Annotated in this window: 57 protein-coding genes and 1 pseudogene (2 of these 58 running past the window's edge); 24 read left to right on the forward strand and 34 right to left on the reverse strand. The window is 65.2% G+C overall.

The genetic code is table 11. From position 1 onward, the window contains the following. The 3 genes from ACVWYQ_RS29415 to ACVWYQ_RS29425 form a co-directional block, all read right to left on the reverse strand. A protein-coding gene (locus ACVWYQ_RS29415; protein WP_456726619.1) for an SUMF1/EgtB/PvdO family nonheme iron enzyme crosses the window boundary here: on the reverse strand, positions 1-171 show its 5' portion. 714 nt of this gene lie to the left of the window's left edge; 171 of the gene's 885 nt are visible here — the first part of the coding sequence; the start codon lies at positions 169-171; the stop codon falls past the left edge of the window. 52 nt (positions 172-223) lie between these two features. Then, positions 224-1,321 carry a copper-containing nitrite reductase gene (gene nirK / locus ACVWYQ_RS29420; RefSeq protein WP_456726620.1) on the reverse strand — a complete coding sequence of 366 codons (1,098 nt, stop codon included), beginning with the start codon at positions 1,319-1,321 and terminating at the stop codon, positions 224-226. A gap of 302 nt (positions 1,322-1,623) precedes the next feature. Next, positions 1,624-1,824 (reverse strand): hypothetical protein, encoded by a 201-nt coding sequence (locus ACVWYQ_RS29425; RefSeq protein WP_404546076.1) that lies wholly within the window; start codon positions 1,822-1,824, stop codon positions 1,624-1,626. Positions 1,825-1,988: 164 nt separating this feature from the next. Between ACVWYQ_RS29425 and hemN the strand changes: the two genes are divergently transcribed. Beyond that, positions 1,989-3,341: an oxygen-independent coproporphyrinogen III oxidase gene (hemN, locus tag ACVWYQ_RS29430; RefSeq protein ID WP_404546078.1), complete on the forward strand. Its 1,353-nt coding sequence runs from the start codon at positions 1,989-1,991 to the stop codon at positions 3,339-3,341. Positions 3,342-3,520: 179 nt separating this feature from the next. Next, entirely contained in the window at positions 3,521-3,718 is a 198-nt protein-coding gene (locus ACVWYQ_RS29435) for a DUF1858 domain-containing protein (RefSeq protein ID WP_157286877.1), read from the forward strand. A 109-nt stretch (positions 3,719-3,827) separates the two neighbouring features. On the opposite strand, the gene ACVWYQ_RS29440 is transcribed toward ACVWYQ_RS29435, so the two are convergent. Beyond that, complete coding sequence (locus tag ACVWYQ_RS29440) at positions 3,828-4,538, reverse strand: Crp/Fnr family transcriptional regulator (RefSeq protein WP_271543041.1); 711 nt, start codon at positions 4,536-4,538, stop codon at positions 3,828-3,830. 140 nt (positions 4,539-4,678) lie between these two features. Here ACVWYQ_RS29440 and ACVWYQ_RS29445 point away from each other — a divergent pair, with 140 nt between their 5' ends. Further along, entirely contained in the window at positions 4,679-5,890 is a 1,212-nt protein-coding gene (locus ACVWYQ_RS29445) for an NnrS family protein (protein WP_271543043.1), read from the forward strand. Between the two features lie 2 nt (positions 5,891-5,892). Here the strand turns inward: ACVWYQ_RS29445 and ACVWYQ_RS29450 are convergent, their stop codons facing one another. Then, positions 5,893-6,921, reverse strand: a complete 1,029-nt coding sequence (locus ACVWYQ_RS29450) for an AraC family transcriptional regulator (RefSeq protein ID WP_271543045.1) — start codon at positions 6,919-6,921, stop codon at positions 5,893-5,895. Positions 6,922-7,122: 201 nt separating this feature from the next. Between ACVWYQ_RS29450 and ACVWYQ_RS29455 the strand changes: the two genes are divergently transcribed. Next, positions 7,123-7,731, forward strand: a complete 609-nt coding sequence (locus ACVWYQ_RS29455; protein ID WP_157286873.1) for a response regulator transcription factor — start codon at positions 7,123-7,125, stop codon at positions 7,729-7,731. A 179-nt stretch (positions 7,732-7,910) separates the two neighbouring features. Beyond that, positions 7,911-9,587, forward strand: coding sequence for a mucoidy inhibitor MuiA family protein (locus ACVWYQ_RS29460; RefSeq protein WP_271543048.1), 1,677 nt, complete (start codon positions 7,911-7,913; stop codon positions 9,585-9,587). Between the two features lie 172 nt (positions 9,588-9,759). Here ACVWYQ_RS29460 and ACVWYQ_RS29465 read toward each other — a convergent pair whose 3' ends face one another. From ACVWYQ_RS29465 to ACVWYQ_RS29480, 4 genes are read right to left on the reverse strand one after another with little or no spacing between them, the layout of a single operon-like run. Next, positions 9,760-10,572: a heme ABC transporter ATP-binding protein gene (locus ACVWYQ_RS29465; RefSeq protein WP_157286871.1), complete on the reverse strand. Its 813-nt coding sequence runs from the start codon at positions 10,570-10,572 to the stop codon at positions 9,760-9,762. Beyond that, a complete protein-coding gene (locus tag ACVWYQ_RS29470) occupies positions 10,569-11,654 on the reverse strand; it encodes a FecCD family ABC transporter permease (protein WP_456726621.1) in 1,086 nt (361 codons plus the stop codon). The genes ACVWYQ_RS29465 and ACVWYQ_RS29470 overlap by 4 nt, the downstream gene beginning before the upstream one ends. Continuing rightward, entirely contained in the window at positions 11,651-12,601 is a 951-nt protein-coding gene (locus ACVWYQ_RS29475; RefSeq protein ID WP_271543052.1) for a heme/hemin ABC transporter substrate-binding protein, read from the reverse strand. Before ACVWYQ_RS29475 ends, ACVWYQ_RS29470 begins: the two co-directional genes overlap by 4 nt. 5 nt (positions 12,602-12,606) lie before the next feature. Next, entirely contained in the window at positions 12,607-12,813 is a 207-nt protein-coding gene (locus ACVWYQ_RS29480; protein WP_271543054.1) for a hemin uptake protein HemP, read from the reverse strand. A 262-nt stretch (positions 12,814-13,075) separates the two neighbouring features. On the opposite strand from ACVWYQ_RS29480, the gene ACVWYQ_RS29485 reads away from it, so the two are divergent. The 6 genes from ACVWYQ_RS29485 (at position 13,076) to ACVWYQ_RS29510 (ending at position 18,550) form a co-directional block, all read left to right on the forward strand. Further along, complete coding sequence (locus tag ACVWYQ_RS29485) at positions 13,076-15,469, forward strand: TonB-dependent hemoglobin/transferrin/lactoferrin family receptor (protein WP_456726622.1); 2,394 nt, start codon at positions 13,076-13,078, stop codon at positions 15,467-15,469. Positions 15,470-15,595: 126 nt separating this feature from the next. Next, complete coding sequence (locus ACVWYQ_RS29490; RefSeq protein ID WP_456726623.1) at positions 15,596-15,931, forward strand: antibiotic biosynthesis monooxygenase family protein; 336 nt, start codon at positions 15,596-15,598, stop codon at positions 15,929-15,931. A 29-nt stretch (positions 15,932-15,960) separates the two neighbouring features. Next, positions 15,961-16,476, forward strand: coding sequence for a heme utilization cystosolic carrier protein HutX (gene hutX, locus ACVWYQ_RS29495; protein WP_271543058.1), 516 nt, complete (start codon positions 15,961-15,963; stop codon positions 16,474-16,476). Between the two features lie 23 nt (positions 16,477-16,499). Beyond that, on the forward strand, positions 16,500-17,276 hold the full coding sequence (gene exbB, locus ACVWYQ_RS29500; RefSeq protein WP_271543060.1) for a tonB-system energizer ExbB: 777 nt from the start codon (positions 16,500-16,502) through the stop codon (positions 17,274-17,276). Between the two features lie 3 nt (positions 17,277-17,279). Further along, entirely contained in the window at positions 17,280-17,720 is a 441-nt protein-coding gene (gene exbD, locus ACVWYQ_RS29505; RefSeq protein ID WP_271543062.1) for a TonB system transport protein ExbD, read from the forward strand. Beyond that, on the forward strand, positions 17,720-18,550 hold the full coding sequence (locus ACVWYQ_RS29510) for a TonB family protein (RefSeq protein WP_404546101.1): 831 nt from the start codon (positions 17,720-17,722) through the stop codon (positions 18,548-18,550). The genes exbD and ACVWYQ_RS29510 overlap by 1 nt, the downstream gene beginning before the upstream one ends. A gap of 53 nt (positions 18,551-18,603) precedes the next feature. Here ACVWYQ_RS29510 and ACVWYQ_RS29515 read toward each other — a convergent pair whose 3' ends face one another. From ACVWYQ_RS29515 to ACVWYQ_RS29535, 5 genes are all read right to left on the reverse strand, one after another. Continuing rightward, positions 18,604-19,959 (reverse strand): esterase-like activity of phytase family protein, encoded by a 1,356-nt coding sequence (locus tag ACVWYQ_RS29515; protein ID WP_271543066.1) that lies wholly within the window; start codon positions 19,957-19,959, stop codon positions 18,604-18,606. 141 nt (positions 19,960-20,100) lie between these two features. Then, positions 20,101-21,000, reverse strand: a complete 900-nt coding sequence (locus ACVWYQ_RS29520; protein ID WP_370100639.1) for a carbohydrate ABC transporter permease — start codon at positions 20,998-21,000, stop codon at positions 20,101-20,103. Beyond that, positions 20,993-21,949 (reverse strand): carbohydrate ABC transporter permease, encoded by a 957-nt coding sequence (locus ACVWYQ_RS29525; RefSeq protein WP_035998865.1) that lies wholly within the window; start codon positions 21,947-21,949, stop codon positions 20,993-20,995. Before ACVWYQ_RS29525 ends, ACVWYQ_RS29520 begins: the two co-directional genes overlap by 8 nt. 122 nt (positions 21,950-22,071) lie before the next feature. After that, positions 22,072-23,412, reverse strand: coding sequence for an ABC transporter substrate-binding protein (locus ACVWYQ_RS29530; protein WP_057028022.1), 1,341 nt, complete (start codon positions 23,410-23,412; stop codon positions 22,072-22,074). An 86-nt stretch (positions 23,413-23,498) separates the two neighbouring features. After that, positions 23,499-24,542, reverse strand: coding sequence for a C-terminal binding protein (locus ACVWYQ_RS29535; RefSeq protein WP_271543068.1), 1,044 nt, complete (start codon positions 24,540-24,542; stop codon positions 23,499-23,501). Between the two features lie 254 nt (positions 24,543-24,796). Between ACVWYQ_RS29535 and ACVWYQ_RS29540 the strand changes: the two genes are divergently transcribed. Continuing rightward, positions 24,797-26,482 (forward strand): methyl-accepting chemotaxis protein, encoded by a 1,686-nt coding sequence (locus tag ACVWYQ_RS29540; RefSeq protein WP_404546104.1) that lies wholly within the window; start codon positions 24,797-24,799, stop codon positions 26,480-26,482. A 295-nt stretch (positions 26,483-26,777) separates the two neighbouring features. On the opposite strand, the gene ACVWYQ_RS29545 is transcribed toward ACVWYQ_RS29540, so the two are convergent. Continuing rightward, positions 26,778-27,755: a Bug family tripartite tricarboxylate transporter substrate binding protein gene (locus tag ACVWYQ_RS29545; protein ID WP_404546106.1), complete on the reverse strand. Its 978-nt coding sequence runs from the start codon at positions 27,753-27,755 to the stop codon at positions 26,778-26,780. Between the two features lie 98 nt (positions 27,756-27,853). Then, a complete protein-coding gene (locus tag ACVWYQ_RS29550; protein WP_404546108.1) occupies positions 27,854-28,789 on the reverse strand; it encodes a DMT family transporter in 936 nt (311 codons plus the stop codon). Between the two features lie 104 nt (positions 28,790-28,893). Here ACVWYQ_RS29550 and ACVWYQ_RS29555 point away from each other — a divergent pair, with 104 nt between their 5' ends. Next, positions 28,894-29,283, forward strand: a complete 390-nt coding sequence (locus ACVWYQ_RS29555; protein ID WP_404546455.1) for a DUF1330 domain-containing protein — start codon at positions 28,894-28,896, stop codon at positions 29,281-29,283. 209 nt (positions 29,284-29,492) lie between these two features. Here the strand turns inward: ACVWYQ_RS29555 and ACVWYQ_RS29560 are convergent, their stop codons facing one another. Next, a complete protein-coding gene (locus ACVWYQ_RS29560; RefSeq protein WP_035998893.1) occupies positions 29,493-30,425 on the reverse strand; it encodes a DMT family transporter in 933 nt (310 codons plus the stop codon). Between the two features lie 422 nt (positions 30,426-30,847). On the opposite strand from ACVWYQ_RS29560, the gene ACVWYQ_RS29565 reads away from it, so the two are divergent. Both ACVWYQ_RS29565 and ACVWYQ_RS29570 read left to right on the forward strand, forming a co-directional pair. Then, a complete protein-coding gene (locus ACVWYQ_RS29565) occupies positions 30,848-32,140 on the forward strand; it encodes an adenylosuccinate synthase (RefSeq protein ID WP_057028019.1) in 1,293 nt (430 codons plus the stop codon). Between the two features lie 37 nt (positions 32,141-32,177). Then, positions 32,178-33,770, forward strand: a complete 1,593-nt coding sequence (locus ACVWYQ_RS29570; protein ID WP_404538032.1) for a hypothetical protein — start codon at positions 32,178-32,180, stop codon at positions 33,768-33,770. Between the two features lie 120 nt (positions 33,771-33,890). On the opposite strand, the gene ACVWYQ_RS29575 is transcribed toward ACVWYQ_RS29570, so the two are convergent. The 3 genes from ACVWYQ_RS29575 to ACVWYQ_RS29585 form a co-directional block, all read right to left on the reverse strand. Continuing rightward, a complete protein-coding gene (locus ACVWYQ_RS29575; RefSeq protein ID WP_035998968.1) occupies positions 33,891-34,163 on the reverse strand; it encodes a hypothetical protein in 273 nt (90 codons plus the stop codon). Positions 34,164-34,415: 252 nt separating this feature from the next. Next, positions 34,416-34,634, reverse strand: coding sequence for a PIN domain-containing protein (locus ACVWYQ_RS29580; protein WP_197963910.1), 219 nt, complete (start codon positions 34,632-34,634; stop codon positions 34,416-34,418). 36 nt (positions 34,635-34,670) lie between these two features. After that, positions 34,671-34,913 carry a cysteine rich repeat-containing protein gene (locus tag ACVWYQ_RS29585; RefSeq protein WP_157288099.1) on the reverse strand — a complete coding sequence of 81 codons (243 nt, stop codon included), beginning with the start codon at positions 34,911-34,913 and terminating at the stop codon, positions 34,671-34,673. Between the two features lie 156 nt (positions 34,914-35,069). Between ACVWYQ_RS29585 and ACVWYQ_RS29590 the strand changes: the two genes are divergently transcribed. Further along, positions 35,070-35,495, forward strand: coding sequence for a DUF5413 family protein (locus ACVWYQ_RS29590; RefSeq protein WP_271541259.1), 426 nt, complete (start codon positions 35,070-35,072; stop codon positions 35,493-35,495). 58 nt (positions 35,496-35,553) lie between these two features. Continuing rightward, on the forward strand, positions 35,554-36,096 hold the full coding sequence (locus ACVWYQ_RS29595; protein WP_271541261.1) for a DUF4112 domain-containing protein: 543 nt from the start codon (positions 35,554-35,556) through the stop codon (positions 36,094-36,096). Positions 36,097-36,335: 239 nt separating this feature from the next. Here ACVWYQ_RS29595 and ACVWYQ_RS29600 read toward each other — a convergent pair whose 3' ends face one another. The 4 genes from ACVWYQ_RS29600 to msrA form a co-directional block, all read right to left on the reverse strand. After that, positions 36,336-36,629, reverse strand: a complete 294-nt coding sequence (locus tag ACVWYQ_RS29600) for a hypothetical protein (RefSeq protein ID WP_024337713.1) — start codon at positions 36,627-36,629, stop codon at positions 36,336-36,338. A gap of 212 nt (positions 36,630-36,841) precedes the next feature. Further along, entirely contained in the window at positions 36,842-37,006 is a 165-nt protein-coding gene (locus ACVWYQ_RS29605; RefSeq protein ID WP_271541263.1) for a DUF3309 family protein, read from the reverse strand. 107 nt (positions 37,007-37,113) lie between these two features. Continuing rightward, the gene (msrB, locus tag ACVWYQ_RS29610; protein WP_271541266.1) at positions 37,114-37,533 is read right to left on the reverse strand and encodes a peptide-methionine (R)-S-oxide reductase MsrB; all 420 of its coding nucleotides are present in this window, start codon (positions 37,531-37,533) and stop codon (positions 37,114-37,116) included. A 30-nt stretch (positions 37,534-37,563) separates the two neighbouring features. Continuing rightward, entirely contained in the window at positions 37,564-38,268 is a 705-nt protein-coding gene (gene msrA / locus ACVWYQ_RS29615; RefSeq protein WP_157287406.1) for a peptide-methionine (S)-S-oxide reductase MsrA, read from the reverse strand. Positions 38,269-38,446: 178 nt separating this feature from the next. On the opposite strand from msrA, the pseudogene ACVWYQ_RS29620 reads away from it, so the two are divergent. Beyond that, positions 38,447-39,894, forward strand: a pseudogene (locus tag ACVWYQ_RS29620) (caspase family protein); the annotation flags it as partial. Between the two features lie 139 nt (positions 39,895-40,033). Here ACVWYQ_RS29620 and ACVWYQ_RS29625 read toward each other — a convergent pair. From ACVWYQ_RS29625 to napE, 6 genes are all read right to left on the reverse strand, one after another. After that, positions 40,034-41,149, reverse strand: a complete 1,116-nt coding sequence (locus ACVWYQ_RS29625; protein WP_157287405.1) for an ATP-dependent DNA helicase — start codon at positions 41,147-41,149, stop codon at positions 40,034-40,036. A gap of 264 nt (positions 41,150-41,413) precedes the next feature. Beyond that, on the reverse strand, positions 41,414-42,067 hold the full coding sequence (locus ACVWYQ_RS29630) for a NapC/NirT family cytochrome c (protein WP_404538043.1): 654 nt from the start codon (positions 42,065-42,067) through the stop codon (positions 41,414-41,416). After that, complete coding sequence (locus ACVWYQ_RS29635; RefSeq protein ID WP_036022095.1) at positions 42,064-42,534, reverse strand: nitrate reductase cytochrome c-type subunit; 471 nt, start codon at positions 42,532-42,534, stop codon at positions 42,064-42,066. The genes ACVWYQ_RS29630 and ACVWYQ_RS29635 overlap by 4 nt, the downstream gene beginning before the upstream one ends. Next, positions 42,531-45,044, reverse strand: coding sequence for a nitrate reductase catalytic subunit NapA (napA, locus tag ACVWYQ_RS29640; RefSeq protein WP_404538044.1), 2,514 nt, complete (start codon positions 45,042-45,044; stop codon positions 42,531-42,533). Before napA ends, ACVWYQ_RS29635 begins: the two co-directional genes overlap by 4 nt. A gap of 16 nt (positions 45,045-45,060) precedes the next feature. After that, entirely contained in the window at positions 45,061-45,375 is a 315-nt protein-coding gene (locus tag ACVWYQ_RS29645) for a chaperone NapD (protein WP_157287402.1), read from the reverse strand. 26 nt (positions 45,376-45,401) lie between these two features. Beyond that, positions 45,402-45,587, reverse strand: coding sequence for a periplasmic nitrate reductase, NapE protein (napE, locus tag ACVWYQ_RS29650; RefSeq protein WP_404538048.1), 186 nt, complete (start codon positions 45,585-45,587; stop codon positions 45,402-45,404). A gap of 232 nt (positions 45,588-45,819) precedes the next feature. Between napE and ACVWYQ_RS29655 the strand changes: the two genes are divergently transcribed. From ACVWYQ_RS29655 to ACVWYQ_RS29675, 5 genes are all read left to right on the forward strand, one after another. Next, positions 45,820-47,025, forward strand: coding sequence for an LLM class flavin-dependent oxidoreductase (locus ACVWYQ_RS29655; RefSeq protein ID WP_456726624.1), 1,206 nt, complete (start codon positions 45,820-45,822; stop codon positions 47,023-47,025). A gap of 255 nt (positions 47,026-47,280) precedes the next feature. Continuing rightward, positions 47,281-48,240, forward strand: coding sequence for a DUF3618 domain-containing protein (locus tag ACVWYQ_RS29660; RefSeq protein WP_404538051.1), 960 nt, complete (start codon positions 47,281-47,283; stop codon positions 48,238-48,240). An 11-nt stretch (positions 48,241-48,251) separates the two neighbouring features. Continuing rightward, positions 48,252-48,929, forward strand: coding sequence for a hypothetical protein (locus ACVWYQ_RS29665; protein WP_271541287.1), 678 nt, complete (start codon positions 48,252-48,254; stop codon positions 48,927-48,929). Then, positions 48,926-49,342 carry a phage holin family protein gene (locus tag ACVWYQ_RS29670; protein WP_157287398.1) on the forward strand — a complete coding sequence of 139 codons (417 nt, stop codon included), beginning with the start codon at positions 48,926-48,928 and terminating at the stop codon, positions 49,340-49,342. The genes ACVWYQ_RS29665 and ACVWYQ_RS29670 overlap by 4 nt, the downstream gene beginning before the upstream one ends. Further along, positions 49,339-50,073 (forward strand): hypothetical protein, encoded by a 735-nt coding sequence (locus ACVWYQ_RS29675; RefSeq protein WP_157287397.1) that lies wholly within the window; start codon positions 49,339-49,341, stop codon positions 50,071-50,073. Before ACVWYQ_RS29670 ends, ACVWYQ_RS29675 begins: the two co-directional genes overlap by 4 nt. An 82-nt stretch (positions 50,074-50,155) precedes the next feature. Here the strand turns inward: ACVWYQ_RS29675 and ACVWYQ_RS29680 are convergent, their stop codons facing one another. The 3 genes from ACVWYQ_RS29680 to ACVWYQ_RS29690 form a co-directional block, all read right to left on the reverse strand. After that, on the reverse strand, positions 50,156-50,635 hold the full coding sequence (locus ACVWYQ_RS29680; protein ID WP_404538054.1) for a DUF2269 family protein: 480 nt from the start codon (positions 50,633-50,635) through the stop codon (positions 50,156-50,158). Next, positions 50,635-51,906, reverse strand: coding sequence for an SDR family oxidoreductase (locus ACVWYQ_RS29685; RefSeq protein ID WP_404538057.1), 1,272 nt, complete (start codon positions 51,904-51,906; stop codon positions 50,635-50,637). Before ACVWYQ_RS29685 ends, ACVWYQ_RS29680 begins: the two co-directional genes overlap by 1 nt. 157 nt (positions 51,907-52,063) lie before the next feature. Beyond that, positions 52,064-52,969: a LysR family transcriptional regulator gene (locus tag ACVWYQ_RS29690; protein WP_404538060.1), complete on the reverse strand. Its 906-nt coding sequence runs from the start codon at positions 52,967-52,969 to the stop codon at positions 52,064-52,066. Positions 52,970-53,532: 563 nt separating this feature from the next. Between ACVWYQ_RS29690 and ACVWYQ_RS29695 the strand changes: the two genes are divergently transcribed. After that, complete coding sequence (locus ACVWYQ_RS29695; protein WP_404538062.1) at positions 53,533-54,303, forward strand: helix-turn-helix transcriptional regulator; 771 nt, start codon at positions 53,533-53,535, stop codon at positions 54,301-54,303. A gap of 37 nt (positions 54,304-54,340) precedes the next feature. Here ACVWYQ_RS29695 and ACVWYQ_RS29700 read toward each other — a convergent pair whose 3' ends face one another. After that, positions 54,341-54,392 carry the 3' portion of a hypothetical protein gene (locus tag ACVWYQ_RS29700; protein ID WP_404538065.1) on the reverse strand. 152 nt of this gene lie beyond the right edge of the window, so the window shows 52 of its 204 coding nt (coding positions 153-204); the start codon falls outside the window, past its right edge; its stop codon occupies positions 54,341-54,343.

The raw sequence follows: 54,392 nt of genomic DNA on the forward strand, positions 1-54,392 counted from the left end.
GCCGGCCTCGCGATAGGCGAAGCTGCCCGGGGCGACCTCGACCAAGGCCGGCTCGCCGACGGCATGGCGCATCGTCAGCTCCGAGACCAGAGGCGCAACGCCCAGCGGCCCCGCAAGCCCGGCCGCGCAGGCAAGTGCCAGCTTGAGCTTGAATGCGATCAGGACAATCATTCCTCCGCAGAAGGAAAAAAGGGGCCGGCGATGACCGGCCCCTTCATCGCGTCTAGTTGGTGCTGGCAGGAGGTATTTCGGCAGGCGCCTTCACTTGCATCATCAGATCGTCGTTCCACTTGCCTTCGACCTTGAAGTGCGCGGTGGCGCCGAGACTGGCCGTCTCGATCAGATTATGCGTGACATAGGCGTAGATGCCGGGCTGCTGGAACTTGTATAGCGCAGCTCCCGCCGAGCCGCCGCGGATGAACCAGGTCTCGAGCCCGACCTCGGGCGCGTTGCCGAACTTGCCGGTCTCCCAGACATAGTCGCCGTGGCCACCGATCAGATGCGGACGGCTGTCGCGATTGGCCTGCGAGTGCACGATCAGCACGTTCTCGCCGACCTTCGCGGTGAGCGCGTTCTTGCCGGTGAGCGCGCCAACCTTGCCGTTGAACACGACATGGGTCGGGGTCAGCTTCTTCATCACCTCTTCGGTCTCGGTGAAGGCTTCGCCCGGCGATTCGTAGGACTTGAAATTGCCCTTCTCGTCGCGCGGCACGTACATGTCCTGCTCGCCGATATAGTAGACCTTGTCGTATTTCAGCGCGCGGCCCTTGCCGTCGTTCAGCCCCTCGCGCGGCAGCACCAACACGGCACCGTTCATGCCCGAGACGACGTGCCAGGGGGTCATCGGGCCGCCCGGTGCGCAGTGATACACGAACACGCCGGTCTTGGTCGCCTTCCAGCGCAGCACGACCTGCTCCCCGGGATTGATGAGCGTGAGCTCGCCGCCGCCGAGCGCGCCGGTCGCGGAATGGAAGTCGATGTTGTGCGGCATGGTGTTGGTCGCGGGATTGACCAGCGTCAGCTCGACATAGTCACCCTCGTGCACGACCATGAGCGGGCCCGGCATCGAGCCGTTGAACGTCATCGCCTGGAAGGTGGTACCCTTGTCGTCGACGACGACTTTCTTCTCCTCGACCGTCATCCTGAACTCGACGATCTTGGGGCCTTGTGTCGTGGCCTGCTCGTGCGCGTGCACGAAGGGCGGAGCGACCAGCTCCACCTTCTGACGCGGCAGCTTGAGATCGCCGGCGGCGCAAGCCGGGGTCGCCAACATCAGGGCGGTCGCGGCGGCGCTGATCAATGCGGCTCTGCGGGTGAACATCGGAAGCATCCTTCATCTGAAATGGTTTTGATGACGGAGTGCAGTGTGCGCCTGTTACGGAAAGCGTGTTTGTGCTGCGACAAGCTTCCGCCGGATTCACCTCCGCAACAGGACTTGGGTTCTCGAAAGAGAGGGATCGGGCGAGGCCGACTCACCGCGTCCGCAGGCGCGATGCCGATCGGGGCCGCGCGTCAATTCAGCAGCAACTCGTTTGCATGTTCAGACTGCATTGCGATCTCGATCGCCACGGCTCATGCGCGGGGATGAGATCGCAATGCAAGCCTTGACGAAGGTGCGGCCGGTCAGAGCAGGTTCACGGTAAGCCAGACCAATCCCCAGACCGCCAGCGACAGCGCGGTGAAGACGGCGATCGCGGCGGCCAGGGCGCGCACCACGCCGACGGGGGCCGGCGCGGCCGGGACCGGCCGGAAGTCGTCGAAACGCGGGATATGGCCGCGGACGTCGAGCAGGGAGAGAATGAGTTCGAGTGCGAAAAGCCTCATGGCAAACGCTCCGGATGGCCGCGATTTTTCTCACAATGGCCGGGAACCGGCGCCTCCGCTTTGCGCGAGCGCAAAGTCGGGTCCGCCGATCCTGGTTATTTGAGTTCATTCCGTGATTTGCCGCGATGTCTCGCGCGCGGCGGGGATTTACGAATGGGTAACTTATGAGAGCTGATCTTGCGGCGATCTACGGCGAGGAGCGCCTGCCTCGCTACACCAGCTATCCGACCGCACCGCATTTCACACCCGCGATCGGTCCGGACGCCTATGCCCGCTGGCTGGCGGAGCTGCCGGTGGCCGCCAGCGCATCGCTCTATCTGCACGTGCCGTTCTGCCGCGAGATGTGCTGGTACTGCGGCTGCCATACCCAGATCGTCCGCCGCGACGATCTCGTCGCCGGCTACCAGCGGACGCTGCGCGGCGAAATCGCGCTGACCGCCGAAGCCATCGGCCACCGCATCAAGGTCGAGCACATCCATTTCGGCGGCGGTACGCCGACGATCATGGCGCCGGACGCCTTTGCCGAATTGATGGCGACGATGCGCCAGGAATTCTTTGTGCTGCCTTCGGCCGAAATCGCGGTCGAGATCGATCCCCGCACGTTGACCGCGGACATGGTCGAGGCGATGCGGCTCTCCGGCGTCAACCGCGCGAGCCTCGGCGTGCAGAGCTTCGATCCCGTGGTGCAGCGGGCGATCAACCGCGTGCAAAGCTTCGCGCAGACGGCGTCCGTGGTCGAGATGCTCCGCGGCGCCGGAATCGAGGGCATCAATTTCGATTTGATCTACGGGCTGCCGCACCAGACCGTGGCCTCGTGCCTGGAGACGGTGCGGCGCAGCCTCGCGCTCGCGCCCAGCCGCTTCTCGGTGTTCGGCTATGCTCACGTGCCGGACTTCAAGAAGCACCAGCGCATGATCAACGAAGGCGTGTTGCCCGACGGCCTTGCGCGCCACGACCAAGCCTGCGCCATCGCCAATGCCTTGAAAGAGGCCGGCTACGTGCAGATCGGGCTCGATCATTTCGCGCGGCCCGACGATGCCATGGCCGTGGCGTTCGAGCAGGGCACGCTGCGGCGCAACTTCCAGGGTTACACCACCGACCGGAGCGAAGTCCTGCTCGGCTTCGGCGCCAGCGCGATCGGACATCTGCCGCAGGGCTATGTCCAGAACGAGGTACAGATCGGCGCCTATGCGCAGAGCATCGCTGCCGGCCGCCTCGCCACCGCGAAGGGCTATGGCCTCACCGATGACGACCGGCTGCGTGCCGACATCATCGAACGCATCATGTGCGAGTTCGGTGCCGATCTCGGCGACATCTGCGCGCGCCACGGGGCGGAGGCCGACGTCATGCTGAAATCGGCATCGCGTCTGAAGCCGCTGATCTCCGACGGCGTCGTGAGATTGGACGGCGAGCGGCTCGCCGTCGCCGGAGATTCGCGCTTCCTGGTCCGCAGCGTCGCCGCCGCGTTCGATGCGCATCTGGATCCAGGCAAGCGGTTGCACAGTCGGGCGGTGTAGCTCCCTGTCATTCCGGGGCGCGCGAAGCGCGAGCCCGGAATCCATCCTTCCACGCAATCCGTTGCACAATGGATTCCGGGCTCGCGCCAAGCGGCGCGCCCCGGAATGACAAGGCAGCTTGCGCTCCAGCAAAGAAACTCGGTCCCGCGCCGCTATCGTCGATCGGAATGGAGTTGTCCATGCCCTTCCGATCCGACGATCTGGTCGATGACATCATGCATTCGGCGCCGCATACGATCCGCGTGTTTCTCGCCTTCAGGATGGCTTGCGTCGGCTGTCCGATCGCAACCTTCCACACGGTCGATGACGCCTGCCGCGAGCATGGCATCGACCGCGAGAAGTTCCTCGCCGCATTGAGCGAGTGCGTGCCGGCGTGAAACGGTCAGGAAGCGCGCAGGTGTGCGCGGATTCCCGGATGAGGGCGCGCTTGCGTCGTAAGCGCAAGCGCCCCTCACCCTACTATCTTGAGGAGGGATGCTTCGGCTTTCATGCCGCGCCGCTGTCGGCGCTCCGCTCCGCCAGAACCACGATCTTGTGCGGCTCGCGCAGAACGATGCGCTGGCGGCCACTCTCGACGAGGCCCTGGCTCTCCCAGCCACTCAGGATGCGGCTGACGGTGTGCAGCGTGGTGCCCGTCATCTGCGCGATGTCCTGGCGGCTGATCGGGAAGTCGATTTCGATGCCGTGGTCGCGCTTCCTGCCGGACTGCTTGGCGAGGCGCAGCAGCGCGTGCGCGATGCGTTGCTCGACCTGCTGGGTCGACATTTCCAGGATGCGGGTGTGACTTTCCTGCAGCCGCGTGCCGACGGTCTGGAGCGTGTTGGCGGCGAGCGCCGGAAACCGCTCGACCAGCCGCGGCCAGGCCGAGGTTGGCCAGATCAGCACGACGCTGTCGTCGACGGCCATGGCCGTCGCCGGATACCGCGCGGCTCCGATCGCCATCGCGAGACCGAACGTCTCGCCGGGCGCGACATAGCGCACCACGATCTGCTCGCCGGCCGGCGTGGTCTTGGCCGCGCGGACATGGCCGTGCAGCAGCAGGAAGAAGGACTGCGCGTCCGCGCCCTGCTCGAAGATTGCACTGTTCTTGGGATAGCGCGCCGAGCGGGCCTCACGCAGGATCTCGTCGAGAGCTTCCGGCGTCATCCCCGCAAACAGCGGCAGATGCGCAACCAGCGATGTGTCGACCTTGGCCATTCTGCCTCCCTGGCATCGGGGAGTGTGATGGCACCTGCAATCGCCAGGTAGTTTGCGTTAGCGCAAAACGAGGCGGCCCGGCGGCAGTATTTTTCCAAATAACGATCTGAGTAACGGTCTGAATTGATTGGAGTTGACCCATGGCTGGCGCCCGATCCCGCAACTTTGCGGGCTGGCCGCTGTTTGCGAACAGCTTTCGCCCCTTTTTCCTGCTCGCCGCAATCCAGGCGGCGCTGTCGATCCTGGTCTGGCTGCCGATGTTCTACGGCGAATTGTCGGTGAGCTCCGCGTTCGCGCCGCGCGACTGGCACATCCATGAGATGCTCTATGGCTTCCTGCCGGCGGTCATCACCGGCTTCCTCTTCACCGCCATCCCGAACTGGACGGGGCGCCTGCCGATCCAGAGCGCGCCGCTCGCGGGCCTGGTGACGGTCTGGCTTGCCGGACGCGTCGCGGTGACGCTGTCGGCGAATACCGGTTGGGCGTTTGCACTGGTCGTCGATGCCGCATTCCTGGCATTGGTCGTTGCCGCCGCGACGCGCGAGATCATCGCAGGCGGCAATTGGCGCAACCTGCCCGTGGTGGGGCTGGTGCTGGTTCTGCTCGCCGGCAACATCGCCTTCCATGTCGAGACGTATTACGCAGGCGCGGCCGACGTCAGCATCCGCATCGGCATCGGCGTGGTCATTCTGCTGATCAGCTTGATCGGCGGCCGCATCATTCCGAGCTTCACCCGCAACTGGCTGGTCAAGTTCAATCCCGGCCGTCTTCCGGTGCCGTTCGGACGATTTGACGGCGCGGTGATCGGCTTGAGCGCGCTGGCGCTGATCGCATGGATCACGGCACCGCTGAACATGATCACCGGCGTCGCGATGGCAGCAGTGGGCGTGCTGCATCTGGTTCGGCTTGCACGCTGGGCCGGCGACCGCACCACGCGGGAGCGGCTGCTGCTGATCCTTCATGTCGGTTATGTCTTCGTGCCGCTCGGCTTCATCCTGAATGCCGTCGCCGCCTTCGGCGAGCTGCCGCTGAGCGCCGGCATCCATGCCTGGATGGCAGGTGCGGCGGGAACGATGACGCTCGCGGTGATGACCCGCGCCAGCCTCGGCCATACCGGACAGGCGCTGACGGCTTCGCCGGCGATCCAGGGAATCTATGCTGCAATCATCATTGCGGCTCTGGCCCGGGTCGGTGCCGTCGTGTTGCCCGCGTATGGCGACGTGCTGCTGCACATCGCCGCCTGCGGCTGGATTCTCGCCTTCCTGGGATTTGCCCTCGCGTTTGGTCCGCTGCTCGCCGGCAGCGGGCGGCGGGCGCTCGCCACGATGGGCGTGCCCGCTCCGGCACGCTGAGGTCAGGCGGCACTCGCCGAGGGTGGCGCCGAGGAAGGCCGCACGCCCTTGCGCCACTCGGTGATGGTGCAGCCGAAGCGGCCGCGAAACCAGCGCGCCATTGCGCTCTGTGCGGAGAAGCCGAGCTGCACCGCGATGTCGGCCAGCGGCCGGGCGGGATCCTCGATCAGCTGGATCACGAGATCGGCGCGTTGCGCGTCCAGGATGGCCGAGAAGCTGGTGCCCGATGCGGCGAGGCGGCGGTGGATGGTGCGGCGGGTACAGGCCAGATGCTCGGCGACGCGCTCGACCGTGCAATCGCCGCTGGCGAGAAGGCTGCGCACCACCTCGTCGACCTTCGCCTCCCAGCTTGCCGGCCTGCTCTCGATCGCCTCGATCCGCTTGCGCAGGTAGTTCGCGATCAAGGGATGCGCGCTCGGGATCCGGCGCTCCATGTCGTGCGCCGACAGCAGGATCGCATCGTCATCAGCATTGAAAGTCACCCGGCAGCCGAAGAAGTCGCGGTAGCGCTTGCGGTCGAGCGGCGGCGGGTAGTGCAGATGCACCTCGAGCGGCCGCCAATCGCCGCCGAACAGCGACTGGATGATGCGGTGGACGCTGCCGAGGGCCATGTCGATCGACTGCCGCGGCGCGCGCGGCCGCCGGCCGCGCAAATGCAGCGTGATGGTCACGGTCCGCTCGTCACGCCTGACCTCGAGCCGCATGCCGTCGTGATGGATATGGATGAAGCGCGAAAACGCCTCGATCGCTTCGCCGACGGTCGCCTGTTCGCGCACGATCAGGCCGACCGCGCCGAAATTGGTGAGGCCGCCGCGCTCGGCGAGACGCAGGCCGAAATCCTCTGCACCGGAGGCCTTTGCCGATAGTTCGAGCAGGCGGCGCATGCCGGTGACGGCGATAGGGATGTTCGGCTGGTCGAGGCAGGCCAGCGGCAGCCTGACCTTGCGCATCATCTGGCTGGGGTCGAGCCCGGCCGACCGGGCGACCTCGGGGTAACAGCTCAAGCCTGCGCTGCGAATGAGGTCGGTCATGCAAACCGTTCCTGTCAGCCATTCCCGCAGATGTCCCGAAATGTAAAGTTTCTGTCCCGATCCGTCAAATCCAGGAACCGGATGGAACATACATAAGGGGGAAACCGAAGCACTGGCGTGAATGCCGTGCGCATGACGGCGGGCGCGACGGGGCCCCGGCCGTCTCGGGCCATTTGACCAAGACATTGCTGGATCGGGACTATGCCGGGGAACATGCTTTCCAAGGGCGAGGTATTCGTCATCGACACCGACGCCGCCTCCCGCGAACAACTTTCCGCCGCGCTCGAACAGAGCGCCTATGACGTGATCTGCTTTGCCGATGGTGCCTCTCTGCTCTCGGAAGCCAAGGCGCGGATGCCAGCCTGTGTGCTGCTGGAGATGCCGCCGGATCGCTCCGCTCTCGAGGTGCTCAGGCAGCTGCGCGAGGAGAATTGCATGGCGCCGGTGCTCGTGACGTCGGCGAATGGCAGCATCGCCATGGCGGTCGACGCCATCAAGAGCGGCGCGACCGACTTCATCGAAAAGCCGTTCCGCACCCACGACATCGTCAACCGGATCGATGCCGCCATCGATCAATTCGCGCAACCCGGGGCGATCCGGCAACGCTGGCTGCCGGGCTGTGAGCCTCTGACCGCGCGCGAAGCCGACGTGCTCGAGCATCTTGCCGCCGGCCTTACCAACAAGGAGATCGCCCGGCGGATGCATCTGAGCGCGCGGACCGTCGAAGGTTACCGCGCCGGCGTTCTGAAGAAGGCCGGCGCCAAGAACGTGACCGATCTGCTCCGGCGCATTTTCGGCCAGGGCTCTTAGGCCCAGGCCTGAAGCCGCCCGGACCACCGAGCGTTCCACAGACATGGTGCCGCCGCGGCGGCGCCCCACGGAAGTCTCAATCGAACCGGTTCCTTCCCTGCCGCGTCCAACCACAATGGCGAGGCATCTCATCGCGCGCGTCCGGCTGGCGGCGCGGCGATACCGGCAGGAGGGACTTCATGCGCATCACCGCAAGATATTTGGCAACCACGGGGCTGGTCTTGGTGACCACGGCGCTCGCATCGCCGTCATGGGCGGCCAACGTGGACGCCAATTCGACGATCGACACGGTCACCGTCTATCCCGATGGCGCCACCGTCACCCGCGTCATTTCGCTGGATCTCGCCTCCGGCGACTCGACGCTGGTGGCCAAGGATTTTCCGCTCTCGCTCGACCCGTCTTCCCTCCGCGTCGAAGGGGAGGCGGGCGCCAAGCTCACCATCGGCACGATCGATGCACGCCCGCCGAAGGCCGCGCCGCCGGTCAACCTGCCCGACCTCGACAAGCGCATCGAAGCGCTGAGGGATCAACGGGCCGATCTGCAGGGCGCGATCGATTCCGCCAATGCCCGGCGCAAGTTTGCGCAGCGTTTTGCTGAAGCTTCGCCGGCCGGCCTCGGCGAGAAGGGCGAGGCACGTCCGATCGCCGAATGGCGCACGGCCTTTGCGGCTGTCGCCGAGGAGGTCGCGACTGCGGACACCGCCATTCGTGAAGCCACCCGAAAACAGCGCGAGCTTGACCGCCAGATCGCGGAATTGGAAGCCGAGCGCTCGGCCAAGCCGCCGAGCAAGCTGGAAGTGCGGATCGACGTCGCCTCGGCCGCCGCGACCAAGGCGACGCTGCGCGTGACCTATACCGTGCGCAACGCGCGCTGGGTGCCGCTCTACGACGCCCGGCTCGACACCGGCGCCAAGGACCGCAAGCCGCAGCTCGAGCTGGTTCGTCGCGCCGAGGTCACGCAGTCGACCGGCGAGGACTGGTCGAACGTGACGCTCGGCGTCTCCACGGTCCGCATCAGCCGCGGCGGCAGTGCCCCTGAGTTGAACTCGCTGGTAGCGCAGTATCCGCAAGTGCCGAAGCCGCCGGCGCTCGGCACGACTTCGGATCTGGCCCGCCCCGCGCCAACCGTCCGCCAGCGTTCGGCGCAGTACGAGCCCATGTCCAAGGTCGCAGAAACGACCGAGCGGACCGACGAGCAACAGGCCGTCGCCGAGATGGGCGACTTCCAGGCCACCTTCAAAATTCCGGGCCGTGTCAGCCTCGGCGCGGCCGAAGGCGCCAAGAGTCTCCGCATCGCTTCCGTCAATGTTCCCGCCGACCTCGCGGTGCGCGCCGCGCCGGTGCTGGATCCGACCGCGTTTCTCGAAGCCAGCTTCAAGCAGGCGGACGACGCCATTCTGCTGCCCGGCAAGGTCGCGATCTACCGCGGCGGCGTCTACGTCGGCCGCGGCAACATCACCGCGTCCGCCAAGGACGACATCGTGCGGCTCGGCTTCGGCGCCGACGACAAGGTGAAAATCGAGCGCGCCGTGCTCAAGCGCAACGAAGGTTCGGCCGGCTTGCTCCTGACGACGTCGAAGACCGACGAGCGCGCGTTCAAGACCACGATCCGCAACGGCCACGACTTCCCGATCAAGGTCTCCATCGAAGACCAGCTGCCGGTCAGCGAGAACGAGGACATCGTCGTCGAGATGCTGCCCTCGAGCACCCAGCCCACCGCAAGCAACATCCGCGACAAGCGCGGGGTGCTGCAATGGTCGTTCGACGCCAAGCCCGGCGAGGTCCGCGACATCAACTTCGCCTGGCGCGTCCGCTGGCCGAAGGACAGGAACATGGTGATCGTGCCGGCGGGCTGATTTCCTGCACAGGTGGCGCAGCTTCACCTCGCCCCGCTTGCGGGGAGAGGTCGGATTGCATCGAAGATGCAATCCGGGTGAGGGGGTACAGGTCTCTCGACCATCTCGCGTGTGGAGAGAGGCCCCTCACCCCAACCCTCTCCCCGTAAGAACGGGGCGAGGGAGCGCACCTTCACCGTGGCGGCAGTTCAGCTTGCCCCGCAGCCCGCATCGACTGCGGCAGCACATAAGGCACGCCGTCAACCTGATGCACGTCCGCGTCGATCTCGAAAATATCCCGGATCCTCTCCCGCGTGACGACATCGGCACGCGGACCGTCCGCGGCGAGCCTGCCGCCGGCCAGCACGACGAGCCGGTCGGCAAAGCGGATCGCGAGGTTGAGATCGTGCAGGATCGCGATCACGGCGGTGCCGGCTGCCGCGCGGCGGCGCGCCGCTTCGACGAGGTCGATCTGGTGGCGCAGATCGAGGCTCGATGTCGGCTCGTCCAGTAGCAAGAGCCCGGGGCCGTGCTTGGCCTCGCCGCAGGCGAGCTGCACCAGCACGCGGGCGAAATGGGCGCGCTGCTGCTCGCCGCCTGACAGCGTCGGCAATTGCCGTTCGCGGAAATGAGAAAGCCCGACCTCGTCCAGCGCGGCGTCGACGAGCGGGCCGGCCTCGCGCAAGCTGCGCTCGCCCGCGCCCATCAGCACGATCTCCTCGACGGTGAAGGGGAAGGTGACGTTGATGTGCTGAGACAGCATCGCGCGGCGCGCGGCGAGCTCGCGCGGCGCGAAGCTGCCGATGTCGCGCTGCTTGAGCCGTACCTCTCCGGCGCTCGGGCGGAGATCGCCGGAGAGCAGCCGCAGCAGCGTCGACTTGCCGGCGCCGTTCGGGCCGATGATGGCGATCATCTCGCCGGCCGCAACCGTTAGGCTGACGCCGTCAAGCAATGTCGCGCGGCCGGCGCGCTTGCCTAAGTGTCGTGCTTCGAGCACTGCGGTCATAGCGCGGCGAGCCCGCGCTGCCGCAGCAACATGAAGAGAAAGACGGGTGCGCCGACGGCCGCCGTCAGGATGCCGATCGGCATCTCCGCGGGCGCCACGATGGTGCGCGCCAGCGTGTCGGCCCCGACCATCAGGATCGCGCCTGACAGCACCGAGGCCGGCAGCAGCAGGCGATGCGCCGGGCCGATCACGAGACGGAGCAGATGCGGCACGACGATGCCGACGAAGCCGATCACGCCGCTGATCGACACAGCGACGCCGGTCATGGCCGAGACCATCACGATCGAGATCCGCTTCAGGCGCTCGACGTCGACGCCGCCGTGAAAGGCGTCGGCCTCGCCGAGCACCAGCAGGTCGAGGCCGCGCGCGATGAAGACGCAGCCTGCGAGTCCGGCAATGAGCACCGGCGCGAGCACGGCGGCCTTGGTCCAGGTCGCGCCGCTCATCGAGCCCAGCATCCAGAACGTGATGTCGCGCAGCTGACGGTCGTCGGCGATGAATACCAGGAGGCCGATGCCCGCATTGGCGATCGCGGTGATGGCGACGCCGGCGAGCAGGAAGATCGCGATCGAGGTGCGCCCCGAGCGGCTGGAGATGCCGTAGAGGATTGCGGTGGTCGCCAGCGACCCCGCGAAGGCCGCCAGCGGCAACAGCTCGGTCTGGAGAAAGCGCAGCGCCTCGCCGAAGCGGGAATCGGTGAAGACGATCGCGCTCGCGGCTGCGAGCGCGCCGCCGCTGGAGACGCCGACCAGGGCGGGATCGGCGAGCGGGTTGCGAAACAGCCCCTGCATGATCGCGCCGGCCGCGGCAAGCAGGCCGCCGATCATCGCCGCCGCCGCGATCCGGGGAATGCGGATCGACCACAGCACGAGCTGGTCGCGGGCCGTCATGGCCGTGCTTTCGCCGGCCAAGCCCAGCGCGGATGGCAGCCGGGAGAGTGGGATGCCGGCGGCGCCGACCGTCAGAGCGGCGATCGCGGTGACCAGGAGCACCGCGAGCAGAAGGGGAATCGCGAACGATGCGGCCCGCCGTCCCGCGCTGTGTCGCGGGCTCCGTGCTTTGATCCCGACCGCTACGCTCATTGCCGGCAATTCGCCGTCGACAGCGCCGACGCGAACGCGCCGCCCTCGGCCAAGGCCGGGTAGAGCTTGACCGAGAGATCGCGCGCCGCCGCCGCGGTGCGCGGCCCGAAACCGAGCAGATAAAGCCCGTCCATGGCAATGAAACTTTTGTTGGCCGCGACCGGCGTCAGCGCAAAGCCGGGATGCGTGTAGACTGCATCGGCCTGCAGCGAATCCTTGCCGCGCTCGATCGACAGCACGACATCGGGCTTTGCGGCCACGATCGCCTCGTCGCTGATGACCTTGTAGCCGTCGTAATCCTCGACCGCGTTGGCAGCGCCCGCGAGCTGGATGATTTCATCCGCCGCGGTCTTGTGGCCCGCCACCATCGCCCGCCCGTTCTGGAGCGACATCACGAACATCACCCGCACCGGCTTCGTTACCTTGGCGCGCAGGGCACGGAGCTGTGCAAGATCGGCGCCGACCGCGGCGCTGAGACATTCGGCACGCGCATCAACGCCCATGGCATGGCCGACCAGCTTGATCTTCTCGATCAGGCCTTCCTCGGAAAAGGTCTCGGGCACCAGCACCAGCGGCACCTTCGCCGTCTCCAGGATGTCCATGGTCTCGCGCGGGCCCGAGCCCTGGATCGCCAGGATCAGCGTCGGGTTGAGACCGAGCACGCCTTCGGCCGAGATCTGGCGCACATAGCCGACATTCGGCTTGTCTTGCAGTGCCGCCGCCGGATAGAGGCTCGTTGTGTCGACGCCGACCAGCCGGCTTTCCAATCCCAGCGCATAGAGGATCTCGGTGATGGCGCCGCCGATCGACACCGTGCGGGCAAAATCGGTAACAGTGACGTCGCGATTGCGCGCGTCATGCACGGTGATGCCCGCGGCGTGCGCAGCAGACGCGAACGCGAGTCCGCCGGAGAGCAGGAGACGGGCGAGGGTGCGGCAACATGTCATTGCAGTTACTTCGTCAGGATCAGCTTGTTCTGCGAGGTCAGGCGGAGACGATAGCTGTCCTCGCCATGCGCAATGATGATCTCGCGCTCGGCGGCAAACAGCTCGCGGCTGTCGATGCGGCTGCCGCGCATGGTGAGAGTTCGCGTTGCTGCAGAAGGCCTTTGTGCCGGTCCTGCCGCGCTGCCGCTGCTGTCTCCTGATGTTGCTGACATTGTCGGTGTGATGCGCTTTCGAAAGCTGGGGTACCGCCCGTTTGTACAGGTGGCGCCAAGCGCATTCCAACCGTCGCAGTTTACAATCGATATAAACTGTAACCCGATGTCATTGACCGTCAGAGTGTTGCCACGTAACCATTTCCGACAGCGGGGAACTCGCCCGCCTCTTGAGACAATCAGCCAGCCAGTCGCTCGCGTTGCGAGCGCGCGCCAGCCAGACGACATCAAAAACTAAAGTGAAGTGCAGGCTGGGGCTGGTATGGCTGACGGGGCTAGGTATTCGCGCGCCCTGATTTTGGGCGCGTCGGTGGTTTCAATTGCGGCAATGACGGCGGAGGGCAGTCTCGCGCAGACCGCATCGCCGCAGAGTGAAAACGCGTCGTCGGAAAAGCCAAAGCAGACCAAGCGCAAGCAGGCGCCCCAAGTTGCGCAGCAGGCCGCGCCCGAGGTGATGAACGCCCGCGCGCAGGCGGGCGGCGCCTCGCCGGTTCAAGTGCTCGACACCATCACGGTTGCGGCGACCAAGACAGAAGAGCGAGCCGTCGACGCACTTGCGCCGGTCAGTGTCGTGACGTCCGAGCAGATCGAAGCCCGTCAGGCCAGCACCGTCGGCGATCTTATCTACAACGTTCCCGGCGTATGGGTTCAGCACCGCGGCGACGAGCCGTCGACCTCGATCAACATCCGCGGCCTTCAGGATTTCGGCCGTGTTGCCGTCGTGGTCGACGGCGCGCGGCAGAACTACCAGCGCACCGGTCATTTCGCCAATGGTTCGTTCTTCCTCAATCCGGAACTGATCAGCGGCATCGACATCGTGCGCGGCCCGACCGCGAACATCTACGGCTCCGGGGCGATCGGCGGCGTGGCCTCGTTCCGCACCAAGGACATCGAGGACGTTGTCCGCGTGGGAGAGCGCTGGGGCGTCGACGTGAAAACCATCCTCGGCAGCAATTATGGACGTGCGCTCGGCTCGGCCTTCGGCGGCGTGCACGTCAATCCGAATGTCGACGTGTTCGCAGGCGGCACCTATTCGACGCAGGAGAGCTACAAGGACGGTACCGGCTACGAAGTCGCAAACACCGGCAACCGTCTGAGCAGCGGCATCGCCAAGCTGACGGTGCGGCCGGCGGACGGTCACGAGGTCAAGCTCGGCGCCATCTTCCAGGAAGACATCTACAGCCTTGGCCAGCCGCCGCGACGCGCGGGCGATCCCAATTCGACCAATGCGAACGGTACGAACAATCTCAACGGCACGTCGATCTACGCCTCCAACGTGAAGAATTACACCACGACGCTCGGCTGGAAATACTCGCAGCCGGATGATCAATGGTTCGACTGGGATGCGAAGATCTACTGGAATCGCACCGAGAACGATCAGGTCAAGACGAGACATACCAGCACGACCCCGTCCGTTTATTGCGGCGGCGTGCCGGGCAATGCCGTTTCGGGGTGCATCGGGAGCAACCGCGGCTATCTGCTCGATACAATCGGTGTCGACGTGCACAATACGACGCGGTTCGACACTGGAAGCTGGCGTCACGCGGTGACATACGGCCTGGACGCCTTTCAGGACAAAGTATCTACGCAGGATAGGACGGGTACCGCCGAAGTGACGACGCCCGGCGGCCAGCGCACGGTGTCTGGCGGCTTCGTGCAGTGGCGGGCGAACTACACTTCGATGCTCGAGGTGATCGGTGCGCTCCGTTACGACAATTATCAGCTTTCCTCGGCGTCCTCGTCGTCGGGCGGCGATCGCCTCTCGCCGAAGATCACGGTTGCTCTCGTTCCGACCGCGGTCGTGACCCCCTATGCCAGCTACGCAGAAGGCTACCGGGCGCCCTCGATCACGGAGACGCTGGTGAGCGGGCCGCATGCCGGCGCGACGGTCAACGACTCGTTCTTCCGCTGTCCGTCGGGCACGCCGGGACCGGGCGCGGATTCGACCTTCTGCTTCGTGCCCAATCCAAACCTGCGCCCCGAGGTCGGCAAGAACAAGGAGATCGGCTTCAACATCAAGAAGAACGATCTGTTCACGGCAGGCGACACGCTGCGCGGCAAGATCAACGTGTTCCGCAACGACATCAGCGACTTCATCGACCAGGTCGCGTACGGAAACCCGCTCGTGGTCCCGACCGGGCCGCCACCGGCACCATCGATCACGGTGCTCCCGTTCCTACAGTATCAGAACGTGGCGTCCGCGCTCATTCAAGGCGTCGAGGCCGAGGCGATGTATGACGCGAACCTGTGGTTCTTCGGCCTCTCCGGGACCTATCAGACTGGAAAAAATCTCCAGACCGGATTCGGTCTCTACAGCATTCCGCCGCAGAAGATCACGACGACGGCCGGCGTGCGTCTGCTCGACCGTACCCTCATCCTTTCGATGATGTGGACGCCGGCACTCGCCAATTACGACATCCCCCGGACCTACACGCCGGCAACGTCGTACGACCTCGTCAATCTCTACGCGCAGTATCATCCGACGCCGGATCTCACGCTCAACTTCTCCGTCGAGAACCTCTTCAACCGCTACTATCGCCCGTACGCCATTCCGGTCGGCAGCACGGGCGACACGCAAAACGACGTGAAGTGGGCGAGCGCCGGTGCTGGGCTCGTGATCAAGGGTGGTCTCAAGTTCCACTTTGGCGGCACCTGAGGGAGACACCGGAGGTTATGCCTTGCCGATCTCGAAAGCCACGCTGATGCGTCAGCGTGGCTTTCGACCCGTTCTGAAATATCCGATCGGCAACTGCCGATTTACAAGTCACAGGAGAAAAGTCGAATGTTCATCGCCATGAATCGCTTCCAGGTGAAGCCCGGCTCGGAAGCCGCGTTCGAAACCGTCTGGCGGACCCGCGAGTCTTATCTCGGCAGCATGGCGGGGTTCGTCGAATTCCATCTGCTCAAGGGGCCGGTCGCCGAGGACCACACGCTGTACTCCTCGCATACGGTGTGGGTCGACAAGGCGGCTTTCGAGGCCTGGACACGATCGAAGGAATTCCGCCGCGCTCATGCGCGCGCCGACAACAAGACCGGCGAGAGCCTCTATCTTGGTCACCCCAAGTTCGAAGGCTTCGAGGTCATCATGACCGAGCGCAAGGCGAGCGCGGCGGCCTGATCGCGGCCGATGACGAAAGGAAGCCGGACATGCTGAGCACCGATCTCGCCGATCTCAAGGCGCATATGGCGGACAATCCGGGTGCCGTGATCGAGGACGTCGCGCGCGAGCGCAGCGTCACGCCGCGCGCGGTGATCGAGGCGTTGCCGCCGTCAATGGTGCGCATCGGGAGCGGCGAACATTTTGCCGCCGCCATGCAGGACATCGCGGAATGGGGCGAGGTCACGCTGATCGTCCACACCGATGATGCGATCTTCGAGTTCACCGGGACCGTTCCCGCGGGCGAGATCGGCCGCGGCTATTTCAACCTGATGCAGCCAAAGGGCCTGCACGGCCATCTCCGTCACGAGCGCTGCGCGGGAATTGCCTTCGTCGAGCGGCCCTTCATGGGCAAGTCCTCGGCCTTCGTCGCCTTCGTGAACGCCGACGGCGGCATCATGTTCAAGGTCTTCGTCGGCCGCGACGAGACGAGGGCGCTGCGGGCGGATCAGCTGACGCGATTCCGGCAGCTTGCGGACCGGATAGCGGCGAAGCCTCCGGCGTAACTTCCATTTGTCGGGAGATCAGGATGCAGAGCAATTCCACGCTTCGCCATGTGATCCTTGCAAGCGCACTGGCGCTCGTGCCGGCACCGGCGCTTGCGATCGACGCTGCGCTGTTGCCGCGCAATCTGTCGCCCTGGGGCATGTTCCTGGGTGCCGACATCGTCGTGAAGATCGTGATGGTCGGCCTCGCCATCGCCTCGCTGGTCACCTGGACCGTGTGGCTCGCCAAGACCATCGAGCTGCGTCGCAAGGCATCGCTTGCTCTCGAGCGGACGCGTGCGCTCGAGGGCAACATGACTCTGGCCGAGGCATCCGCGCGGGCCGGCGACGCGCGCGACGCGGTCGCGCAGCTGATCCAGTCCTGCGCCAGGGAGGCCGAGCTCTCCGGCGGCATTCTCGACGACCGCCTGCAGGAACGCGTCGCGTTACGGCTGGAGCGGGTCGAAGCGGCGATGTCCAGGCAGATCGCGCGCGGCACCGGCGTGCTCGCGACCATCGGCGCCATCGCGCCGTTCGTCGGTCTGTTCGGTACCGTCTGGGGCATCATGAATTCGTTCATCGGCATCTCCGAGAGCCATACCACCAGCCTTGCGGTGGTCGCGCCCGGCATTGCAGAGGCACTGCTAGCGACGGCGCTCGGTCTCGTCGCCGCGATCCCGGCGGTCGTGATCTACAATCATCTCGTCCGTGGCATCGCCAATTACCGCGCTTTGCTCGGCGACGCCTCGGCGCAGCTGATGCTGCTGGTGAGCCGCCAGCGCGACCACGGCCATTTCCGTCTGGCCCGGGCGGCGGAGTAGGCCATGGCCGCCAGGCTCGGGACATCGAAGCTCGGCTCGCGCGGCGAGGCGAGCGAACTCGAGGTCACCCACGAGATCAACGTCACCCCGTTCATCGACGTCATGCTGGTGCTGCTGATCATCTTCATGGTGGCGGCGCCGCTTGCCACGGTCGACATCGGCGTCGATCTGCCGGCAACGGCGGCCGAGCCGGCACCGCGGCCCGACAAGCCGGTCTTCGTCACCGTCAAGCCGGACCTTTCGATCGCTGTGGGCGAGGATATCGTCGCTCGCGACGCGCTTAGCACCTCGCTCGTCGCCGCCACCAAGGGCCGCAAGGACGAGCGCATCTATCTGCGCGCCGACAAGGCCGTGTCCTATGGCGACCTGATGGAGGTGATGAACACCTTGCGCAACGCCGGCTATCTCAAGGTCGCCCTCGTCGGGCTCGACGGACGCAGCTGATGGCCGCGAACGCCTTTGCCTTGCATCAGCCGCTTGACGAGCGGGAGGGCGCGCCCTGGGGCGCCTCGGCGACGATGATCGTGGCGTTGCATCTCGGCGCCGCGCTGCTTGCGATGAACTTGCTGAAGCAGGTGCCGGACGAGGGCGTCAACCTGCCGGCCATCCTGATCGACATGACGCCGGAGACGTCGGCACCGCGGTCGATGCCGCTGGACATCGCGCCGGGACCGACGATGCAGCAGGCGGATGCGTCACCGCCCGAGCCGGTGCAGCAGCAGGCTGTCGAGGAAATGATCCCGCCGACACCGCCGCAGGAGCAGCCGGATGTGGTGGCTCCACCGGAACAGAAGCTCGAGCCGAGCCCGCCGAAGCCCGAGCCTGCGAAAGTGACTCCCGTGGAGAAGTCCGCCCCGGCGAAGCCCAAGGCGGTGCGCCCCGACGCCCGGAAGCCGTCGGATGCGCTTCCGGCACCGCGCACCAGCGCACCGCCGCGCGCGGAGCGTGAAGCCCCGCTGGCGTCCGCAGTGAATGCAGGTTCAGTAGCATCGATGATGGCGACTTATAACCAGCGGGTCCGCGCGCATCTCATGCGGTTCCACCAATACCCGAAGAGCGCAAACGGACAAAATGGGATCGTGACGCTGAACCTTGCCCTCGGTCGCGGTGGGCAAGTGTTGTCAAGTCGCGTGGGCGGCTCATCGGGAGTCGCAGTGCTCGATGCTCAGGCCATGGCCATGGTGCGTCAGGCCCAGCCATTTCCGCCGGTGCCGCCCGAGATCACCTATGCGACCATGCACATTAAGATCGGCGTGAAGTTCGATGGCCGATGATGGCACGACTTCCTCTCCCGCGAAATGCGGGAGAGGAAGGAATGGCGGAGTGCTCACTTCGCCTTCAGGAAATCCGCAACCTCGAGCAGCACGAATTCGTTGTCGTCGGCCTTGTTGGGATCGCGGCTGGAGGAGAACGGCAGGTTGTTGTCGTTGCCGACGATGATGTGGGTGTCGTCGACGCGATCGACGTTCTCGATGGTGAAGAACGGGAAAGTGTAGACGCCGTCGTTGAGCGGCTTCTTCGCCTTCTTGTCGGGATCCCTGATCTTCATCAGGTCGATATAGCCGATCTTGCGCACGGGCTTGCCGACATTGGCGTCGGTCAGCTCGATCTTGTAGACGCGCTTGAACTTGGCGAGGTCGGGGAAGCAGTTCTCGCCGCGCTGGCCCTGCGGGCAGGCCTTGTCGGCGGTGCCTTCGCCATTGTCGCGCTCGATGACGAGGCCGGAGGCCTGGTCGATCATGTTGAAGTCGCCGATGGCGTTGCCGTTCTGCTCGAACACATAGTGCCAGTAGCGGCCGGTGAATTTCTCCGCAGCGACGTCGAATTCGAGGATGCGCGAGGCCTCCTTGCCGTCGACCTTCTCCCAGTCCTTCTTGTCGGCATCCCACAGCGGTCCCTCGAGCAGGCCGTAGAGGAACTTGCCGTCCTTCGACGCGGCGAAGCCCTCATAGCCCCGGGAGCGGCGGAGATTGACATTGGTGTAGGTCGCGCCCGGCGCGGCCGGCGTCCCCACCGCCCAATTGTCGGGCGAGCGCACCGGCTTGCCGTCGGCGACCGTATCGAACACGCCGAGGATTTTGCCTGACTTGTCCGCCTTCAGGACGTAGGGGCCGAACTCGTCGCCGATCCAGAAGGTGTCGCCGACGATCTGGAAACCTTCGGTGTCGAAATCGGAGCCGGTGAGATAGCGCTTCTGGGTGTCCTCATGCACGATGCGGAAGGGGACGCGTCTGTCGGGGTCGTGCAGGAAGATGGTCTCCAGCCGCTCCATCTTGCCGCTGGCCCAGTCCATCTTGTAGCGGTTGAGGTACAGCATCGAATCCGGCGAGTTGGCGCGCGCGCCCATGCCGTTGTCGGTGAGGACCCAGAACGTGCCGTCGGGCAGGGTCTTGATGCCGGAATGGCCCTGCAGCGGCTGGCCCTTGAACGGCAGCGACACGCCGGTCGGACGCTCGAAGGACTTACCCATCACGGTGCCGAGCGCGTCGACCCGCTTGCCGGTGGTATATTTGCCCGCCGCCTTGAGATCGGCGGGGGCATCAGCCGGCGCCTCGATGAAGGTTTCGGCCGGCATCACCGCGTGGCCGGCGAGCTTGGCGGGAAATTCGCCCTCGCTCTGCGCGAGCGCTGTGCTCGCGGTGAGGATGATCGTGGCGACGGTGCAAAGAAAGGTCGCGCGCATGTGCGTCTCCTGTTGGCGGACGCAACGCTTATGCGGATCGCATGTTGCAGTATTGTGAAGCCGGGCCAAAGGCCGCAGCGCTCTTCGCCTCTCCCCGCCTGCAGACCGTGAGAACGGGGAGAGGGGGACGAGAGAGCGGGGCTACTCCTTCACCGCACCCGTCAGCGAGGACACGTAGTAATCCACGAACAGCGAGTAGAAGATCGCGACCGGGAGCGAGCCAAGCAGCGATCCCGCCATCAGCGCACCCCATTGATAGACGTCGCCGGTGACGAGCTCGGTCAGGATCGCGACCGGCACGGTCTTGTTGGCGCCGCTCTGGATGAAGGCGAGGGCGTAGATGAACTCGTTCCAGGACAGCGTGAAGGAGAAGATGCCGGCCGAGATCAGCCCGGGCACGGCGAGCGGCAGCGTGATCCGGCGCAGGATCTGCAGGCGCGTGGCGCCGTCGACCAGCGCGCATTCCTCGAGCTCGTAGGGAATCGACTTGAAATAGCCGATCAGGAGCCAGGTGCAGAACGGCACCAGGAAGGTCGGATAGACCAGGATCAGGGCCAGCGGCGAGTCGAACAGGCCGAACTGCACCACCACGGTGGCGAGCGGAATGAACAGGATCGACGGCGGCACCAGATAGGCGAGATAGATGCCGAGGCCGACATAGGGGCTGCCGCGGAAGCGCAGGCGCTCGATCGCGTAGGCCGCCAGCGTGCTCGCGATCAGCGACAGCGTGGTCGAGCCGATCGCGACCAGCATCGTCGTCTTCAGCCATTGCGGATAGGCGGTGTTGAACAACAGATGCTTGATGTGCGCCAGGGTCGGCGAGGAGATCCAGAACGGGTTGTTGTCCCGGTAGTTCATCAGCTCCGCGTTCGGCTTGAACGAGGTGATCGCCATCCAATAGAACGGAAACAGCAGGATCAGAACGAAGCAGCCGAGCGGCAGATAGATCATCATCAGCCGCCGCAGCCCGGAATCCCAGGCCATGGTGTCGGGCGGCGCTTTTGCGTCCGCGACGGTCGATTGCGCGGCGGTTTCAGTCATTGGCCTCTCCCTGCTGCCATTTGCGGCGCGCCAGGCCGAAATAGGAGAACAGTGTCGCGAACACCAGGAACGGGATCATCGACACCGCGATCGCCGCGCCTTCGCCGAGCTCGCCGCCGGCGATGCCGCGCTGGAACGCCAGCGTCGCCAAGAGGTGGGTCGAGTTCACCGGACCGCCGCGGGTAATGGCGTAGACCAGCTGGAAGTCGGTGAAGGTGAAGATGATCGAGAATGTCATGACGATGGCGAGGATCGGCAGCATCATCGGGAAGGTGATGTAGCGGAAGCGCTGCCAGGCGCTGGCGCCGTCCAGCATCGCGGCCTCGTAGAGCGAGGGCGAGATGGTCTGCAAGCCGGCCAGCAGCGAGATCGCGACGAAGGGAATGCCGCGCCAGATGTTGGCGGCGATCAGCGAGAACCGCGCCGGCCAGGGCGAGCCGAGGAAGTCGATATTGCTGTCCCGCCAATGCAGCACGTCGACCAGGAGGTAGGAGATGATCGAGAACTGCGGATCGTAGATCCACCAGAATGCCAGCGCCGACAGCACGGTCGGCACGATCCAGGGCAGCAGCACGATGGCGCGCAGCAGGCTCTTGAACGGGAAATGGTTGTTGAGCAGCAGGGCGAGCCAGAAGCCGAGCGCGAATTTTCCGAAGGTCGCCACGGCCGTGTAGAACACGCTGTAGAACACCGCGTTCCACCACAAGGGGTCCGTGAGCAGGTACTGGAAATTCTCGATCCCGACATAGATGCCGCGGCGGCCGATCGTGGTGTCGGTGAAGGCGAGCCAGACGCCGAGGCCGAGCGGATAGGTCAGGAATACCGTGAGCAGCCCGAGCGCGGGCGCGAGGCACATCACGATCAGGAACGGCTTGTAGTCGAACAGGCGCACGATCCAGTTCGGCTGCCGTTGCGCCAGTGCGTGGGAGGAAAGGGTGGTCACGGACATTAGTGTGTTGTCCTGTTCTAGGCTTTCACGTCGTCATTGCGAGGGAGCGAAGCGACGAAGCAATCCAGACTGTATCTGCGGAGAGTCTCTGGATTGCTTCGCTTCGCTCGCAATGACGGTCTCTACCGCTGTCGCCGGAAGTAGCGTTTGCAGCGTTGCTCGGCTTCCGCAGCTGCGGCTTCCGGCGTGGCGGCGCCGGTGGCGACGGACGCGCACATCTGAATCAGCACGTAATCGGCGCTGACCGCGCCGGTCGCCGTCGAGATCGGCCCCTTGTAGCCGTCATAGTAAGTGCTGTTCATCGTGTTCTTGAACAGGCTCACCTTCGGATCCTGCGACCACACGGCGGCCTCGGCATAGGCGGCCAGCGGCTGCGACCAATAGCCGGAATTGGCGTTGAGCCACGGCTCGTATTGGTCCTTCTCCAGCATGTATTGCAGGAAGGCCTTGGCGGCATTGGGGTACGGGCTGTGCTTGAACACCATGGCGTTCAGCGTCAGGCCCGCCATCGGCGAGACCTTGGCCAGGCCCTTGGGCAGCAGCTGATGCTCGCTGTCCTCGGCGATGGCCTTGGTGGCCGGGTCGTTCTTCAGCGAGAAGTACAGTGAGACGCCGTTGGCGGTCAGCGCGATCTCCTGCGAGGAATAGGCCCGGTTGTTGCTGACGTCATTCCAGGACGGCGTGCCGGCGATGAAGGTCGGATACAGCTCCTTGACCCAGTTGAGCGCGGCGATCGTCTCCTTGCTGTTGATGGTGACGTTGCCCTCCTCGTCGAGCAGCGAGGCGTTGTGCGACCACAGCGCCCAGTTGGCGAAGCCGTTGCCGTCGCCCTTGGCGTTGCCGAGCGCGAAGCCGGCCGGCTTGCCGGCCTTTTGCAGCTTGCGGCAGAGGTCGAGCACGCCGGCATGATCTTCCGGAACCTTGTCGAAGCCGACCGATTGCAGGACCGACTTGCGGTAGATCAGGGGACCTGCGGTGGCGCCGAACGGCAGTCCGATCCAGGACTCGCTCTTGTTCTTCTTGCCGTAGCGTTGCGCCAGCGGCAGCCAGCCGCCGTACTTCTTGCCGAGATAGTCGGCGACGTCGGTGAGCTCGATCAGCTTGTCGATGTAGATGTGAGGCGCGTCGGAGAAGCCGATGATGATGTCGGGGCCGGCGCCGGAATTCGAGGTCACCGCGGTCTGCTGGTTGATGTCCTCCCAGCCGACGAAGTCGACCTTGACCTCGACCCCGGTGTCCTTGGTGAACTTTGCCGCATTGGCGCGGAACACGTCCTCGTCCGCCTGGACAAAGCGCACCGGGCGCAGCATGCGCAAGGACGCGCCCTTTTCGATCTCGCGCTTGGGTGCCGGGACGTCGGCAGCCTTGATAGCGGATGTTTGCGCTGCAGCACCGGTGGCCGCGAGCGTTGCAGCGGACAGGCCCAGCGCCAAGGCATCACGACGTGTGATGTCGTTCCTCATCAGTACCTCCCTATGATGTCTCCCTTCCCGGCGTTGATCGCCGGTGAAGGGCCGTTTCGGTCGTGGGCGCTTGCTGCGCCGCCCGCCTAGCTGTTCGGCCCGCGGTCCATGCTGACGGGCTGCCAGCGGCGGAGCGCGGTGTTCTGCAGCACCGACGGATTGACGCAGCTTACCGGCCACATGCCCTGGAGCACCAGTGACAATTCGTAGCCCACCCGGCGCTTGCGCGCCTCGTCGAACCGTGCCGAGGCCGAGGCGACATGGGCGGTCAGGGTCACGTTCTCCATGCCGAGCAGGGGATTGTTGTGCGAGGGCGGCTCCTTTTCCAGCACGTCGAGGGCGGCGTGCGCGATCCAGCCCTCCTGCAGCGCCTTGATCAGGCTCTCCTCGTCCACGGTGGCACCGCGGCCGGTGTTGATGAAGATCGAGCCCTTCTTCATCTGCCGGAAGTGCTTCTCGGTCAGCATGTGGTGCACCTCGGGCCGCGCAGGGGCATGCATCGAGACGAAGTCGGATTGCGACAGCACCTCGTTCAGTGTCGCCGGGATCACGCCGTGCTCGTACATCAGCGTTTCCTGGATGAAGGGGTCGTAGGCCATCATGCGCAGGCCGAAGGGCGCGGCGCGTTTGGCGACCGCACGCGCAACCCGGCCGAACGAGATGAAGCCGAGCGTCTGGCCCATCAGTCTCGGGATCTTCAAAAGGGCCGGCCGGCCCTCGGCCCAGCGGCCATCGCGCACCATGCGGTCCTGCTCGACCAAGCGGCGGAAGCCCGCGAGCAGCAGCATCATGGCGTGGTCGGCGACCTCCTCGATGAAAGTGTCGGGGATGTTGGTGACGGGAATGCCGCGGGCCGTGGCGGCCTTGACGTCGACGCTGTCGACGCCGACCGAGCCGAGCGTGATGACCTTGCAGCTCTCGAGCGCGTCGATGATCGACTTGGTGATCGGGATGCCCTTGGCGTAGATCGCGTCGGCGTTCTTCGCGGCGGCGATGAACCCGGCCTCGTCGGCGGGCGCCTCGATGATCTCGGCATCGATCGGATCGAGCGCCTCGCGCTCATAGGAATAATCGCTGCCGGCGACCGTGAAGCTCGCACCCTTCGGCGTCACCACCCTGTATTTCGGCATTCTCCGCTCCCGATTTGGTTTCTTGTCGTGGTCCGCCTCGACGAGCGGGCCTTTGCGTCTTTTACGCGAAATTCGGGCAAGTGCGTACAATTCACGGTTGTTGCGGGCGACGTATATTTCCGTTTTTCCGTGCAAGCCCCGGGCTTCTACGGAGGTGCGTAAGTAACTTGCTAAGGGCTCCGCCACTAAGACTTGATTCGAATTTGATCGATCTCGTCGTGCGCCCGTACCCCAATATTGCCGGAGCTAACCCCGTGAAGTTGAGCAATCTGAAGATCGCCTCGAAGCTTGGCATTCTCGTTGGAGTCACGCTGTTCGGCCTCTGCATCTCCGGAGTTCTCGCCGGCTATCTGATGAAGCGCGAGATGGTGAATGCGCGCATCGACCAGGCCAAGGCGATCGTCGAGCTGGCGCGCAACTATGCCGCCGCGTTGAAGAAGCGCGTCGATGCCGGCGAGATGACGAAGGACGCCGCGATGGCCGAGCTTCGCCGCTACGGCAACGCGATGACCTATGACAAGGGTGCCGGCTACCTGTTCGGCACGTCCTATGACGGTCTCACCCAGCTTGCGCCCGATCCGAAGGTGATCGGCACCAACCGAATGGACGTCGTGACCAACGGCCGCAAGCTGTCGCTGGAATTGATGAACGGCGTCAAAGCCAACGGCGAGATCCTGCTTCACTATGAATATATGAAGCCCGGCCAGGAAACGCCGATCCGCAAGGTCGGTTACGCCGTCGCGATCCCCGGCTTCGATATGTATCTCGGCACCGGCGCCTATCTGGATGATATCGACGCCAAGATGGGTCCGGTCTACTGGCTGCTCGGCCTCGCCGTGCTCGGCATCGTCATCGTTGCCGGCAGCGTCGCCTGGATGATCGGCCGCAGCATCAGTGCTCCGCTCGGCCTGCTCGGCACCCGGATGCGGGAGCTGGCTGACGGCAAGCTCGAAGGCGACATCCCCGGCGTCGGTCGCGGTGACGAGGTCGGCGCGATGGCTTCGACCGTGCAGATCTTCAAGGACAACGCGGTCCGCATCCGCGACCTCGAGAAGACAGATGCGGACGCCAAGGAACGCGCCGCGACCGAACGCCGCAGCACCATGGAGGAGATCGCCAACGATTTCGAACGCAGCGTCAACGGCATCGTCCGCTCGGTCTCCTCGGCCGCAGCCGGCATGCAGACCACGGCGCAATCGATGACCGCGACCGCCAGCGATGCCTCCTCGCGCGCGGCGACCGTCGGTGCCGCCTCGCAGAAGGCGTCGGGCAATGTTGGCACCGTTGCGGCCGCCGCCGAAGAGCTGTCGAGCTCGGTTGCGGAAATCTCCCGCCAGGTGACGCGCTCGACTGAAGTTGCGAGCCGTGCCGTTAGCGATGCCGAGCGCACCAACGCCACGGTGCAGGAGCTCTCCACCGGTGCCGAGAAGATCGGCGAGGTGGTCAAGCTCATTCACTCGATCGCGGCGCAGACCAACCTGCTCGCGCTCAACGCCACCATCGAGGCGGCGCGTGCCGGCGAGTCCGGCCGCGGCTTCGCCGTGGTCGCCTCCGAGGTCAAGGCGCTCGCCAACCAGACCGCGAAGGCGACCGAGGAGATCTCCGCCCAGGTCGCGGCGATGCAGACCTCGACCAGCGACGCGGTGTCGGCCATCTCCGGCATCACCCAGACGATCGCCGAGATGAGCGAGATCACCGCCGGCATTTCCGTATCGATCGAGCAGCAGGGCGAGGCGACGCGCGAGATCGCCCGCAACATCCAGTCGGTCGCGGCCGGCTCGAGCGAGATCAACGCCCATATCGGCAGCGTCACCTCGGCCGCCGAAGCGACCGGCAGCGCGGCCAGCGATGTGCTCACCAACGCCCGCGAGCTGGACACCCAGTCCGGCGCGCTGCGCGATGCCGTCGATGGCTTCCTCGCCAAGGTGCGCGCGGCGTAACTCGTCGCGCAAAAACTCTACGCCGTCGTCATGCCCGGGCTTGTCCCGGGCATCCACGTTCTTGGGCGCGGCATGTGCGGCTGCGTGGATGGCCGGGACAAGCCCGGCCATGACGGAGAATGCGCGAGCACACGATCTCGTGCCCCGGACGCAGCGCAGCGCTTCCCCGGCGATGCGAAGCATCGTCCCGTGCAGCGGTGCGCTGCAGAGCCGGGGCCCATGCTAGCGGCAATCTGGGTCCCGGTTCTGCGCAGCAGCGTTTCACGCTGCAGCGCGTCCAGGACACAAGACCGCGTCACTGCTTCTCGATCTTCGCGTTGGCGATCAGCTTTTCCCACAGCACCAGCTGCTCGTTCACGAAGGTGCCGAGCTGCTCCGGCGTGCCGGAAAAAGCGTCCATGCCGAGCGTGGCGAGCTTGGCCTTGATCTCCGGGTTCTCGATGATCTTGCGGATCTCGGTGTTGAGCCGGGTCACGATCTCCTTCGGCATGCCGGCCGGGCCGAAATAGCCCTGCCAGGACGTGATGTCGAAGTCCGGCACGCCGGCCTCCTGCATCGAGGGCAGGTGTGGCACCAGCGGCGTGCGGTTCTTGGTGGTGACGGCGAGCGCGCGCAGGGCGTTGCCGTTGACATGGGGCAGGCCGGTCAGGATGTCGACGAACATCATCGACACGCGGCCGCCCATGACGTCGTTGAGCGCCGGCGGCGAACTCTTGTAGGGCACGTGCAAAAGGTCGAGCCCGGCATTGTGCGCGAAGGTCGCGCCCGACACGATCGCCGCCGACGAGCCCGAGGCGTAGCTCAGCTTGCCCGGATTGGCCTTGCCATAGGCCACCAGCTCTCCGACCGTCTTGGCCGGCACCTCGGGATTGATGACCAACATGAAGGGCAGATCGCCGGTGCGGGCAATCGGGGTGAAATCCTTGACCGGATCGTAAGTGAGGCTCTTGAGCAGATAGGGATTGGCCGAATGCGTAGTGTTGGTCGTCACCAGCAGCGTGTAGCCGTCGGGAGCAGCCTTCGCGACATAGGTCGCGGCAAGCATGCCGTTGGCCCCCGCCTTGTTCTCGATCACGATGGGAACGCCGAGCGCCTGCGACAGATGCTGCGAAATCAGCCGCGTCGTGGTGTCGGTGCCGCTGCCGGCCGCGAAGGGCAGTACCAGCGTGATGTTGCGGCTGGGATAGGTGTCGGCGTGAGCGGTGGAGGCTCCCGTGAGGCATAGCGCGGCCGCGGCGACGGTCCGCAGGTTTCGAATCAGCCCTGAAATCATGTCGGTCGTTCCCTCTTTTTGGTTTGGCGGGGAACCTAGCTTGTCCAAAGGGGAATCGGAAGATGGCTATAGGTCGTGACCGCGTCCGTCGCGCGGAATTATGTCATCGCCGAGCCCCGCCGCGATGCAAGCACGACTCCGGCGAGCACCAGCGCGTAACCGATTAGGTGGAACGGCTGGAGCTTCTCGCCCAGCAGCACGATCGCCAGCGCCGAGCCGAACACCGGCACCAGATGGAAGAACGGCGCCGCCCGGTTCGGCCCGATCAGCGCCACGCCGCGGTTGAAGAAGAGATAGGCGAGGGTGGAGGGGAAGATCAGGATGTAGCCCAGCGTCGCCAGCGTGATCGCGTCGAATTGCAGCACGCGGCCGCTCGCCGCCTCCCAGATTGCCGTCGGCAGCAGCATCGTCGCGCCGCAGCAGGTGGTGAAGGACAGGAAGGAGAGCTGGTGGATCTTCGGTCGCCGCGGGATGAAGGCCGAATAGAGCCCGAACGCCACCAGCGAGGAGGCGAACATGATGTCGCCCCTGTTGAAGCTGATGCTTGCCAGCGCGGCGAGGTCGCCGCGCAGGATGATGATCAGCACGCCGAGCAGCGAGATCGCGATGCCGCCGAGCTGCGCGCCGGTCAGCCGCACGCCGAACAGCACCAGCGACCACAGCGCCACGAACAGCGGACCCGCCGACTGGATCAGCAGCGCGTTCAGCGCCTCGGTGTATTGCAGCGCCCAGTACGAGATCGCGTTGTTGAAGGCAAAGCCGACCAGCGACAGGAACAGCATCAATGGCATGCTCTGGCGCAAGGCAGGCCAGTCGCGCTTCAGATGTGGCCAGGCGAACGGCAACAGGATCAGGAACACGCCGAACCAGCGGATCGTGGTGATCGTCAGCGGCGGCACATGCGCCCCGACATGGCGCGCGAGCACGATGTTGCCGGCCCAGAACAGCGAGGTCAGGCTGAGCAGCAGATAAGGCTGGTTGTTGAGCCAGCTGGCCGGATTGGCGGCCGGTGGCGCGGGCGAAGCGGTCGTCATGGGCGTTGGATGCAACTTGCGCCCGATTGCCGCGATGGCACAAGTCATAGCGCCGCAATGCTACAATGCAGCCGAGCCTTAAGGAGGTGCCATTGGCGGTCAATATGTTGAACATCGAGGGCCTGGAGCGGCTCGATCCGAATGCGCCGGTGGTGATGCTGAACCTGATGCGCTTCCACGCGCGCTCGCGCGATGGCGACGGGTCGGGCTGGGACGCATACTTGCGCTACAGTGCGATCACGGTGCCGATGATCAAGGCGCGCGGCGGCACGCTGCTCTGGACCGGTGAAGGCAAGGCGGTCGCACTCGGTCCGCACGCGGGCAACGATTGGGACTTCGTCGCGCTGGTCCGTTACCCGTCCGTCTCGGCCTTTCTCGACATGATGACCTCGCAAGCCTACGAGCGCGAAGCCGATCCGCATCGCGTCAACGCCTGCGCCGAGCACCTGATCATCGCGACGAGCGAGGCCTACAGCAAGTTCAAGACGAAGTAGCGGGGCAGGCTTGCTCACCCTCCCCTGGAGGGGGAGGGTCGATCGCGCGTAGCGCGAGCGGGGTGGGGTGGTCTCTCAACTCGGGCAGTGTCGAACGTGGAGAGACCGTCACCCCACCCCGTCTCACATTTCGCTGCGCTCCATGTGAGCCGACCCTCCCCCTCCAGGGGAGGGTAAGAGGCACCTGCGTATTTGGATGAATGCTGCGCCTAACTTGCCTGCTTTCGCGACGCCGCGAACACGCCCGCCAGCACCAATGCGAAACCGATGAAGTGGAACGCCTGCGGGTGCTCGCCCAGAAACGCCATCGCCATGATCGAGCCGAACACCGGCACGACGTGGAAGAACGGTGCGGCGCGGTTGGCGCCGATCAGGCGCACGCCGCGATTGAAGCAGAGATAGGCGAGCGTCGAGGGGAAGACGGCGACGTAGAACAGGGTCAGGAGATTCGGCCCGTCGAGCTTCATCACCGGGCGCGCGGACAGTTCCCAGATCTCGAGCGGAATTAGACAGGCCGCGCCGCAGCCGAAGGTGAAGGCGAGGAACGAGAGGCCGTGCATCGGCGGCCGCCTCAGTGACAGCACCGAATAGAGCGCGAAGATCAGGAGCGCGAGCAGGAAGATCAGGTCGCCCTTGTTGAAGTCGATGCTCGACAGCGTGGTGAAATCGCCGTGCAGCAGGATGGTCAGCACGCCGCACATCGACAGCAGTACGCCGAAGGCCTGCGCGGCGGTGAGACGAATGCCGAGGATGACCAGCGACCACAGCGCCACCAGCAGCGGCGCGGCCGACTGCAGCAGCAGCGTGTTGAGCGCCTGGGTGTGCTCCAGCGCCCAATATTGCAACGTGTTGAAGGCGCCGATGCCGGTGACCGAGAGCGTGACCATCAGGCCGAGCTTGCCGCGGATCGCCGGCCAGTCCTGCACGAGGTGCTTGAAGGCGAACGGCAGCACCAGCAGGAAGGCAAAGAACCAGCGCAGGAACGACAGCGTCACCGGCGGAATGTGGCCGGCCGCGAGCCGCCCGACGATGGCGTTGCCGGCCCAGCACAGCGCGGTGATGCTGAGCAGCAGGTAAGGCTGGTTGGCGATCCAGCTGTGGCCGGATGTTTCCGCGGGCGTGGTCTGGCCGGTGGCGGACATTGTGATGGTTGAGCCCCGCGTCGAGTACGCCGAGCCCTCCGACCCGGCGAGGTCCGGGCCGGCTGATCACCCGGCAGGTCCAAAGACACGGAAAACGAGGTTGCATCAACGGGGACGGGCGCATCGCGACCATGCTGGCGGCGAAGGCGGCCTCTCCCGCTTTGGTCGAAGCTGTTGCGCCGGCCTGCCAGGGTTCGGGATTTTCCGCGGATATCAAGGGCTTGGACCGGACGTTGGACCCCGAAAAAGCCCCGTTCTTGCTTGCCTAGAGAGGCTGCTTCCTTTATCCGGTTGGCTGCCTTGCGTGCGGGCGGCTCCGGCTGCCGATTGGGCTGGGCGCAGGCGTGATCCCGGAAAAGTGGGCACCGGTTTTCCGCGAGGATCATGCCTTCTAGAGACAGATTGAACAGGATTACCCGCGAATGGCCAATGTTGTCGTCGTCGGCGCCCAATGGGGCGACGAAGGGAAGGGCAAGATCGTCGACTGGTTGTCGGAGCAGGCGGATATCGTCGTCCGCTTCCAGGGCGGCCACAACGCCGGCCACACGCTGGTAATCAACGGCAAGACCTACAAGCTCGCGCTCCTGCCCTCCGGCGTGCTGCGCGAGGGCAAGCTGTCGGTGATCGGCAACGGCGTCGTGTTCGACCCCGCCGCCTTCCTCGACGAGGTCGCCAGGCTCAGGTCGCAGGGCGTCGATGTCGGCCCCGACAACCTGCGTGTCGCGGAAAACGTCACGTTGATCCTGCCGCTGCACCGCGAGCTCGACGCGCACCGCGAATCCGCCAGCGCCGCCACCGCGATCGGCACCACCCGCCGCGGCATCGGCCCGGCCTATGAAGACAAGGTCGGCCGCCGCGCCATCCGCCTGATGGATCTTGCCGATCATCAGACGCTGCCGCACAAGATCGACCGCCTGCTGGCGCACCACAACGCGCTGCGCCGCGGCCTCAACCTGCCGGAATTCGACGGCGCGGTGATCCTGAAGGAGCTGATGGCGATGGCGCCGCAGCTCCTGCCCTATGCCGAGACGGTCTGGCGGCTGCTCGATATCGAGCGGCGCGCCGGCAAGCGCATGTTGTTCGAGGGCGCGCAAGGCGCGCTGCTCGACGTCGACCACGGCACCTATCCCTACGTCACCTCGTCCAACACGGTGGCGGCCCAGGCCGCGACCGGCGCCGGCCTCGGGCCGGGCGCGGTCGGCTACGTGCTCGGCCTGTGCAAGGCCTACACGACCCGCGTCGGCCAGGGCCCGTTCCCGACCGAGCAGGACAACGAGATCGGCCGCAAGATCGGCGAGCGCGGCCGCGAGTTCGGCACCAATACCGGCCGTCCGCGCCGCTGCGGCTGGTTCGACGCCGTGCTGGTCCGCCAGGCGGTCCGGACCTGCGGCATCAATGGCCTGGCGCTGACCAAGCTCGACATCCTCGACGGCTTCGATTCGATCGAGGTCTGCACCGGCTACAAGCTCGACGGCAAGGAGATCGACCATTTCCCGGCCGGCGAGGGCGCGCAAAGCCGGGTCGAGCCGATCTACGAGACCATCGAGGGCTGGAAGGAGCCGACCGCCAATGCGCGGTCCTGGGCCGACCTGCCGGCGCAGGCCATCAAATATGTCCGGCGGATCGAGGAATTGGTGGGATGTCCGGTCGCGCTGCTTTCCACCAGCCCGGAACGCGAAGATACTATCCTGGTGCAAAATCCGTTTGAGGCTTAACGATATCTTACCGGGACGCGCGTATAGTTGAGTAGAAATGGCTGATTACTATCCGCTGATCGCCCGCGCTATTGCCGCCCTGGACCCCAACGCTCCCGGCGAAAGCCGTCGCGCGCTCTATGAGCGGGCGCGCACGGCCCTGATCGCGCAACTGCGCAGTGTGCAGCCGCCGCTCTCCGAATCCGAGATCACCCGGGAACGGCTGTCGCTCGAGGAGGCGGTCCGCAAGGTCGAATCGGAGGCCGCCCAGCGAGCCCGCGAGGCCTCGCGTCCCGGTGGCGGCGCCCGCTCCGGCTCGAGCGGCGATGCCTTCCGCCGCGCCAGCACCCGTGCCACCGAGGGTAACCCGGCAGCAGTGCCGCCGCGCACGCGTCCGGCCCCGACTCCGCCGCGCGCCGACCGCCCGTCCTTCAATGTCGATGACCAGGGCGAGGCCCCGCGGCCGCCACGCGCACCCCGTTTCGACGCCCCGCGCCCACCTAGCCCCTCCGCCCCGCCGCCGCCGGAGCCGCCGGCCGGCCGCGATCGCCAGGGTGGGCGGCGTCCGCCCGAGGTCGGCCCCCCGCCGCCGCTGCCGTCCTCACCCGGCGTGCGCGGCTTCCGCGACATCACGGCCGACGCCAACGATCTCGGCGGTGCCGCCGCGCAGGCCAGCCGCGCCGCGCGCCGCACCTACGCCAACGTGCCCTCGCCCTCGCCGGAATTCGACCGGCTGGAGCCGAGCCTGGAAAACCGCGCCGGTGAGACCGAAGCGCCCTATTCCTATGACGAGTCGATCGAGGAGGCCGAGCGCTACACGCCGCAGCCGCCGTCGCCGCGTCCGCGCATCGCCCCCGATCGCGACGTCAAGAAGCGCGCCCGCACCGGCTCCGCCTTTCCGTTCAAGAGCGCGATTGCCGTCGGCATCGTGCTCATCCTGGTTGGTGCCGGCATCCTCTGGGGCAAGCAGCTGGTCCAGATCGTCAACGGCTTTCTCAAGCCGTCCGCGACGCAAGTTGCGGATACGCCGACGACCCCGGCGCAGCCGCAGAGCAAGCCCAAGATTCCCGATCGCGTCGGTCAGCCCTCGGCGGACCAGCCGGTCGCGCCGGTGGCGCAGAAGGTCGTGCTCTACGACGAGGATCCGTCCGATCCGAAGGGCAAGCAATATGTCGGCTCGGTGGTGTGGCGGCTCGAGCCGATCAAGGCCTCGGGCAACCAGAAGGCCGACGTCGCCGTGCGCGCCGACATCGAGATTCCCGACCGCAAGTTCAAGATGACGATGTCGTTCCGCCGCAACACCGATTCCTCGTTGCCGGCGAGCCACACGGCGGAACTGACCTTCATCCTGCCGCAGGATTTCCCCGGCGGCAGCGTCTCCAACGTGCCGGGCATCTTGATGAAGTCGAACGAGCAGGCCCGCGGCACGCCGCTCGCCGGCCTCGCGGTCAAGGTCACCGACGGGTTCTTCCTGGTCGGCCTCTCCAATGTCGACGCCGACCGCGCCCGCAACGTCCAGCTCCTGAAGGAGCGCTCCTGGTTCGACGTGCCGCTGGTCTACGCCAACCAGCGCCGCGCCATCATCGCCATCGAGAAGGGCGCCCCCGGCGAGCGCGCCTTCAACGACGCCTTCGCGCAGTGGGGCGACTGAGGTTCTTCTGTCATTCCGGGGCGCGGGTAGCGCGAACCCGGAATCCATTTCACCGCGTCACATGCCGCGCGATCGATTCCGGGCTCGTGCTTCGCACCCCCGGAATGACGTCCGAGAGGACTACTGCGCCGCGGCTTCCCGCTTGCGCGATGCCGCGGCGGCGGCGTGCTGGCGGTCCATCACGGCGCGGCAGCCGGGGCTGACCTGCGCCTTGTTCCGCACCATGCAGGCGGTGATCCGCGGGATGTCGGGAATCTCGCTGGAGCACAGCCGCATGGCGTCACCCGAGCACATCTGCTGTGCTTCTTGCGTGAAGGCGAGACTGGGCGAGGTCTGGAGAGCGAAGGTGGTGGCGACTGCGAAGAGCGAAGCGATGGTCTGAAGGCGTGTCATGTGGAATGGATCCCCGAGTTCCCTTAAGGCTTGAGCCGCTTGGTTTTGGGGCGCCGCACGCGGCTTGATCTGCCGCATGTCGCAGCCTTCACGTCGGGAGCTTCGATCCCGCGTGTGGTCGCTCGACTTCTTGATGCTCGAATCGAAAGTGCTGCGCCGCCCGAGCGAAGTATGCGCCATTGTCACGCGCCCGCAATGGCCGGCACAAAGGAATTCGCAATTGTTGCACGCCAGTCACGTCGCGCGATCAGATCAGCCGATCGGAGACGCTTGTTCCGCGTCGCTCGCGCCGAGAGCGGCGGCGTGCTCCTCGACAGCGGTCACGCCCTTGGGCGTCAGCTCGAACAGATCGCCGTCCTTCATCACGTAGCCGTCGGCGATCAATTGCCCCATCTTGCCCTGCCGGTCGTCGGCAAAGGCAACGGACTGGCTGATGTCCCGCAGGATCGAGAGTTCTTCGTCGTGCAACATGGCGTCACTCTCCGTTCGCGGGGTATGGGTTCGTCCTCACATGCCGTGGCTCTGAAACACCTTGCTGCAGGACTTCGACAGCTTGCCCCGGTTGGCTTGCAAGCAGCTCTGCACTGCCCCGTCATTGCCGAGGTCCTTGCGGCAGAAGCGCTGCGCATCGCGCGTGCAAGCCTGCCGCTCCTGTGGCGTGCCCATATGACCTTGGGCCAGCGCGGGTGCCGTCGGCAGGCTGCTCAGGGCCGCCAGCGCGATCGTCGCCAGAAAGAATTTGCGGGCCATCGGCGGCTCCAGTCTGCCAGGGGTTGAACTGCCAGGGTTGAATTCAGTCCAGCATGAACTCATCGCCTTGCCACTTGTTCCCCTTGAGGAGCCCGGCGCCCGCTGTTCAAGGTTCCCGCTGCGCTGCTATAACGCCTGCAGAGTGTGAGGTGCTTGATGAAACGCTATCTGGTATTTGCGCTGGTCGTCCCATTCATCGGCGGGTTCCTGCTGCTGCTGACGACGACCTACCAGTCCGGCTATTGGGCCCAGACCAACCTCGGCGAGGTCGGCAAGCTGTTCGCGGTGTTCTTCAAGACGCTCCAATACAGCTACCTGTTCGGGTTCTTGCCTGCGCTGATGATCGGCGCAGTCGATGACATCCTGATCCACATCCGCCGGATCGGGCCGGTCTTGCGGATGCTCCTGGTCGGCCTGTTCGCCTTCGCTCTGGCCTCGCTCACTCACAGCTCGCGCGGGCCGGATTCGGGCGCGGTGCAGATCATCCTGTACGGGCTCGTCGGTTTCGTGCCGGCGGTGATTTCATCCTGGCTGGTGCATCGCTACGTCGAGGAGCCGCAAGCCGTGCCGGTGCCGACCTGACGCGCGGCGTTCGGGCGCGGCCGCAACCTCCGCCGCGCTGGCGCGTTCACTGAAGGCCATGGCCATGCAAGACGACGACATCCTCGCTCCGCGCAAATCCCGTTCCGGGAGCGGCTCGCATGCGCGCTTCTCGCGCGACGAGGCGCGCGGCCCGATCATCGACCAGGACGGCCACGAGATCAGGCCGGAAAGCCTGGAGCACGGATTTCGCGAGTTTCGTTTCGAGTTCGGTCAAGGCAGCCCGTTCGGCAATCTGACGCGCGAGCAGCGGATCGCGCGGCTCGAGGCGATCGCCAAGCTGCTCGACGTCGCCTTCATCCTGCCCGGCACCAACATCCGCTACGGCATCGACGGGCTGATCGGATTGATTCCCGTCGTCGGCGACATCATCACCACCGCGATCTCGCTGTGGCTGGTGCGCGAAGCCCGCGCGCTGGGCGCGCCCTGGCACATCACGGCGCGCATGCTCGGCAATGTCGCGGTCGACGGCGTGGTTGGCCTGGTCCCGTTCGCGGGCGACGCCTTCGACGTCATGTTCCGCGCCAACACGCGCAACGTCCGCCTGCTCCAGCGCTGGCTGGAAAAGCAGCCGCGGATGTAGCCTGGCTGAGAGCGCTCGCCGCGAGTCCGACTGGTCGACAATGCGCTCCATCTCCCAGAGTCGTCATTGCGAGCGCAGCGAAGCAATCCAGAATCTTGCCGCGGAGGGACGCTGGATTGCTTCGCTGCGCTCGCAATGACGGATGAGAGATAGCGGGTGAGAAAGCCCCCAAAACACAAAAGGCGCGACGACCTTTCGGCCATCGCGCCTTCTGCGCACATCGAACTTGTTGCGAAAGCTTACGCCGCGTCGGCGTCGGTCTCCGCGGCCGGGGCCGGCTTGGGCCGGCGGGGCAGCGGGAAGGCATCGCTCTCGTACAGCGAGCGGATGCCGTTCTGGTCGAAGCGCGCTTCCTCGACCTGGAGATAGGCGCCGTTCAGCGAGTCCGTCGGCAACTGCTCCATCGCGAACTGCACGGCCTCGGCCGCAGTGCCGAACCGCCGATAGGTGAAGCCCGCGCGCTTCTTCTTGCGGATGGCGGCGGGGAAGAGCTCGGCGGAGGTGTTGAAGTTGAACGGACGCAGTGGACGCATGGTCAAAGACCTCGTGATCTTCTCTGGGGCTTTAAGCGCGTGGGGTTGGGGAGGGCAGGGGCCGCAATCGAGCGGGCCCGCCGCATGTCATTGTCGCTCTCTAATATAGGCCGATTTGACAAAAATGCGACCCCCGCGATGCGAGATGATGAATCAGCGCATGGCAGCCCCGCGGAGACGAAACTTATCGATATTTCAAAGGCTTATATGACTTAAACTTTGTCGAGAAGCAGCAGCACGACCAGGATCACCAGCACGACCCCGCCGATCCCGATACCGGAATGGCCAAGGCCATAGCCGTAGCCGCCGAACCGGCCGGACAGGCCGCCGACGAGATAGATGATCACCAGGATGATCAGGATGGTCCCAAGCGCCATGGCATCCTCCCTGGCGGCCACCGAAATGCGATGATCGGCGCACCGCCAGAGCAGAAAAGCACATCACGCCGCCGGGTTCCACGGGGGAACCCGGCGGCGGGCTTGGGTTATTTGGGCTCGAGCTTCAGGGCCGCGGAATTGATGCAGTAGCGCAGGCCGGTCGGCCCGGGGCCGTCGGGGAAGACGTGGCCGAGATGGCCGCTGCATTTGGAGCAGAGCACCTCGGTGCGGATCATGCCGTGGCTGGTGTCCCGCTCCTCGTCGATGTGGCTCTCGACTGCGGGTTGGGTGAAGCTCGGCCAGCCGCAGCCGGAATCGAACTTGGCATCCGACTCGAACAGCACATTGCCGCAGCCGGCGCAGACGTAGGTGCCGGCACGGTGGTCGTGCTCATATTCGCCCGAGAAGGGACGCTCGGTCGCCTTCTCGCGCAGCACGGCGTATTGCATTGGCGTCAGCTCGCGCCGCCACTGCTCTTCACTCTTGATGACCTTGTCGTCGGTCGTTTTCGTCTTGGTGTCGGGCATGGGTCTCCCGTTGCTTTGGTGATCTCGCGATCAGTTGGTCGCCTTGCCGGCATTAACCAGCGTCGGCTTCTCGATGTAATTATCCGCGAACAGCTTTTTCAGGTTCTCGACCTTCGGAATGTCGTTGAAGGCGATGTAGGGCTGGTTCGGGTGCAACGTCATATAGTCCTGGTGATAGGCCTCCGCCGGATAGAACGCCTCCAGCGCGCCGATCTTGGTCACGATCGGCTTGTTGAACACCTTGGCGCCGTTGAGCTGGGCGATATAGGCCTCCGCGACCTTCTTCTGCTCATCCGACGTGGTGAAGATGGCCGAGCGATATTGCGGGCCGACGTCGGGACCCTGGCGGTTGAGCTGGGTCGGGTCGTGCACCACCGAGAAGTAGATCTGGAGGATCTTGCCGTAGGAGATCTTCTTCGGGTCGTACTTGATCTCGACCACCTCGGCATGGCCGGAGCGGCCGCTCGACACGGTCTTGTAGTCGGCGGTCGCCTTGGTGCCGCCGGCATAGCCGGAGACCGCGTTGACCACGCCTGCGGTGTGCTGGAAGACGCCTTGCACGCCCCAGAAGCAGCCGCCGGCGAGCACGGCGGTCTGGACGCCGCTCGCGGGTGCCGCGTCCAATGTAGGGGCTGGGATCACGACCGCCTCCTCCGCGGCCCGCGACGGCATCACGAAAGCCAGCGTCAGGGCGGTGGTTGCGGCGAGCAGGGTGGCGAGGGCGGTTCGGCGCATGGCATCCTCTTTCGGAAGGGCTGACAGTCTAGGGCGTTCGGGACCGGGCGAACAGCCTGCCCGGCCGCGTTTTCGCATCATCCGAGATACGGGCCGTACCGCAGATTGTTACGCCGGGGCGGACACGAGACCGTGAGGACGCGGTCGGCGCGGCGACCGGCCGGCTTGGCGGGATGCGGAGACGCTGTCCATGGCCATCGACCTCGATCCCGGCAACGTCGTCGCGCTCAACCTGCGCGGCCTCGCCTATGAGCGGAGCGGGCAGGAGGATCTCGCGATGGCCGACTACAACCTCGCGCTCCGGAAACGCCCGGCCTATGGCGTTCCCTACAACAACCGCGGCGTCATCCACGCGCGCCGCGGCGCGCTGCAGAGCGCGATCGACGATTTCAGCCTGTCGATCAAGTACACGCCGAAATTCCTGCTCGCCTGGACCAATCGCGCCCGCGCGCGCACGCTGATGAAGGATTTCGACGGCGCCATCGCCGATTTCGCCGAGGCCGAGAAGATTGATGCGGCTGCGCCGCAGATCGCCGGCAACCGCTGCATCACCTACGGCATGACGGGCAAGTTCGACCGCGCCCTGGCCGATTGCAATGGCCTGATCGAGAAGCAGCCCAGGAACGCGCGTTCGTGATCAACAACCGCGCCGACGTCAACATGATGAAGGGCGATCTCGACGCGGCGCTGAAGGATTACAACACGGTCATCCAGATCAACCCGAACAATGTCCGCGCCCATTCCGGCCGCGGCCAGATCTACGAGCGCAGGAAGGATCTCGCGCAGGCCCGCGCCGATTATCGCGCCGCCGCCTATTCGCTGACGAGGTTCGACGAGACCGAGGTTGCGCGCGCCCGCGCCATCGCGCAGGAGCGGCTCGCCGCCCTGACGCCGAAGGAGGCGGCGAGCGCGACGACCGACCGTCGCGTCGCGCTGGTGGTCGGCAACGGGGCCTACAAGAACGTCCATGCGTTGCCCAATCCGCCGCGCGACTCGAAGCTGATCGCGGGCGTGCTGCGCGACCTCGGCTTCCAGACCGTGATGGACACCAGGGACCTCACCCGCGATGCGTTCTTCCAGACGCTGAAGGCCTTCGCCGAGGAAGCGGAAAAGGCCGATTGGGCCATGGTCTATTATGCCGGCCATGGTTTCGAGATCGGCGGGGTGAACTATCTCGTTCCGGTCGACGCCAAGCTCACCGCCGACAAGGACGCCGAGACCGAGGCCGTCGCGCTCGAGCAGGTGATCGCCGCGGTCGGGGCGGCGCGAAAAGTGCGTCTCGTCGTCCTCGATGCCTGCCGCGACAATCCGTTCGCGCCGGCCATGCAGCGCACGCTGTCGCTGAAGCTGGTCGAGAAGGGCTTTTCCAACATCGAGCCCGGTGCCGGCTTCATGGTCGTCTACGCCGCCAAGCACGGCCAGACCGCGATGGATGGCGATGGTAGCCCCAACAGCCCGTTCGCCACCGCGCTCGCGCGCGAGATCAAGCAGCCGCGCGTCGAGATCCGAAAATTGTTCGACATCGTCCGCGACGACGTCTGGGCCGCGACCCAGCACGCGCAGCAGCCGTTCACCTACGGCTCGCCGCCGGGGCGGGAAGATTTTTACTTCGTTGCGGGGAGGTGAGGAGGCTCGGGTTGTAGGGTGGGTTAGCCGAGTGATTGCGCGAAGCGCAATCACTCGGCGTAACCCACCACTTCTGTCGCCGCCGAAACTAAGGAGGTGGGTTACGCCTTCGGCTAACCCACCCTACGGCAGCGGCGCTCTAGACGACGATACTCAGCCGTTTAGCCGCCCGCGTGATGCCGGTATAGAGCCACCGTGCTCGCGAATCCTGAAACGCAAAACTCTCGTCGAACAGCACGACGTCGTCCCATTGCGAGCCCTGCGATTTGTGCACGGTCAGGACGTAGCCGTAGTCGAATTCGTCATAGGGCTTGCGCTGCTCCCAGGCGATCTGCTCGACCCCGCCCTCGAAGCAGTCCGCACGCACCGAGACCTTGGTCACCTTGTGGCCGAAATCCTCGTCCGGCGATAGCCGCATCGAGAGGATGCGCGATTTCGAGCGCGAGGTGTTGCGCGACTTGACGCGCCACAGGCCGCCATTGAACAGGCCCTTCTTGCGGTTGTTGCGCAGGCACACCAGCTTGTCGCCGGCGACCGGGAACTGGTCCTCGATATTCTGGCGCTGGCGTACCCGCATGTTGTAGGCGCGGCGGGTGTTGTTGCGGCCGACCAGGATCTGGTCGGCGCCCATGACGCGATCGGGATCGAGCTCCTTGCGCGAGACGACCTCGCTCTCGCCATAGCGACCGATGTCGAGCTCGCGGCCCTCGCGCACGTCCATCGACATCCGCACGATCGGATCGTCCTGGGCTTGGCGATGCACCTCGGTCAGCATCGCATCCGGCTCGGAATTGGTGAAGAAGCCGCCGCCCTGGATCGGGGGCAACTGCGCGGGATCGCCGAGCACCAGCAGCGGGCAGTCGAACGACATCAGGTCGCGCCCCAATTCGGCATCGACCATCGAGCATTCGTCGATCACGATCAGCTTCGCCTTCGAGGCCGGCGCATCGTCCCACAATTCGAAGCTCGGCTGCTCCTCGCCGGATTCGCGGGCGCGGTAGATCAGCGAATGGATGGTGGAGGCGCCGTCGCAGCCCTTGTTGCGCATGACGAGGGCCGCCTTGCCGGTGAAGGCGGCGAACTTCACCTCGCCGTCGACGCCCTCGGCGATGTGCCGCGCCAACGTGGTCTTGCCGGTGCCGGCAAAGCCGAACAGGCGGAACACCGGCGGCGTGCCGCCCCGTCCCGGCTTGGCCTTGAGCCAGTCGCCGACGGCCTTGAGCGCAGCATCCTGATGCGGGGTGAAAGTGGCCATGTCTGTCTTGAGGGAGCGGCGAATGAGGCGATTCGCCTTCCCTCAAACTAACCATTCGCCCCAACGGTTCAAGCGCAGGGCGATCGCATTTCAAGGCCGTTCTCGCGGCCATCCTTCGAGACGCCCGCCTTGGCGGGCCCTCAGGATGAGGACAGAGTGCGCGGCGGCAGTTTCGGCGGGCGCGATGCCGCTCAGCCTCATCCTGAGGAGGCTGCGAAGCAGCCGTCTCGAAGGACGAGGCGTTCACTCAGGCGTCGCCAAACCCTACTGCCAGCCGGGAACGCCGCGCATGTCGGGCAGCTGGTGAGCGATGCCCTTGTGGCAGTCGATGCAGGTCTTTTCCTTGGTGAAGAGGAAGCGCTGGTGCGCCACCGAGGCCCGCGGCGACTGCTTGGTGATGTCCATGGAATCGGCGCTATGGCAGTTGCGGCATTCCAGGGAATCATTGGCCTTGAAGCGCGCCCATTCGTGCGCGGCGAGCTCGAGCCGGTGGTCCTGGAATTTCTCGCGAGTGTCGATCGTGCCGAAGATCTTGCCCCAGACCTCCTTGGAGGCCTGCATCTTGCGCGCGATCTTGTCGGTCCAGTTGTGCGGCACGTGGCAGTCCGGGCAGGTCGCGCGCACGCCGGAGCGGTTGGTGAAGTGGACGGTCGACTTCAGCTCGGCGTAGACATTGTCCTTCATCTCGTGACAGCCGATGCAGAACTTCTCGGTGTTGGTGATTTCCAGCGCGGTGTTGAAGCCGCCCCAGAAGATCACGCCGGCAACGAAGCCGGCCAGCACCAGGGTGCCGAGCGCGAACACCGAGCTCGGGCGGGTCAGCACCTGCCAGAGCTCGAGCAGAAACGCCCAGCTGCGCGCGATGAATCCGCGCTTGGCGTTCAGCTCCGCGTTGGGATCGTCGGCAGTCGTCATCATCTGCGGCCACCCGGGCTTGCGCGCGACAGCAGCGTGTCGATGTCGGTGAAATCGTTGCTGACCGGCGGATTGGCGGTGTTCTGCGGCACGTGGCATTCGGTGCAGAAGAAGCGGCGCGGCGAGACCGAGGCCAGGAACTGGCCGTCGCGATCCATGAAATGCGTGATCGAGACCATCGGCGCCTGCGACTCGGCGGTGCGCGCCCGCGCATGGCAGGACAGGCACTTGTTGCCGTTGAGGTCGACCTGGTAGCCGTCGATATTGTGCGGGATGACGGGCGGCTGCTCCGGATAGTTGCGCACCTCCTTCTCGGAGGTGTTGCGGTTCGGCAGCATCGGCGGCGCCGGGCCCTCGTCGTTGAGCGGGGTCGGGCCGCGCAGGCCGGAGCTCACGGTCTGCGCCGTCAGCGAGCTCGTGCCCGCTGCGATCGCGAAGGCAAGCAGGATGATTGCGGATCGTTTCATCATGACATGTTCACCCGCTCGATGCGCACGGCGCATTTCTTGAAGTCGGTCTGCAGCGAGATCGGATCGGTGGCGTCGAGCGTCACCTTGTTGATCAGCTTCGATTCGTCGAACCACGGCACGAAGACGAGGCCGCGCGGCGGCCGGTCGCGGCCGCGCGTCTCGACGCGGGCGCGGATGAAGCCGCGGCGAGAGACCACCTTCACCTCGTCGCCGCGCCGGAGCTTCGCCTCCTGCGCATCGTCCGGATGCATGAAGCAGACCGCTTCGGGAAAGGCCTTGAACAGCTCGGGGACGCGGCGCGTCATGGTGCCGGAATGCCAGTGCTCCAGCACGCGGCCGGTCGAGAGCCAGTAGGGATATTCGTTGTCGGGTGATTCCGCCGGCGGCTCGTAGGGCAGCGCGAAGATGCGGGCCTTGCCGTCGGCATGGCCGTAGAACTGCACGTTGGTGCCCTGCTTGACGTAGGGATCGCTGCCTTCGCGGAAGCGCCACTTGGTCTCCTGGCCGTTGACGACGGGCCAGCGCAGGCCGCGCTCCCGGTGATAGGTGTCGAACGGCGCGAGGTCGTGGCCATGGCCGCGGCCGAATTGGGCGTACTCCTCGAACAGGCCCTTGTGGACGTAGAAGCCGAACGCCTTGGATTCGTCGTTGGCATAGCCCGGCTCGATATCGGTGACCGGGAATTTGTCGACCTGGCCATTCTTGTAGAGCACGTCGAACAGGGTCTTGCCGCGATATTCCGGCTTCTTGGCGATCAGCTCGGCGGGCCAGACCTCCTCGATTCTAAAGCGTTTGGAGAACTCCATGAGTTGCCAGAGATCCGACTTCGACTCGCCCGGCGCGGAGACGAGCTGGTGCCAGAACTGGGTGCGCCGCTCGGCATTGCCGTAGGCGCCTTCCTTCTCCACCCACATCGCAGTGGGCAGGATCAGATCGGCGGCGAGCGCCGTCACGGTTGGATACGCATCCGAGACCACGATGAAATTGTCGGGATTGCGGAAGCCTGGATAGATCTCCTCGTTGACATTGGGACCGGCCTGGAGATTGTTGTTGACCTGCACCCAATAGGCGTTGATCAGGCCGTCCTTCAGCATCCGGCTTTGCAGCACGGCGTGCGCGCCGGGCTTGTCGGGAATGGTGCCCTCGGGCAGCTGCCAGATCTGCTCGGTGTGGTCGCGATGCTTCTTGTTGGTCACCACCATGTCGGCGGGCAGGCGGTGCGAGAAGGTGCCGACCTCGCGCGCGGTGCCGCAGGCCGAAGGCTGGCCGGTCAGCGAGAACGGGCTGTTGCCGGGCGCGGAGATCTTCCCGGTCAAAAGGTGGATGTTGTAGACGAGGTTGTTGCACCAGACGCCGCGGGTGTGCTGGTTGAAGCCCATGGTCCAGAACGAGACCACCTTCGTGTTCGGGTCGGCGTAGAGTTCGGCGAGCGCCTCGAGACGGTTGAGCGGCACGCCCGACATTTGGGCGGCTTTCTCCAGCGTGTACTCCGACACGAACTTGGCGAATTCGTCATAGCTCATGTCGGTGGCGTCGTTGGGTTTCGCCGCGCCCGTCGCCTTCTTCTGCAGCGGATGCTCGGGCCGCAGGCCGTAGCCGATGTCGGTCTGGCCGCGCTTGAACACGGTATGCGCGGCAACGAAGTCCTTGTTGACGCGACCGGTCTTGATGATGTGGTTGGCGATGGCGTTGAGGATGTACAGGTCGGTGTGCGGCTTGAACACCATGCCGATATCGGCGAGGTCGAACGAGCGGTGCTCGAAGGTGGAGAGCACGGCGACGCGGACATGCGGTGCGGACAGCCGGCGGTCGGCGATGCGCGTCCACAGGATCGGATGCATCTCCGCCATGTTGGAGCCCCACAGCACGAAGGCATCGGTGGCCTCGATGTCGTCATAGCAGCCGGCCGGCTCGTCGATGCCGAAGGTGCGCATCATGCCGGCGACAGCCGAGGCCATGCAGTGCCGCGCATTGGGGTCGATGTTGTTGGTGCGGAAGCCGGCCTTGAACAGTTTTGAGGCCGCATAGCCTTCCCAGATCGTCCACTGGCCGGAGCCGAACATGGCGACGCCGTTGGGCCCGCGCTTTTTGATCGCCTCCTTCCACTTCAGCTCCATGATGTCGAAGGCTTCGGTCCAGGTGACGGGCGTGAACTCGCCGTTCTTGTCGTACTTGCCGCCCGTCTTGCGCAGCATCGGCTGCGTCAGGCGGTCGTGGCCGTACATGATCTTGGAGAGGAAGTAGCCCTTGACGCAGTTGAGGCCGCGATTGACCTCCGCCTTGATGTCGCCGTGGGTGGCGACGACGCGGTTGTCCTTGGTCGCGACCATCACCGAGCAGCCGGTGCCGCAGAAGCGGCAGGCGGCCTTGTCCCATTTCAATTCGCTCTCCTTCCGCTCGGCGGCGAGGTTCGCGGCGAGCGCTGGTGCCGGCAGGCCCGCGGCGGCCGCGGCGATCGCGGCAGCCTCGAGCTTGAGCATCTGGCGGCGGTCGAGCTTCGGCGATGTCATGATGGCTCTTCCTGACTCAGGCGGTTTCAATGGCGTGGAAGACGAGCGCTGCGGAATAGACGTTCGGCAGCGACTGGATGGTGTTGAGCATGGTGCCAAGGCTGCCGGCATCCGCCGCTTCAGCCACGACGACGAGCTTTCCGCGCGCGTCGCGGGCATGAATCTCGCAGCCGGGAAGCGCTGCGATCTCCGCTTCCAGTTCGGCAAGGCGCTCGGGCCGCGCCTGCACGATGATGCTGGCGATCTCGGCGCCCGGCGGCGCGATGACGCGGTCGGCGCTGAGCACCCGGCCGGTGATCAAGGCGCGGCGGTTGAGTGTGGCGTGAGCCATGATGCCTGTCTTTCGCTGGTTGCTGATCAATGCGGGGAGCGCGGCGGGCCGGGAGGGCCGGCGAACATCTGGTAGATCCAGACGCCGAGGCCGTAACTGCCGACGGTCCCGACCGCGAGCACGGGCATCACGATCGCGGTCAGGAACAGGAAGGCGAAGATCTCCATGCGCTTACGGCGCACGCGCGACGTCGTGTCGTCAGGGGCCGACATATTCGGTCTCTTGAATGCTGTGGGGAATCGTGACGGCATCCGGGCCGTCGCCTTGCTGCACTTTAGATACGTTCCACCCGACAACGCGTTGATTTGGATCAATGTCGGTTGGCTGCTTCTCGCTGCGCCGGAGGATGGATCGTCTCCCACGTGGCGGAATTGCGCATCCGTAGACAGCGTCGCCTCGCGCACTAAGATGCCGTTAACAACAATAAGCGGGAGAGCGACGCCTATGAAGTTCGGCATCTTCTACGAGCTACAGCTGCCGCGGCCCTGGGCGGCCGGTGACGAGCTCGCCCTCTATCAGAATGCGCTCTCGCAGATGGAGCTCGCCGACAAGCTCGGCTACGACCATGCCTGGGTGGTCGAGCATCACTTCCTCGAGGAATATTCGCACTCGCCCTCGCCGGAATCGTTCCTGGCTGCCGCAAGCCAGCGCACGAAGAACATCCGGCTCGGCCACGGCATCCTCCAGCTCACCACCAACCATCCGGCGCGCGTCGCCGAGCGTGTCGCGGTGCTGGATCTGCTCTCGAACGGCCGCTGCGAGTTCGGTATGGGCGAGAGCGCCTCGATCACCGAGCTCGAGCCGTTCGGCCGCGACATGGAGACCAAGAAGGAGGTGTTCGAGGAGGCGGTCGCGGCGATCTTCCCGATGTTTCGGGACGCCGGCTCAGAGCATCACGGCAAGTATTTCGACATCCCCTTGCGCAATGTCGTGCCGAAGCCGGTGCAGAAGCCGCACCCGCCGTTGTGGATGGCCTGCTCGCAGCTGCCGACCATCGAGCGCGCCGGCCGCCATGGCTTCGGCGCGCTCGGCTTCCAGTTCGTCAGCGCCGACGCCGCGCACGCCTGGGTGCACGCCTATTACAACGCCATCACCAAGCGCCTGCACAAGCTCGCCGACTACGAGATCAATCCGAACATGGCGCTGGTCTCGTTCTTCATGTGCGCCAAGACGGACGAGGAGGCGCGTGCCCGCGCCGACGGCGCCACCTTCTTCCAGTTCGCGCTGCGCTTCTACGGCGCTTCGCAGAGCCGCCAGCGCCCCGCGCCCTACACCGTCAACATGTGGGACGAGTACAACAAGTGGAAGCGCGACAATCCGCAAGCCCAGGAGGCGGCGCTGCGTGGCGGCCTGATCGGCTCACCCGAGACGATCCGCAAGAAGCTGAAGCGCTTCCAGTCCTCGCACATCGACCAGGTCATCCTGCTAAACCAGGCCGGCAAGAACAGCCACGAGCATATCTGCGAGTCGCTGGAGCTGTTCGGTCGCGAGGTGATGCCGGAGTTCCAGAACGATCCGGCGCAGGCGGCCTGGAAGCAGGGCGTGATGAGCGGCGAGATCGAGCTGGAAGAGATCGATACCGAGGCCTTCACCGATCGCTACGGCAAGCTGGCGATCAACGTGGCCCCCGCGAAGGCGGCGGCGGGGTAGCGTGTAAGCAACGACAGGTCCTGCTTCCTGGCGCTGAAGCCGGTGCGGTGAGCCGCGCAGGAGTGCGGCGTTTTGACCCGGAGCAGACCTTTCGAACCCTCTGCATCCAGCAATGGCTGGGCGCTCGACGTCGCTCTCCCTTGCGCTGCTTCACGCATATCGTCGTCCCAGCAAGCGCCCAAGCGGCGCGAGGAACGATTCAACACAGCGTGAGTTCGACCTCAAATCCAAGAAACAAAGCAAGAGGGTAACGCGATGACACGATCCGTGGAGGAGTTGAGACGGGAGTCCGAGCGTAGCCGCGCCGAGCTGGCGGCGACGGTCGGACGGTTGAAGGAGCAGATATCGGACACCGCCGAGGACATTCGCCACAAAGTCTCGCCGCAGCACATCAAATCCGAAGTCACCGAATACGTCAGCCATAAGACCCAGAGCTGGGTCGAAGGGCTCAAGCAACAGATCATGGACAACCCGATGCGCGCAGTCGCAGCGGGCGCCGCAGTGGGCGTTCCGTTGCTTCGGTTGGTGCGAGGTACGCCGTTGCCACTTCTCATGATCGGCGCAGGACTCGCCCTGACCTCGAAGACGGTGCGCGATCGTGCTGCAGACGTCACCGGCCCGGTCTTGGACAAAGCCGGGCACATGCTTGAGGGGGTGGCCGAGGGCGCACGGGCGATGCAGGGTGATGCCAAGGAGACGCTGTCCTCCGCGCAAAGCCGAACCGCTGGCATGGCTGATGACGCGCAGGAGAAGGCCGCCGGCATTGCCGCTGATCTGCGGGAGAGCGCGGCGCGTGCTGCCAGTTTTGCGAGTGAAAAGCTCAAGAGTGGCATGAATGCAACCAGGGATGCCGCCGCGAGCGCGCCTGACCAGGCCCGGCAGACCATTGGTGACAATGCTGCGCTCATCGGCGGCCTGGGCCTCGCGATCGGCGCCATCATTGCGGCTGCTCTTCCCGAGACCAAGGTCGAAGCTAAGGTTATGGGCCGGACGAGCGACGGGGTGAAGCAGGCTGCTGCCGCCGCGGCGCAATCCGGGTTCGAGGCCGCGAGAGACGCCACCACGTCGGCGGCCGATGCTGCGGCGCAAAGGGTCGCCGATGCTGATCTCGGCACCCATGCCAGCCGCATGACGCAGAACATGGCGGACACTCTGAAGGAGGCTGCGGACGACTTGGTCAAAGCTGCCTTTAGCCCCTCTCCATCCAACACCTGAAGGAAACCATCATGAGCGATTTGGACCCGCGCAACGTGACGCAGTTCGCAAAGAACCAGGACAAGGGCACCGCGAAGGACATGAAAGAGCAGATCGGCGATGCCGGAGCGGAGATGAAGCAGCGCGCCGGCGATGCGTTCCGGGCATCGGCCGACGTCGCGCGAGACAAGTTCGGCGAGGCCGCGGATGCAGCAAAGGGCGTTGCGGACGGAACCATGGACCAGATCCAGAGCCAGGCGCGCGAACAGCAGCGATCGGGCGCCGATTTCGTCGAGCGCCTCGCGGGCAACATCCGCGAGGCCGGCCGGGCTTTCGAGAGCGACGTACCGTTCGCCGCACGCGGCATCGGTTCGGCGGCGGACTATGTCGAGGATGCCGCCCGGAAGATCCGGGACGGAAGTTTCCGAGATCTTGTCGCAGGCGCGACCGATTTCGCCAAACGTCAGCCGGCCGCCTTTCTTGGCATATCGGTGCTGGCTGGCTTCGCGGCCGTTCGCTTCCTGAAGGCATCGGGCGGACAATCGTCATCCCAAGGGCAGCGCAACACCCCCGGCAGCACGTCGGGGAGCGGGCAAATGTCGGGTGGGAGCTCTTTTTCGGCGGGAGAGCAAAACTGGAATCGGGAGTCCGGGACCCGTAACCCCCATACGCAACAATCCTCATCCTTCCAGGGCAGCACGTTACCATGAGCATCGAGCGCGATATCAAAACCAGCAAAAGCGAGTTCAGGGAAATCTCGACGCTGCTCGGCGATGCCATGTCGCAGTTCGCCAAGCTGTTCCAGAACGAGATCGACCTGGCAAAGGCAGAACTTGGCGAGAAGCTCCAGAAGATCGGCGGCGCCGTCGGCTTGATCGTAGCCGGCGCCGTTCTGGTGATCCCGGCCATCGTCATGGCCTTATTCGCTCTATCCGCCGCATTGATCTCCGCAGGATGGTCGCAACCGCTGTCATATCTGACATCGGCGGTCATCGCTGCGGCCGTCGCCGCCGCGCTGGTCGCCATGGGCATGAACCGGCTTGATATGCGTCAGCTGGCTCCCCGCGAAACGATCGGCCAGCTGGAAAAAGACAAGGACACCGTGAAGGGAATGGTGCGATGAGCAGCACAAAGATCAGCTTTATCGACAATCTAGTAACGGCTGCCAGGGACAACCCGCTCGCCGCGGCGCTCATCGGAGGCGGCGCGCTTTGGCTGTTGGCCGGAGACCAGAGGCTGAAGACTGTGGCGCGTTCCGCCGCCGAGGCCGTCGAACCTGTTGCCGATATCGGGACGAGTGGTTTCAGGTCGGCAGCATCCGCGATCAAGCAGACCGTGGCGCCGCCGACCGCCCCCGAAATGGACAACGACGGCTCGCAACGGTTCGGGGAGACCCTGCGTGGCGCGACCGCCGCCGCTTCCGATACTGTGTCGCAGGCCGCCGAGGGCGTCCGGGATCGTTTCGACGAGGGCGTCGCCTTCGCGCAGGAGCAATTCAGCAAGCTGGGCAATGCGCTTCCGAACAAGGACACCATGACGAGTGCGAAGTCGTCACTGGCGGACATGCTGGAGCGGCAACCCCTCGTGCTGGGGGTCGTGGGCATCGCAATTGGTGCGGCCGTGGCGGGCGCGTTCCGCGCCTCCGAGATCGAGAACCAGTATATCGGAGACGTCAGCGACGACGTGAAGGCTGACCTGAACCGGCGCGCCGGTGCGGTCTCGCAGGCCCTGCGTGAAGCCTCGGACACGGTTGTCTCGGAAATCAGCGATACCGGCGCCGAAATTGTGGACCGAGTCAAGCAGGCCGGGATGGACGCCGCGGCAGCTGCCCGGGCCGAGGTGAAGGCTCCGTAATGAGGCGAGGGAGAGCGGGGTGCGTTGGCCACACCCCGCTCTGGTTGGGTGATCAGGCAGGTGGGTTGTCCTGAAGGCGAACCTAATCCCAGTATGGAATGGCCGGACGGGCGATCATCAGCCAGAAGATCATCAGCACGGCCGCGAAAGCCGGAAAGCCGAAGGCGAACCACCACCAGAAGAGACGGTGATAGCGGGCGGGCAGCTTGCCGTTGGTCGCGACCGCCGCGACGGCGAGATCGCGCATCTGCATCTGCATCCACACCACCGGCAGCCAGAAGGCGCCGATCACGAGATACAATGCAATCGACGCCGCCACCCAGCCGTCGCCGAGGGAATACCCGCTCGACCAGGTGAGCCATGTCCCGGTGATCGGCTGCAGGATCACGGCACTCGCCGTGAACAGGAAGTCGGCCAGCACCACCGTCCGCGCGACGCCCGCGATTTCGCGCGGGTCGCCGCGCAGATGCGCCACCAGCATGAAGAAGGCGATGCCGGCCCCGGTGCCGAGCAGCACGGCAGCACCGATGATGTGCGCCATCTTCACGAGGAAGTAGAGCATCAGCGATCCTCCCGGATCGCCATGGCGACCAGATTGAGCATGATCACCGGCCAGATCTTCAGCATCGGTCCCAGCGGATCGGCCCACAGCCGCGGCACCAGGACGGTGCCGATCACGGCATAGGTGAGCGAGATGATCAGTGCGGCCCAGAGTCCGTAGCGGCTCAGGGGTCGCCAGAGAATGGCGATGCCGATGACGATGTCGGCGAGCGCGCCCGCGGTGACGACGAGCGCCGCGACGTTCCCTTGCAGCCCGCCTTCAAGCAGCAACGACATGCCGATGTTCCAGCCCGCGCTCAGCGAGATGATGCCGGTGGCGATCCAGAACGCGCCGAAGACGCCAAAGATCAGCGGCTTGAGCGCATACAGCTGAGCAAACCAGCGTTCCTGCACCGACGCAGGCTCGCGTGCGAGCGCGACTTCGAGATGGCGCGATGGAGTGCCGGTCAATCGACGCCAGGGCTCGGGATCGCCGGTCGCACCGCGGCGCATTTCCGCCTGTGCCGTCGTGTTGATGGGCGTTGGCCATCCCAGCATCTGCGCAACGTCGCCCGCACGATAGGCAATTGAAGCCGCCCAGCGCGGCAGCTGCAGGCGATAGGCCGGGCGCCAGCGCAGCCAGGCGCGAAACAGCGCGACCGCATCGCTGAAGGCGATCCGCCGCGGGCCGGCCAGATCGACCGCGACCCGTGAAGGCGCGCCGGGCTGCAGGAAGAACAGCACGGTCTCAACGACGTCGTCGAGATGCACCGGTTGAATCGCCGCCGTGTCCGGCATGACCGGTAGAACCGGCAGCGCCGCCAGCCCGCGCAGCAGCGCGCTGCCGCCGTAGGCGGGCCGGCCGATTACGACGGAGGGTCGCAGGATGACCCAATCGAGGTCGCGTGCCATCAAGGCGGCTTCGCCCTCGCGCTTGGTGCGGGAAAAATCGCTGAGCGCATCATTGCTGCCGATTGCCGAGAACAGGATGACCCTGCGGACCCCGGCGGTCTCGCAGGCCGCATAGAGCGCCGCGCTGCCGGCGACATGAACGCCTTGCATGTCCTGTCCCTGCAGCGCACCCGCTGCATTGATCACGGCATCGACGCCGGCGAGAAGGCCCTTCCATTTCGACGCATCGGTGGTTCGGGCGACATCGAGCGTGATGTGGCGAGGATCGTGCGTCGCCGCGGGATGGCGCGACACCAAGATGCAGTCATGTCCTTCGGCGGACAGCCTGGCGTGGATCGCCGATCCGATAAGTCCTGTAGCCCCGACGAGAAGGATGCGCATCGACTGATCCTTCGATGGGCGGCCTGGGCAACGCCTTGATCAAGCCTTGAAGATACGGACCAATAAAGCGGGGCTGCAATCGTTCCTCGCGGGGGAACTGATGGGTTTGGCTGCAGGCAGAGAATCGGACACCTCGCCCCGCGCAGCTCCCTTGAAACTACTGGCGGATGATCGAAAGGGTACGGAGCGACGCAGCGGCGTGATCCGCGAATGCCCTCACAGCCGGTGTGGTGCGCCGGGAACCGGGAATGACGACTTGAACCGGTACGGCCGGCGGCTCATAGGCCGGAAGAAGACGCACGAGCTTGCCCGACGAAATCTCGGCTTCGACCTGATAGGATAAAAGTCGAGCGATGCCTTGGCCCGATGTCACGGCGGCAATGACCGTGTCGAGATCTGTCGTCATGAGGCGCGGCATCATGCGAACCGTGTGCAAGCGACCTCGATTCTGAAAACGCAGTTCGGTCGGCCCCGCAAATCCGGAAAAGAACACGACATCGTGCTTCGGTATGTCTCGCGGATGTCGAAGCTCAGGTTGCTTGCGCAAGTAGGAAGGGCTGGCCACCAGGACGCGACGGACCGACCCCACTGATCTGACGACGAGGCGCGAGTCGCGCGGCTGACCTATCCTGACCGCAACATCGATGCCTTCACTGATCAGGTCGAGCGATCTTTCACCCATGACGAGCTCGATACGGATCGCCGGATGAGCGTCAAGGAAGCTCGATACGATCGGAGCGACATGACGGCGTCCGAAGATGGTGGGAGCGGCTATTCGCAGGATACCGTGCAGCGGAGCCCCCTCCGTCTCGACAAGCCTGCTCATGACGGTCGAGTAGCCGTTGACCAGCTCGCGGGCGCGCTCAGCAAAGTGGCGTCCGGCATCCGTCGGTGCAAGACGGCGGGTTGTTCGCTCCACCAATCGTCTTCCGACCCTTTCCTCGAGGGCCGCAAGCGCGCGAGTGACCGCGGGAGGCGAACGCTTCAATCGCTTTGCTGCGCCTACCAGACTTCCAACTTCAACTATCGCGACGAATGTCGCAAGTTCATCGAGCCTGTCCATCGGATCATTCCCCGAAATGGAATTGTGACTTTCAGCATTAATTCTAGTGCAATTCAGGAGGTCGTAATAGGCTTCGAATGCGGTCGGCCGCGGAGGCGATCATGATCGCGGCAGCGCGAGAGGCCATAAAGGCTGATAACGCAGACGCGGCGCTCGCGTTCTTCAACGAGCATTAGTGCCCCGCCTTTGTTTCGCAACACGTTTCGAAAGGTGCCCTCATGCCCGCAGCATTGGAATTTCTGTTGTGGTGTGTCGCGCTCGCAACGTGGCTGATGCTTCTTTGCGCGGTGGTCAGTGAGCGCTTGAAGCGGCTCTCAAAGCTTTTCAGTCGTCTGCGCGAGATTGCTTTCAGGCACAGGGTGAAGTGACTCGGTGGGGCCATCGGATCAGCCTCATCTGAGAAAATCGCGACGATGCCGTCTCGAAGGGCGAGGCGCAGCGTGAGACCCGCCAATGGCGTCTGCAACAGCCGAGCGGCCCTGGGCGGCGGTGCTCGTGAGCGCTTCCGGTAAGATTCCGTTGCTGCTATCCTCTCGCAAAAGAACGTCTTGCGGAGGAATACGGTGCGCCCCAACGGGATAACCCTTGATCCGTCGGCCGGCGATATCACGCCCGCGGTGCTCGCCATCGGCCGCTCCGATTTTCCCGATGTGCTCATCGACACGCTGCGCCGGCAGGCCGATGTCGGCCATTGCATGGTGTTCGCGCTGAGCCGGGCCGGCGCGGCAAGCTGCCTGCTCGATGCCGGCAACATCCCGATCGGCGCCGATCTCGGCGCCGCCTATGCCGGCCAGTTTCACGAAACGGATCCCAACCGCGATGCGCTGTTCGAAGGCGAGGGCGGCGCGCCGATCATGCTGTCTCACTTCGCGCCGCGCATGTACGGCGCGCGCTACCGCAAGATCTTCTTCCAGGATTCCGGCATCGTCGACAAATGTGCGACCGCGATCTGGACCGGTGACACCTGCTTCTACGTCAACTTCTATCGGATCGCCGCGCAGGGCCGCTTCAGCGCCGCCCAGCGCGAGCGGCTCGGGGCGATCGCACCGGCGATCGCAGCCAGCGTCGCGCGCCATTTCCAGGAGAAGCCGACGTCCGATCTTGCGACCCTGTTCGCGACGCGCAAGCCGCTCTCCGCGCTCACCCCGCGCGAGCAGGAGGTCTGTCGCCGCATCCTCGCAGGCTTCAGCTCCGAGGCGATCTCGCAAGGACTCGGCATCAGCCTGCATTCGACCCTGACCTACCGCAAGCGCGCCTATGAGCGGCTGGGCATCTCCTCGCAGAGCGAGCTGTTTGCGATCGTGCTGCGCCTGCTGACGCGCCAGCTGAACTAAGGCGTCGGCACCCCTGCAGCGCTCGACGAGCGGCTTGCTATGCGGAAAGTCGGGAACGATAGGGCGCGGTGAGCAGCAGCATGAACAGC

This window comes from Bradyrhizobium sp. USDA 3397 (assembly GCF_054060965.1).

Bases quoted from the DNA above. Each gene is read 5' to 3' on its own strand.
- ACVWYQ_RS29515 (WP_271543066.1), bottom strand. From the start codon at position 19,959: ATGCGCGCGACCTTTCTTTGCACCGTCGCCACGATCATCCTCACCGCG.
- ACVWYQ_RS29470 (WP_456726621.1), bottom strand. From the start codon at position 11,654: ATGAGCGTAGCGGTCGGGATCAAAGCACGGAGCCCGCGACACAGCGCG.
- ACVWYQ_RS29535 (WP_271543068.1), bottom strand. From the start codon at position 24,542: ATGCCGAAATACAGGGTGGTGACGCCGAAGGGTGCGAGCTTCACGGTC.
- ACVWYQ_RS29585 (WP_157288099.1), bottom strand. From the start codon at position 34,913: ATGGCCCGCAAATTCTTTCTGGCGACGATCGCGCTGGCGGCCCTGAGC.
- ACVWYQ_RS29675 (WP_157287397.1), top strand. From the start codon at position 49,339: ATGAGCAGCACAAAGATCAGCTTTATCGACAATCTAGTAACGGCTGCC.
- ACVWYQ_RS29665 (WP_271541287.1), top strand. From the start codon at position 48,252: ATGAGCGATTTGGACCCGCGCAACGTGACGCAGTTCGCAAAGAACCAG.
- ACVWYQ_RS29550 (WP_404546108.1), bottom strand. From the start codon at position 28,789: ATGACGACCGCTTCGCCCGCGCCACCGGCCGCCAATCCGGCCAGCTGG.
- ACVWYQ_RS29565 (WP_057028019.1), top strand. From the start codon at position 30,848: ATGGCCAATGTTGTCGTCGTCGGCGCCCAATGGGGCGACGAAGGGAAG.
- ACVWYQ_RS29465 (WP_157286871.1), bottom strand. From the start codon at position 10,572: ATGACCGCAGTGCTCGAAGCACGACACTTAGGCAAGCGCGCCGGCCGC.
- ACVWYQ_RS29425 (WP_404546076.1), bottom strand. From the start codon at position 1,824: ATGAGGCTTTTCGCACTCGAACTCATTCTCTCCCTGCTCGACGTCCGC.
- hemN (WP_404546078.1), top strand. From the start codon at position 1,989: ATGAGAGCTGATCTTGCGGCGATCTACGGCGAGGAGCGCCTGCCTCGC.
- ACVWYQ_RS29525 (WP_035998865.1), bottom strand. From the start codon at position 21,949: ATGTCCGTGACCACCCTTTCCTCCCACGCACTGGCGCAACGGCAGCCG.
- ACVWYQ_RS29560 (WP_035998893.1), bottom strand. From the start codon at position 30,425: ATGTCCGCCACCGGCCAGACCACGCCCGCGGAAACATCCGGCCACAGC.
- ACVWYQ_RS29475 (WP_271543052.1), bottom strand. From the start codon at position 12,601: ATGACATGTTGCCGCACCCTCGCCCGTCTCCTGCTCTCCGGCGGACTC.
- nirK (WP_456726620.1), bottom strand. From the start codon at position 1,321: ATGTTCACCCGCAGAGCCGCATTGATCAGCGCCGCCGCGACCGCCCTG.
- ACVWYQ_RS29590 (WP_271541259.1), top strand. From the start codon at position 35,070: ATGAAACGCTATCTGGTATTTGCGCTGGTCGTCCCATTCATCGGCGGG.
- ACVWYQ_RS29600 (WP_024337713.1), bottom strand. From the start codon at position 36,629: ATGCGTCCACTGCGTCCGTTCAACTTCAACACCTCCGCCGAGCTCTTC.
- ACVWYQ_RS29450 (WP_271543045.1), bottom strand. From the start codon at position 6,921: ATGACCGACCTCATTCGCAGCGCAGGCTTGAGCTGTTACCCCGAGGTC.
- ACVWYQ_RS29660 (WP_404538051.1), top strand. From the start codon at position 47,281: ATGACACGATCCGTGGAGGAGTTGAGACGGGAGTCCGAGCGTAGCCGC.
- ACVWYQ_RS29580 (WP_197963910.1), bottom strand. From the start codon at position 34,634: ATGTTGCACGACGAAGAACTCTCGATCCTGCGGGACATCAGCCAGTCC.
- ACVWYQ_RS29635 (WP_036022095.1), bottom strand. From the start codon at position 42,534: ATGATGAAACGATCCGCAATCATCCTGCTTGCCTTCGCGATCGCAGCG.
- ACVWYQ_RS29440 (WP_271543041.1), bottom strand. From the start codon at position 4,538: ATGGCCAAGGTCGACACATCGCTGGTTGCGCATCTGCCGCTGTTTGCG.
- ACVWYQ_RS29530 (WP_057028022.1), bottom strand. From the start codon at position 23,412: ATGAGGAACGACATCACACGTCGTGATGCCTTGGCGCTGGGCCTGTCC.
- msrA (WP_157287406.1), bottom strand. From the start codon at position 38,268: ATGCGCCGAACCGCCCTCGCCACCCTGCTCGCCGCAACCACCGCCCTG.
- ACVWYQ_RS29605 (WP_271541263.1), bottom strand. From the start codon at position 37,006: ATGGCGCTTGGGACCATCCTGATCATCCTGGTGATCATCTATCTCGTC.
- ACVWYQ_RS29625 (WP_157287405.1), bottom strand. From the start codon at position 41,149: ATGGCCACTTTCACCCCGCATCAGGATGCTGCGCTCAAGGCCGTCGGC.
- ACVWYQ_RS29570 (WP_404538032.1), top strand. From the start codon at position 32,178: ATGGCTGATTACTATCCGCTGATCGCCCGCGCTATTGCCGCCCTGGAC.
- ACVWYQ_RS29680 (WP_404538054.1), bottom strand. From the start codon at position 50,635: ATGCTCTACTTCCTCGTGAAGATGGCGCACATCATCGGTGCTGCCGTG.
- ACVWYQ_RS29445 (WP_271543043.1), top strand. From the start codon at position 4,679: ATGGCTGGCGCCCGATCCCGCAACTTTGCGGGCTGGCCGCTGTTTGCG.
- ACVWYQ_RS29510 (WP_404546101.1), top strand. From the start codon at position 17,720: ATGGCCGCGAACGCCTTTGCCTTGCATCAGCCGCTTGACGAGCGGGAG.
- exbD (WP_271543062.1), top strand. From the start codon at position 17,280: ATGGCCGCCAGGCTCGGGACATCGAAGCTCGGCTCGCGCGGCGAGGCG.
- napE (WP_404538048.1), bottom strand. From the start codon at position 45,587: ATGTCGGCCCCTGACGACACGACGTCGCGCGTGCGCCGTAAGCGCATG.
- ACVWYQ_RS29520 (WP_370100639.1), bottom strand. From the start codon at position 21,000: ATGACTGAAACCGCCGCGCAATCGACCGTCGCGGACGCAAAAGCGCCG.
- ACVWYQ_RS29545 (WP_404546106.1), bottom strand. From the start codon at position 27,755: ATGATTTCAGGGCTGATTCGAAACCTGCGGACCGTCGCCGCGGCCGCG.
- msrB (WP_271541266.1), bottom strand. From the start codon at position 37,533: ATGCCCGACACCAAGACGAAAACGACCGACGACAAGGTCATCAAGAGT.
- ACVWYQ_RS29485 (WP_456726622.1), top strand. From the start codon at position 13,076: ATGGCTGACGGGGCTAGGTATTCGCGCGCCCTGATTTTGGGCGCGTCG.
- ACVWYQ_RS29670 (WP_157287398.1), top strand. From the start codon at position 48,926: ATGAGCATCGAGCGCGATATCAAAACCAGCAAAAGCGAGTTCAGGGAA.
- ACVWYQ_RS29630 (WP_404538043.1), bottom strand. From the start codon at position 42,067: ATGATGACGACTGCCGACGATCCCAACGCGGAGCTGAACGCCAAGCGC.
- ACVWYQ_RS29555 (WP_404546455.1), top strand. From the start codon at position 28,894: ATGTTGAACATCGAGGGCCTGGAGCGGCTCGATCCGAATGCGCCGGTG.
- ACVWYQ_RS29455 (WP_157286873.1), top strand. From the start codon at position 7,123: ATGCCGGGGAACATGCTTTCCAAGGGCGAGGTATTCGTCATCGACACC.
- ACVWYQ_RS29480 (WP_271543054.1), bottom strand. From the start codon at position 12,813: ATGTCAGCAACATCAGGAGACAGCAGCGGCAGCGCGGCAGGACCGGCA.
- ACVWYQ_RS29490 (WP_456726623.1), top strand. From the start codon at position 15,596: ATGTTCATCGCCATGAATCGCTTCCAGGTGAAGCCCGGCTCGGAAGCC.
- ACVWYQ_RS29460 (WP_271543048.1), top strand. From the start codon at position 7,911: ATGCGCATCACCGCAAGATATTTGGCAACCACGGGGCTGGTCTTGGTG.
- napA (WP_404538044.1), bottom strand. From the start codon at position 45,044: ATGACATCGCCGAAGCTCGACCGCCGCCAGATGCTCAAGCTCGAGGCT.
- hutX (WP_271543058.1), top strand. From the start codon at position 15,961: ATGCTGAGCACCGATCTCGCCGATCTCAAGGCGCATATGGCGGACAAT.
- ACVWYQ_RS29435 (WP_157286877.1), top strand. From the start codon at position 3,521: ATGCCCTTCCGATCCGACGATCTGGTCGATGACATCATGCATTCGGCG.
- ACVWYQ_RS29575 (WP_035998968.1), bottom strand. From the start codon at position 34,163: ATGACACGCCTTCAGACCATCGCTTCGCTCTTCGCAGTCGCCACCACC.
- ACVWYQ_RS29685 (WP_404538057.1), bottom strand. From the start codon at position 51,906: ATGCGCATCCTTCTCGTCGGGGCTACAGGACTTATCGGATCGGCGATC.
- ACVWYQ_RS29595 (WP_271541261.1), top strand. From the start codon at position 35,554: ATGGCCATGCAAGACGACGACATCCTCGCTCCGCGCAAATCCCGTTCC.
- ACVWYQ_RS29655 (WP_456726624.1), top strand. From the start codon at position 45,820: ATGAAGTTCGGCATCTTCTACGAGCTACAGCTGCCGCGGCCCTGGGCG.
- ACVWYQ_RS29645 (WP_157287402.1), bottom strand. From the start codon at position 45,375: ATGGCTCACGCCACACTCAACCGCCGCGCCTTGATCACCGGCCGGGTG.
- ACVWYQ_RS29690 (WP_404538060.1), bottom strand. From the start codon at position 52,969: ATGGACAGGCTCGATGAACTTGCGACATTCGTCGCGATAGTTGAAGTT.
- exbB (WP_271543060.1), top strand. From the start codon at position 16,500: ATGCAGAGCAATTCCACGCTTCGCCATGTGATCCTTGCAAGCGCACTG.